The organism is Paenibacillus endophyticus (genome assembly GCF_014192395.1).
GTDB lineage: Bacteria > Bacillota > Bacilli > Paenibacillales > Paenibacillaceae > Pristimantibacillus > Pristimantibacillus endophyticus.
Genome location: NZ_JACHXW010000022.1, coordinates 57,672 through 115,342, shown reverse-complemented (window position 1 = coordinate 115,342; position 57,671 = coordinate 57,672). Strand labels below are relative to the sequence as shown.

General features: G+C 48.7%; 46 protein-coding genes (2 of these 46 cut by a window edge). 8 read left to right on the top strand and 38 right to left on the bottom strand.

What is annotated here, in order from left to right:
- From FHS16_RS26085 to FHS16_RS26065, 5 genes are all read right to left on the bottom strand, one after another.
- Positions 1–2,997, bottom strand: partial view of a discoidin domain-containing protein gene (locus tag FHS16_RS26085; protein ID WP_183569714.1) — the 5' portion only. The gene continues 2,202 nt to the left of window position 1, outside the view; only the first 2,997 of its 5,199 coding nucleotides appear in the window; it begins with the start codon at positions 2,995–2,997; its stop codon lies beyond the left edge, outside the window.
- A 96-nt stretch (positions 2,998–3,093) separates the two neighbouring features.
- Positions 3,094–4,140 carry a glycoside hydrolase family 130 protein gene (locus FHS16_RS26080; protein ID WP_183569712.1) on the bottom strand — a complete coding sequence of 349 codons (1,047 nt, stop codon included), beginning with the start codon at positions 4,138–4,140 and terminating at the stop codon, positions 3,094–3,096.
- Between the two features lie 30 nt (positions 4,141–4,170).
- On the bottom strand, positions 4,171–5,703 hold the full coding sequence (locus FHS16_RS26075; protein ID WP_183569710.1) for an extracellular solute-binding protein: 1,533 nt from the start codon (positions 5,701–5,703) through the stop codon (positions 4,171–4,173).
- Positions 5,704–5,778: 75 nt separating this feature from the next.
- Positions 5,779–6,663, bottom strand: coding sequence for a carbohydrate ABC transporter permease (locus FHS16_RS26070; RefSeq protein WP_183569709.1), 885 nt, complete (start codon positions 6,661–6,663; stop codon positions 5,779–5,781).
- A gap of 10 nt (positions 6,664–6,673) precedes the next feature.
- A complete protein-coding gene (locus FHS16_RS26065) occupies positions 6,674–7,612 on the bottom strand; it encodes an ABC transporter permease (RefSeq protein WP_183569707.1) in 939 nt (312 codons plus the stop codon).
- Between the two features lie 287 nt (positions 7,613–7,899).
- Here FHS16_RS26065 and FHS16_RS26060 point away from each other — a divergent pair, with 287 nt between their 5' ends.
- Positions 7,900–10,239: a helix-turn-helix domain-containing protein gene (locus FHS16_RS26060; RefSeq protein WP_183569705.1), complete on the top strand. Its 2,340-nt coding sequence runs from the start codon at positions 7,900–7,902 to the stop codon at positions 10,237–10,239.
- A gap of 184 nt (positions 10,240–10,423) precedes the next feature.
- Here the strand turns inward: FHS16_RS26060 and FHS16_RS26055 are convergent, their stop codons facing one another.
- The 3 genes from FHS16_RS26055 to FHS16_RS26045 form a co-directional block, all read right to left on the bottom strand.
- Positions 10,424–11,050, bottom strand: a complete 627-nt coding sequence (locus FHS16_RS26055; RefSeq protein ID WP_183569704.1) for a histidine phosphatase family protein — start codon at positions 11,048–11,050, stop codon at positions 10,424–10,426.
- A 158-nt stretch (positions 11,051–11,208) separates the two neighbouring features.
- The gene (locus FHS16_RS26050) at positions 11,209–11,640 is read right to left on the bottom strand and encodes an HIT family protein (RefSeq protein ID WP_183569702.1); all 432 of its coding nucleotides are present in this window, start codon (positions 11,638–11,640) and stop codon (positions 11,209–11,211) included.
- A gap of 273 nt (positions 11,641–11,913) precedes the next feature.
- Positions 11,914–14,724 carry a cohesin domain-containing protein gene (locus FHS16_RS26045; RefSeq protein ID WP_183569700.1) on the bottom strand — a complete coding sequence of 937 codons (2,811 nt, stop codon included), beginning with the start codon at positions 14,722–14,724 and terminating at the stop codon, positions 11,914–11,916.
- Between the two features lie 996 nt (positions 14,725–15,720).
- Here FHS16_RS26045 and FHS16_RS31490 point away from each other — a divergent pair.
- The gene (locus FHS16_RS31490) at positions 15,721–15,873 is read left to right on the top strand and encodes a hypothetical protein (protein WP_221226475.1); all 153 of its coding nucleotides are present in this window, start codon (positions 15,721–15,723) and stop codon (positions 15,871–15,873) included.
- Positions 15,874–16,009: 136 nt separating this feature from the next.
- Here the strand turns inward: FHS16_RS31490 and FHS16_RS26040 are convergent, their stop codons facing one another.
- The 4 genes from FHS16_RS26040 to FHS16_RS26025 form a co-directional block, all read right to left on the bottom strand.
- Entirely contained in the window at positions 16,010–16,528 is a 519-nt protein-coding gene (locus tag FHS16_RS26040; protein ID WP_183569698.1) for a hypothetical protein, read from the bottom strand.
- Positions 16,529–16,865: 337 nt separating this feature from the next.
- Positions 16,866–17,369 (bottom strand): hypothetical protein, encoded by a 504-nt coding sequence (locus tag FHS16_RS26035; protein WP_183569696.1) that lies wholly within the window; start codon positions 17,367–17,369, stop codon positions 16,866–16,868.
- 388 nt (positions 17,370–17,757) lie between these two features.
- Positions 17,758–18,165 (bottom strand): flagellar basal body rod protein FlgB, encoded by a 408-nt coding sequence (gene flgB / locus FHS16_RS26030; RefSeq protein WP_183569694.1) that lies wholly within the window; start codon positions 18,163–18,165, stop codon positions 17,758–17,760.
- A 160-nt stretch (positions 18,166–18,325) separates the two neighbouring features.
- Complete coding sequence (locus FHS16_RS26025; RefSeq protein WP_246431972.1) at positions 18,326–19,132, bottom strand: helix-turn-helix domain-containing protein; 807 nt, start codon at positions 19,130–19,132, stop codon at positions 18,326–18,328.
- Positions 19,133–19,246: 114 nt separating this feature from the next.
- Between FHS16_RS26025 and FHS16_RS26020 the strand changes: the two genes are divergently transcribed.
- Positions 19,247–20,053: a phytanoyl-CoA dioxygenase family protein gene (locus FHS16_RS26020; protein ID WP_183569692.1), complete on the top strand. Its 807-nt coding sequence runs from the start codon at positions 19,247–19,249 to the stop codon at positions 20,051–20,053.
- Between the two features lie 139 nt (positions 20,054–20,192).
- Here the strand turns inward: FHS16_RS26020 and FHS16_RS26015 are convergent, their stop codons facing one another.
- The 5 genes from FHS16_RS26015 to FHS16_RS25995 all read right to left on the bottom strand — a co-directional run bounded on the left by FHS16_RS26015 (position 20,193) and on the right by FHS16_RS25995 (position 29,649).
- The gene (locus FHS16_RS26015) at positions 20,193–23,609 is read right to left on the bottom strand and encodes a DOMON domain-containing protein (protein WP_183569690.1); all 3,417 of its coding nucleotides are present in this window, start codon (positions 23,607–23,609) and stop codon (positions 20,193–20,195) included.
- Positions 23,610–23,696: 87 nt separating this feature from the next.
- Positions 23,697–25,283 carry an extracellular solute-binding protein gene (locus FHS16_RS26010; RefSeq protein ID WP_183569688.1) on the bottom strand — a complete coding sequence of 529 codons (1,587 nt, stop codon included), beginning with the start codon at positions 25,281–25,283 and terminating at the stop codon, positions 23,697–23,699.
- Between the two features lie 86 nt (positions 25,284–25,369).
- Positions 25,370–26,266: a carbohydrate ABC transporter permease gene (locus tag FHS16_RS26005; RefSeq protein ID WP_246431971.1), complete on the bottom strand. Its 897-nt coding sequence runs from the start codon at positions 26,264–26,266 to the stop codon at positions 25,370–25,372.
- Between the two features lie 2 nt (positions 26,267–26,268).
- On the bottom strand, positions 26,269–27,129 hold the full coding sequence (locus FHS16_RS26000) for an ABC transporter permease (protein ID WP_183569748.1): 861 nt from the start codon (positions 27,127–27,129) through the stop codon (positions 26,269–26,271).
- Between the two features lie 213 nt (positions 27,130–27,342).
- Positions 27,343–29,649 (bottom strand): helix-turn-helix domain-containing protein, encoded by a 2,307-nt coding sequence (locus tag FHS16_RS25995; RefSeq protein WP_183569686.1) that lies wholly within the window; start codon positions 29,647–29,649, stop codon positions 27,343–27,345.
- Between the two features lie 277 nt (positions 29,650–29,926).
- Here FHS16_RS25995 and FHS16_RS25990 point away from each other — a divergent pair, with 277 nt between their 5' ends.
- Positions 29,927–30,283, top strand: coding sequence for a helix-turn-helix domain-containing protein (locus FHS16_RS25990; RefSeq protein WP_183569684.1), 357 nt, complete (start codon positions 29,927–29,929; stop codon positions 30,281–30,283).
- Here FHS16_RS25990 and FHS16_RS25985 read toward each other — a convergent pair whose 3' ends face one another.
- The 21 genes from FHS16_RS25985 to FHS16_RS25885 all read right to left on the bottom strand — a co-directional run bounded on the left by FHS16_RS25985 (position 30,284) and on the right by FHS16_RS25885 (position 55,215).
- On the bottom strand, positions 30,284–31,126 hold the full coding sequence (locus FHS16_RS25985; RefSeq protein ID WP_183569683.1) for a hypothetical protein: 843 nt from the start codon (positions 31,124–31,126) through the stop codon (positions 30,284–30,286).
- 176 nt (positions 31,127–31,302) lie between these two features.
- The gene (locus tag FHS16_RS31990; RefSeq protein ID WP_246431970.1) at positions 31,303–34,536 is read right to left on the bottom strand and encodes a DUF1542 domain-containing protein; all 3,234 of its coding nucleotides are present in this window, start codon (positions 34,534–34,536) and stop codon (positions 31,303–31,305) included.
- Between the two features lie 27 nt (positions 34,537–34,563).
- Positions 34,564–35,904, bottom strand: coding sequence for a UDP-glucose dehydrogenase family protein (locus tag FHS16_RS25975; protein ID WP_183569680.1), 1,341 nt, complete (start codon positions 35,902–35,904; stop codon positions 34,564–34,566).
- 29 nt (positions 35,905–35,933) lie between these two features.
- Positions 35,934–37,304: a sugar phosphate nucleotidyltransferase gene (locus FHS16_RS25970; protein ID WP_183569678.1), complete on the bottom strand. Its 1,371-nt coding sequence runs from the start codon at positions 37,302–37,304 to the stop codon at positions 35,934–35,936.
- Positions 37,305–37,369: 65 nt separating this feature from the next.
- Positions 37,370–38,317 carry a polysaccharide pyruvyl transferase family protein gene (locus FHS16_RS25965; RefSeq protein ID WP_183569676.1) on the bottom strand — a complete coding sequence of 316 codons (948 nt, stop codon included), beginning with the start codon at positions 38,315–38,317 and terminating at the stop codon, positions 37,370–37,372.
- Position 38,318: 1 nt separating this feature from the next.
- A complete protein-coding gene (locus tag FHS16_RS25960) occupies positions 38,319–39,671 on the bottom strand; it encodes an oligosaccharide flippase family protein (RefSeq protein ID WP_183569674.1) in 1,353 nt (450 codons plus the stop codon).
- Between the two features lie 9 nt (positions 39,672–39,680).
- Positions 39,681–40,580, bottom strand: a complete 900-nt coding sequence (locus tag FHS16_RS25955; protein WP_183569672.1) for a glycosyltransferase — start codon at positions 40,578–40,580, stop codon at positions 39,681–39,683.
- 3 nt (positions 40,581–40,583) lie between these two features.
- Positions 40,584–41,687 (bottom strand): glycosyltransferase family 4 protein, encoded by a 1,104-nt coding sequence (locus FHS16_RS25950; RefSeq protein ID WP_246431969.1) that lies wholly within the window; start codon positions 41,685–41,687, stop codon positions 40,584–40,586.
- Positions 41,659–42,234 (bottom strand): LbetaH domain-containing protein, encoded by a 576-nt coding sequence (locus FHS16_RS25945; RefSeq protein ID WP_183569670.1) that lies wholly within the window; start codon positions 42,232–42,234, stop codon positions 41,659–41,661. Before FHS16_RS25945 ends, FHS16_RS25950 begins: the two co-directional genes overlap by 29 nt.
- Positions 42,209–43,360, bottom strand: coding sequence for a glycosyltransferase (locus FHS16_RS25940; protein ID WP_183569668.1), 1,152 nt, complete (start codon positions 43,358–43,360; stop codon positions 42,209–42,211). Before FHS16_RS25940 ends, FHS16_RS25945 begins: the two co-directional genes overlap by 26 nt.
- Positions 43,361–44,530 (bottom strand): glycosyltransferase family 4 protein, encoded by a 1,170-nt coding sequence (locus tag FHS16_RS25935; protein ID WP_183569666.1) that lies wholly within the window; start codon positions 44,528–44,530, stop codon positions 43,361–43,363.
- Complete coding sequence (locus FHS16_RS25930; RefSeq protein ID WP_183569664.1) at positions 44,527–45,912, bottom strand: O-antigen ligase family protein; 1,386 nt, start codon at positions 45,910–45,912, stop codon at positions 44,527–44,529. The genes FHS16_RS25935 and FHS16_RS25930 overlap by 4 nt, the downstream gene beginning before the upstream one ends.
- Positions 45,913–46,039: 127 nt before the next feature.
- Positions 46,040–47,146 carry a glycosyltransferase family 4 protein gene (locus FHS16_RS25925; protein ID WP_183569662.1) on the bottom strand — a complete coding sequence of 369 codons (1,107 nt, stop codon included), beginning with the start codon at positions 47,144–47,146 and terminating at the stop codon, positions 46,040–46,042.
- Between the two features lie 12 nt (positions 47,147–47,158).
- Positions 47,159–47,857: a sugar transferase gene (locus FHS16_RS25920; RefSeq protein WP_183569660.1), complete on the bottom strand. Its 699-nt coding sequence runs from the start codon at positions 47,855–47,857 to the stop codon at positions 47,159–47,161.
- On the bottom strand, positions 47,854–48,762 hold the full coding sequence (galU, locus tag FHS16_RS25915) for a UTP--glucose-1-phosphate uridylyltransferase GalU (protein ID WP_183569658.1): 909 nt from the start codon (positions 48,760–48,762) through the stop codon (positions 47,854–47,856). Before galU ends, FHS16_RS25920 begins: the two co-directional genes overlap by 4 nt.
- A 185-nt stretch (positions 48,763–48,947) precedes the next feature.
- Positions 48,948–49,640 (bottom strand): CpsD/CapB family tyrosine-protein kinase, encoded by a 693-nt coding sequence (locus tag FHS16_RS25910; RefSeq protein WP_183569656.1) that lies wholly within the window; start codon positions 49,638–49,640, stop codon positions 48,948–48,950.
- Positions 49,621–50,376: a YveK family protein gene (locus FHS16_RS25905; RefSeq protein WP_183569654.1), complete on the bottom strand. Its 756-nt coding sequence runs from the start codon at positions 50,374–50,376 to the stop codon at positions 49,621–49,623. The genes FHS16_RS25910 and FHS16_RS25905 overlap by 20 nt, the downstream gene beginning before the upstream one ends.
- Before the next feature lie 163 nt (positions 50,377–50,539).
- Positions 50,540–50,827 (bottom strand): hypothetical protein, encoded by a 288-nt coding sequence (locus FHS16_RS25900; RefSeq protein WP_183569652.1) that lies wholly within the window; start codon positions 50,825–50,827, stop codon positions 50,540–50,542.
- A gap of 997 nt (positions 50,828–51,824) precedes the next feature.
- Entirely contained in the window at positions 51,825–52,874 is a 1,050-nt protein-coding gene (locus FHS16_RS25895; RefSeq protein WP_183569650.1) for a M42 family metallopeptidase, read from the bottom strand.
- 273 nt (positions 52,875–53,147) lie between these two features.
- Entirely contained in the window at positions 53,148–53,726 is a 579-nt protein-coding gene (locus FHS16_RS25890) for a hypothetical protein (RefSeq protein WP_183569648.1), read from the bottom strand.
- A gap of 1,078 nt (positions 53,727–54,804) precedes the next feature.
- A complete protein-coding gene (locus FHS16_RS25885) occupies positions 54,805–55,215 on the bottom strand; it encodes a VOC family protein (RefSeq protein ID WP_183569646.1) in 411 nt (136 codons plus the stop codon).
- 447 nt (positions 55,216–55,662) lie between these two features.
- Between FHS16_RS25885 and FHS16_RS25880 the strand changes: the two genes are divergently transcribed.
- The 4 genes in view from FHS16_RS25880 to FHS16_RS25865 are tightly spaced (at most 52 nt apart) and all read left to right on the top strand, a layout consistent with a single transcriptional unit that may run on beyond the window.
- Positions 55,663–56,238: a bifunctional transcriptional activator/DNA repair enzyme AdaA gene (locus FHS16_RS25880; RefSeq protein ID WP_183569644.1), complete on the top strand. Its 576-nt coding sequence runs from the start codon at positions 55,663–55,665 to the stop codon at positions 56,236–56,238.
- Positions 56,235–56,786 (top strand): methylated-DNA--[protein]-cysteine S-methyltransferase, encoded by a 552-nt coding sequence (locus FHS16_RS25875; protein ID WP_183569642.1) that lies wholly within the window; start codon positions 56,235–56,237, stop codon positions 56,784–56,786. The genes FHS16_RS25880 and FHS16_RS25875 overlap by 4 nt, the downstream gene beginning before the upstream one ends.
- Positions 56,779–57,492 (top strand): 2OG-Fe(II) oxygenase, encoded by a 714-nt coding sequence (locus FHS16_RS25870; protein WP_183569640.1) that lies wholly within the window; start codon positions 56,779–56,781, stop codon positions 57,490–57,492. The genes FHS16_RS25875 and FHS16_RS25870 overlap by 8 nt, the downstream gene beginning before the upstream one ends.
- A 52-nt stretch (positions 57,493–57,544) precedes the next feature.
- Positions 57,545–57,671, top strand: partial view of an SPL family radical SAM protein gene (locus FHS16_RS25865; RefSeq protein WP_183569638.1) — the beginning only. 692 nt of this gene lie beyond the right edge of the window; the window shows 127 of its 819 coding nt (coding positions 1–127); it begins with the start codon at positions 57,545–57,547; the stop codon falls past the right edge of the window.

Here is a 57,671-nt window from a genome sequence, read left to right as displayed (position 1 = left end):
ATCCGCAAGGTTTGGCGATAGAGATTCATACACTTCGAATTCCCAAAGCGAGTAACCGTATGCGGTCCCTCTCTTGATGCCATCCATTTGAACGTATCTCGCCTTCACCGGTTCGAAGGAGATATTCTCGGTTCCGCCCGCTCCGTTCGCCGTGCTGTAAACCGTAGTCCAATTCGTCGCGTCCTCGGAAACCCTAATCTGGAACTCCTTGCCGTACGATTCCCAACGCAGAACGACCTTCTGAATGGTTTGGCTAGAGCCCAGATCGACGTATGCCCACTGCGAATCGGAGTAATTAGATCCCCATCTGGTATTCACAATGCCATCGACAGCATTATCGGGCGCCACGTCCGCGGCTTTGAACGAGCTTGCCACGATTGGCTTGCCTTCCGCAAGATTGGGCGATAAAGCTTCATACACTTTAAACTCGTAAAGCGAGTAACCGTTCCCGGTACCCTGCTGAACACCCTGCATCCGAACGTACCTGGCACTGACCGAATGGAAGGATATCTGGTCGGTTCCTCCGTCACCCATCGTCGTCGAGTAAACGTCCTCCCAGACGACAGCATCGTCCGATACTTGAATTTTATAACTTTTCCCGTACGCGTTCTCCCAATTCAGCCTAACTCTATTGATCACATATTGATCTTGCAAATCAACGTTTATCCACTCATTGTCCGAATGATTCGAACTCCAATACGAAGTTCTATAAATATCTGTAGCATACGAGGAAGCATGGTTATTCTTGCTGGATGAAGCGGCCGCTCCTTTATCGTAAGCGAGATCGAACTCTCTATCGTCGATGGAGACGTTCTCGTTCAAAGTGACGCTTCGGCCTGTGAACGTATCTTTGCCAAGCTTGTAGCTTGTAGTGGATGTTTCCCCGTTGCGATTCAATGTCACGTTCACGATAATACCTGGCGTTTCGGGATTGGACACCGAAATACGGACAGGAGATACGGATTCGTCAACGATAACCATCGCGGGTTGATCTACTTTGACGGTAAAACCGTCTCTCACCGTCACTGTTCCGGCTTTATAGAAAAGCATTTCCGCAATGCCCAGCGTATTATGCCGAACAGCCTGAACCGATGGTGTATTCGAAAGAATACGGATCGGGTTGTCGCTCGCGTAGCTGCTGACCTCTTCGGAGGTTTTGTTCGGCAATACGATGTATTGGTAGGAGGCGTTTGTTGGTTTCACGCCATGGTCGAGCCAAACCGAAAAAATCGATTGAGTAATCGGTGCCGTAGAGCTTCCCGTGATGACGTCGCTCCATTTCCCGGTCTTCGTCTCCCTTTGCACCTTAAAATCCGTTGGATTCGGGAATACGTAGCCGATATTATCGTTATAAGCCCAACGGCCGTTCGTTTTCATCAGTCCATCCGCGAGCGGATTGCCGTCTACGAGAACTTCTCCAACCGCTTGGCTTTGATTCAATGTCGTGTGTATGGAAGCGGCATTCGTCGAAGTGATTCCCGCGCCAAGCGCCACCATTTCATTATCGAAGAAGAAATAGCCTTTCTTCCCGCTTGTACTCAGCTTGTTGAAATCAAACGCAGTGGCGCCATAACGCTCATCGGACACGCCTCCTACGAATGTTTTGGGGTTGTTGAAATTCCCGTCTTTCGTGAGCGCGTACGGGGCCGTCGTTCCTGGAACATGAGCCCAGTCCATCAGCGGGTAGATGGGTCTGTATTCGTCGCCAGTTCTCTGTATGGCAGTGGCTCCTTGCGGCGTCCAGTACAACAGATTATATCCGCTCGGATGAATCGTTCTCCATTCGCCGCCTTTGACCGTGCTCGAAGACATTTTGACCGTAATTCCATAGTCATTGCGCATATGGGAGGATACCAGCGTCTGCCATTGCGTCATATTGTTGGCGTCCTGTCCGTTGCTCGTGCTTGTGCCAACTTGGCGAATATTGTTCAGGAAACTCGCAAACTCCGCCGCCCTCGCCGGGTTGGCCGCTAGCATCCACTGCAACGGATCTTCATAGAAGGTTAATGCCGCGCTTTCATAATCCGGCCAATCGGGTCCATTCATCCCCATGCCCAGATCGGCAACATCTCCCCTCACGAGATACCTGGTGCCGTCCAATAAGTAGGATGATAACGAATCGATCGCAACCTTGCTGTAAGAAAAGATGGTACCCGAGGTAACGTACGCCCAAAAGGACATATCTCTGGCAAAGCTTCTTCCATAGCCCGTCGTATAATTCGTTTTGCCATGCATGAAGAAAGACATGTCCGACTGGATTCCCGTCACGGTCGTCGTCACGTTCGACAGCACATTAAACGCATTCACTGCCTTCCGAACGATCTGGGCATCTTCCAGCAATAAGCCGCGGAACATATAATTTTGATTGTACCAGGACGAGTTGGCGCCATCGATAGTGTTCGGCTCGCTGTCTAACGTGGCTATAATATTGGAAGATTGCGTTTCAGTTAAATAGCCTTCGCACAAAATCGCGATTTTCTCCAATCTTAGTTGTTTGCCGATGCCGGTCTCCCACCAGTTGGTTGAAGTCGGCTTTACCGTAAACCAGTAGTCCAGCGCTTTTTGAATACCAGCTATCATGGTTTCGCTACGATAGTATGGACTACTCGGGTCTGCGAACGCCTGAGCCATCGATTGCATCCGATCTAAAGCAAGGTATGGCGACCAAGCTCTTCCATTGGCGCTGGAGCTTGTATTCGCGTAATCGACATCCCCCCAGCTCCCATTAGCGTTTTGACTCAACAAGTAAGTGCCAGCCTGTGACTTGAAGGTCCATTCTACCCGACCGTTCGTTCCGTCGTTTATGATATCTCTTGAGATGTAGAAGGCTACTATCCGCTCTTTCATCAATCTCATTTCGGCGATTTCTTGAGCATCGTTCGTCACCTCGGGAGTACTCGCCGATGCGGGCGAGTAGAACCAAATGGACGATATCATTGAACAGACAATAACAAGACATGTCCACCTCCTTACAAACCTTTTCATTTTATCAGTCATACACATGCACTCCTTTGTTCTTCTAAACTGAATAATAATTGACAACGCTTTCAGATCAGGAAATTGAAGGAGGCAGTTCGCACTGCCTCCAATCCTTTAAGAAAGCGTATTAAATATATCCTCCAACGGTATGTCCACTACGGCCATTACTTCGTCCGCTGCACCGTAATACATGCGGACCGTTTGATCCCACAACAGGGCTCCACACGAAAACACAACCTTGCCGAAAAATCCATTCACCTCATATGCAGCTTCCGGCTCCAATACGGGGAAACGAGATCTTGCGATAACCTTGGACGGACTCTCCAAGTCGAGCAGCGCCGCGCCCATACAATAGCGATGTGTGCTATCCGCTCCGTGATACAACACAAGCCAGCCGCGTTCGGTTCGAATCGGAACCGCGCCGCCGCCCATACGAGCGGAATCCCAGCCTTGCTCGCTTAGTCCCATTAGTAAGCGGTGATTCCCCCAATGGTCGAGATCGGGTGATTCGGCGATCCACATTTCGGGAGAGCCGAATGATTTCGGCACCGGACGGTGCAAGGCGTAGTATTTGCCGTTTATTTTTTCCGGGAAGATCATGACGTCCTTATTTTCAGGAGCTAGCATAAGCCCGCGACGCTTGAATGTTCGAAAATCTCGGGTCTCCGCCAAGCCGACGCCAACGCCGTGCGCGGACGCGGCGCTGTACGTGATATAATAGATGTCCCCTAATTGAGTCACTCGCGGATCCTCAATTCCCCAAGCTTCAAGAGCGCTCTCCGGAAACAAGGCCGGCTGCGGTTCGATGTCGAAATGAACGCCGTCCTTGCTTCGCGCCACCCTGAGATGGGATAAAGATGTGAGCATGACCGTGCGTCCGTCCTTTGCTATGAAGCGGGAGTCGGAGAAATCGTAGCTCGGATCGGACTTATCATAGCACTCTACAAGTACATCGGTACCCGCTTCGTTCAGCAGGGGGACAAGCACCTCGTCCGCCTTGTCCGATACCGGCGCTTCCGAAATGCGCAGTAAAAGGATAATTTCATCCCGCAACTGCGCAACGCCTGCATTAAACACACCCAGCACTCGAAAGTCGGGGCGGGAGGGCACAACATCCTCGACACGGATAATAGGATTTTGCGCGCTGCGTTTTATGTTCATGTGAGATACCTCCTTCAGTATTTAAGTCTATTATTTACCGGATATAACGGCATCGATTTGCGCTTGTATTTCATCGATTACTTTTTGTCCGCCGAGGCTCGCCATTTTTTCCTCCAGCATCATCTTGCCTTGATCGGCAGGCAGCACGCCTTGGCTGAGCGGCAAGAAGATCGAATCGTGAAGCGGCGTAATCTTCGCATATTCCGTCTTCACCTTCTCCGCGTTGAAGTTGAAGCCCGAAGTAGGACTAAGTGTGAAATTAGCCGGGTTGGTTGAGAAGTCGAACCACTTCTTGTCGTCTGCCATCATCGTGTCCGCCGTGCGGGTCAATGTTGGCCGCCAAGTCAGTACATAGCCTGGGAACGTATAGCTCGATAGAATCTTATAGCTCGATTCACCGACCGGCTCCCAGTCCTTGCCTTCAATACCGTATTCCATCAAATCGTGGTTTTCCTTAATCGACAACCAATTAGCGACGTCCATTGCCAAATCGGCGTTCTTGGATGAAGTCGGGAAGCAAAGGAAATTCCATTGCTGGAAAGCGGTATACGGCTTGGCCTGATCACCGTTCGGAACGAACACCTCAAGTTTGTCGCTGCCGTCTTGCAGCATTTCCGAATATTTCAATCCTTCCACACCATCAGTCGAATAATAGGTAGCCGCATATTTGCCTTGCTTGAACAGCGTTTCTGCATTTTGCTCCTGAGCGATATTTTTGGAAAGTATGCCGTCCTTGTAGTATTTGGTGACGCGTTCATAAGCATCGGCAATCATCGGGCTTGCCCATTGACCGACTACTTTCTTGTCTTTGGTTGAATAGGCGAACATGTTGACACCGATCTCGAGCACTTCATCGAGCGCCTGGTTAGCAGATTCGCTCAGAATAAACGGAAGCTTATCGGCTTTGATGCCGTTAATGACGAAAGGTTTAACATCCTTCTCGTTTTCCTTGACCGCATACAAAAATTTCTCTAAATCGTCGAGCGTTTTCAACTCAGGAAGTCCGTATTTCTCGCGCAAATCTTTGCGAATCAGCATGCCATAGAGCTGTCCTTGTGTGGTACCGAGCGGAATGCCCATAATCTTTCCATCGAATTTGTTATACTCCCACATCTCACTCGGAATAGATGCTTTTAGTTCCGGACGCTCGGCCACCATGGCATCCAGTTCCTTCAAAGAATTGCTGGCAATCATCTGATTCATCGATAACCATGGTGCATCCAGATACATATCGAATTCTTCCCCGGCAGACATCTTCACGGATAGAGCATTCCCATAATCCGACCACGGCAAGAAATTGATATTCAAGGCCGCTCCGACATTGTCCGCTTTCAATTTGTCGTTGACCGCCTGCAGCACATCATCAAAGCCCGCCGGTTTATCTCCTGGGAAGTAAGCTTTCAATGTAACTGTTTCCTTCGGAGCGGATGTAGCGCTATTCGAATTCGATGGTGAATTCTCTTCCTTGCCGCCATTCTCCGAATTGCCTCCGCAGCCCGCCAACATCAGTGACGAAGCCAATACCAATGCCGTCGTCGCACCAAACCATTTTTTTAAACTCATTCTTTTTACCCTCCTTATGTTTTGAGAAAACGCTTTGATTAACCGGGGAACCCGATTAATGCCGATAATCCTCACTTACCCTTTAACCGCACCTACTGTAAGACCTTTGACGAAATACTTCTGAAGCATGGGATACAGCAAGACAATCGGGCCAATAGTCAGTACAGTTGTCGCCATTCGCACGCCGTAGGTTGGCGGTGTAACGGAAATGGCTACTGCAGAGGGAATGAGATTTTTAGCGGCTTCCATATTGGATACCATCCGGCGCAGAATCAACTGCAGTGGGAACAGCTTCTCATTGTCAACGAACATCAATCCCATAAACCAGTCATTCCAGTAGTTTAGAGCATAAAAGAGACCGACGGAAGCTAGAATCGGCTTCGAAATTGGGATCATGATTTGGAAGAAAATTCTCATTTCATTCGCTCCATCCATTTTTGCGGCCTCCTCTAATTCTTCGGGAATCGTACGGAAGAAACTAACCAGCAAAAAGACGAGGAACGGTTGGCATAACATTGTTAGAATGAGTACCCAAACGGTATTCTGCAAATGCAGCCACTGACTGACCACAATGTAGAACGGAATGATGCCTCCGGAAAAAAGCATAGGTAAATAGACAAAAATCAGAAAAGGCGATCGCAAGACATTCCGCTTGTTGGCCAGAGAATAACCGAGCATAGCGGAAATGCACAACGCGCTTAAAGCACCTACGGCGGTTATAAAAATCGTGACCGCATAGCCGTTGAACAACACATCCGATTGCAAAACCGCTTTATAAGCGTCCAGCGATAATTTTTGCGGAAATAATGTATACCCGTGCGCAATCAGTTCTCCTTCGTCCGTAATCGATCCGATAATCATCAGCAGAAAAGGAAACAAACAAAATAAGGTGAACAATAAAATGAACGTATAGGCAAATACCGTAAAAGTTCGATCTGCAGCGCTTTGTTTCTGTCTCATCGTTATTCTCCTAAAATAAAGCGGATTCTTTAGACACCCTTCGAGTTACCCAGTTGGCGGCAATGACGAAGACTAGACCCATAACTGACTGGAACAAGCCAACTGCCGAAGACATACCAAAGTCGTGCAACTGTCTCATGGAGCGGAATACGAAGGTGTCGATGACATCGGTAGTCGGATAGAGCAAGGAATTATCACCGATGATGGCATAGATCATGGCAAAGTCCCCGTTGAAAATTTTACCTACAGCCAGCAAAGTCATGATCATTATAGTTGGAACGAGCAACGGCAATGTAATGCGCAGCACAATCTGCAGCTTGGACGCCCCGTCAATCCGGGCAGCCTCGTACAAATCCTCCGTTATGCCGGTAATCGCGGCCAGAAAAATAATAGAAAGATAGCCGGCTCCTTGCCACACGCGGATCACCGTCAGAATGTAAGGCCACAGCTTCGACTCAAACATCCAGTTGACCGGTTCCAAGCCGACATTTTGCAGCCAGGCATTGATCATTGGCTCTTCCCCGCCGAATAAGGATTGGACAATCATGCCTACCACAATCCAAGACATAAAATAAGGAAGAAAAATGAAAGATTGCGAAATTCGTTTGAAATAGACGTTGCGAATTTCATTGAACATCAGCGCAATTAATACCGCAGCCGCCGTAGTAAACACGATGAACAGCACGTTTAACGTCAGCGTGTTGCGCAGAATTACCCAGAAATCATCTGAAGTAAAAAAGTAATTGAAATTTCTAAAACCGACCCAATCACTTCCTGTAATTCCTTTGGCATAATTGTAATCTTTAAAAGCAATCATAATCCCGTATATGGGAAAATAACTGAATACGAGAAAGAACAGCAGTCCCGGTACGGCCATAGCATAGAGAAAAGGATTCCGAATAATATGCTTCAGTTTTGACCCACGCCTTGCATTAAGTTGGTATTGCATCGTTTTGTTTCCCTCCTTTCAAGTTGTATGGCATCGTTTTGTTTTCCTCCTTTCATCGAGACTATAGTCACATCGTCGTCCCGTTCTATGCCGTAACCTTACCAAGCCCGCGCCGCAGCGGCAATTCCAGCAAACTCCGATTTTTCCTGCAAACGCAGATTTACGAACCTCCTAAAAACAACACTATATCGAAAAGAAACGATTCTGCTTACGGAAATGCACCTTATGCTATACTTAATCCACCATTTTATGAAATCGGTAATTATGATTACGGGGGTTCCATTGCAATGAAATTCAGACTTCCACTCCTCGCACCATTGAAGCGGCATCCTACCTATATGAAGCTTATTTTTTATTTTGTCAGTGCAAACATTCTGGTGCTGGGTATATCTTTTGTGCTGCTCTATTGGCAGTCTTCCAAAACGCTTCTGGAAGAGATCGGTGATCATTCTGAATCCCTGCTAGTGAACGGCGCCCGGAACACAGCGCGACTGATGGAATGGGCTTTGGAATTCAGCTTCTCCTCCAGCGATGACAGCACCCTCAAGGTGTATGCCCTTTCGGATCAATACAGCGATTTTGAAACCTTTGAGGTATGGAGCAAGCTTATGAATATTAAGAACGCCAATCCGTCCATTGATTCGGTATACCTAATTAACGATTACACAAATACCGTAATAGATTCCAGGCTTGGGTTGAATGATGCGGAAGCTTTTTACGATCAGGACATCATTAAGCGGTTACGGGATCCGGATACAGCGGACCACAGTGTTCTCATACCAAGAACCTTGTCCATTCCTCTTATCGGGAATAAGCCCAAAGATGTAATTACTATCGTAAGATTTTACGAAAAGGGCAGTTCCATCTCCGCTCTCGTTCTGAATGTGGATACTCATAATTTAATGACCCTGCTTCAAAACAATTCGAATTATGCCAAACGGTTGATTACGGTTCTGAATGATAGGGATGAGACGGTTTTTAGCAGCACGCCTTTGAATCAAGAACAAATTGCAGAGTTCAGGAGCCACAGCAGTAAGGGAGAAAGCGGATGGAAGATCTTTCAGCCTCGGAATCAGGGAGAGCAACTGATGGTTTACGCAGACTCCTCCATTAAAGGGATTCAGGATTGGACCTTTATCGAAACGATCCCGATGCCTGTTATATTGGGGAAAATTACTGTTCTCCGCAACACAAGCATGTTCCTGTTCTTCATCCTGTTCGTAGCGTCTTTAACTGCTATCGTTCTGATTTCCAAACGAGTGTACTCGCCTATTCAAGAACTGATTAGCAGAATAATGCGGCAGCATCAGGCTGAAAAACCCGGCGAAGGACATAACACAAACGAACTTGACTACTTATCCAGTGTGTTTACATCCCAACGCAATCAGATTCATGAACTGACCGAACAATGGCGGCATAATAAAATTTTGGGCAGGGAGCGGTTTTTACGGGATTTTCTGGGGGATATTTACCATTCGGTAGAGGAGATAGGTTCTCAATTTCAAGAATGGGGAATTGATTTACCTGAAGATCATTTATCGGTGGCCATCTTCCGAATCGATCAATTCTCACAATTTTCGAAAACCTACACGGAGAAAGACCGGCTTCTGCTCCGATTTGCAATTTCCAATATCATTGAAGAATCGCTGCAATCAACTAAGTACGGGCTGCAAACGGTAGACATGGGGAACGATCACGTGGCGGTTGTTTTATCGGCTCCATTGTCCGAAGAATTTACGAATAAGCTGCAGGTAACCCAACAGTTAATAGAGCAGTACTTGTCAATCGGCACGACCGTCGCTTGGGGCAGGACGCTGCCCAGCCTGACCGACATGCATGAAGTATATATGGAGACTTATGAACTGACGCAGGAACGGTTCCGATTGGGCCCCGGATCGCTCTTCGTAAAAGCATGGCTAGCTGACGTGCCCGGAGAACTGTATCATCTGCCTGTGGACAAAGAGAGGCAGATCGCTCAGGCTATTTCCAAGGGTAATGCAGATGTGGTTCTGGAGATAATACGCTCAGCTGTAGTCAAGCTGCGGATACTCCCCTATTTTGAATGCAAAATGTCGTTGATTACCTTGTTTATGGACATACGCCGACTGATGCAGGAGCACTCCAGCCAGCCTCTGCCCAGTTCATGGGGGCTGACTTCCTTCGAGAATCAGATCATACAGCAGGAAACGATGGAAAATGTGGTGCCATGGATGGAAGCGTTAGTAACGAAGACACTTGAAGATATTACGGCTGCCCGCAGTCAATCCAAAAACGCAGCCCTCATCGAGCAGGCGGATCAGTTTATTGAAGAACAATTAACCGATCCGAACTTGTCCGCCAAAATGCTGGCCGACCATCTGGATCTGTCGGTGAACTATTTCCGCAGTTTGTATAAAGCAGAGACAAACCAGTCCATTACGGATATGATATCGGCGAAGCGTCTAAATTACATTTGTCAGGAGTTGCTTGCCTCCGACTCGCCGATCGAGCAGATCATCCATAATTTCGGATTTTCGTCGCTTAACACGTTTTATTCAATCTTCAAAAAGGTATATGGAATGACGCCTGCCCAATATCGAAGGTTGTATAAAAATGGAAATGCAGTGGAGCGTGAAATAAACCGGTAAGTATCAGTGAAGTTTACCCCCTATAAAGGACATTGGATACCCCCCTCAGGTAAACGATTGAAATTATAGGGGGTGCATTGGTCACCGATGTCACGCAATATCGGGTATTCGACAATCGAATCTACCTATCCGTGATTAAGGAACGACGATGGAGAAACTTAATTTTAGTAATACCAAAGCAGTGCTAGTTTAATAAAGACAAATGTGAGGAGTCATTAAACACCTCTAAGACATTTTGGTTAAAAGCGTTTCGAGTCAATACAGAAATGCTAGCTGGTGATGCAGAAAAGTATGCGGTTCCTAGCATCTGTTCGGAAAATTGTAGCCACCATGCGGTTATATAGGCTAGGGTACCACCATGGGTTACAATCAATAAATTTTTCTTATTTGTTTCATATAGTAACTCTAAGCAGTCACAAACTCTCCTATAAAACTGTCTCCAGGTTTCACCATTTTGAAATTCTTGATAGTCCAAGTCAAAGCTACTGCCTGTTCTCGGATTTCTGTTAGCACTCGCCCATTCTTTTGTTTTACCTGCCGCATAACCCGTGTTGATTTCCCGAAGTTCCTTGTTTATGTTTACATCAAGTCCCAGTTGTTCCCCTATGATCTCTGCTGTTTGTGATGCCCTCAATAAATCTGAAGAATATAGGATGTATTCACTACTGTCTAAACCGTCTCTCAGTTTTTTTGCGATAATCTCAGCCTGTCTTCTACCTAGTTCTGTGAGCGGTGTATCTGTCCATCCCCCTGACATTTCGTTTATGTGATGCTCTGACTGACAATGTTGTACTAAAATGATTCGTCCCATTCCACTTCTCCTCTGATTTAAATTGTAGTGTAATACAACGAACCAAAATAAGGAAATTCTATATCATTACTCAATTATCCTTCCTGTTATTTTAACAAGGCTGCCGATTTATGCCGGCAGCCTCGTCCAAGTAATTATTAAGCAGCTATCGTTCCCCGTTAGCCTAGAGACTGTTGAGTAATCAATTCAACCAACTTCGTTGCGGTTTCTTTTAGACGTCCCTTTGCATTTGTAGAGTCTAATGGTTCTAACCAAGCAAAACCATCGGAATCATAGCGCGGGAAGATGTGCATATGATAGTGCCTTAAATCATTACATTTCCCATTGTTTTGAAGAATGGTTACTCCATCGGGTTGGAAATGGGATTTTAGTAACCTTGCTAGCAACCTGGATGTCTTCATAATTTCATTTGCAGTAATTTCATCCAAGTCATCAACATCCTGGTAATGTAGTTTAGGCAGTATGAGTATATGTCCTTCATTCAGTGGTGCTATATCTAGAATACAAGTCATTAAATCATTTTCATATATTGTATTTGTTTCAATCTCTTTATTTGCTAATTGACACCCCAAACAAGAACGCTCAGGCAATTTTCCCACCCCCTTTAATGTCCATATTTATATCTCTATTCGGTATTAATTCCCAAGTTTCCTGTCAGTTAGCGTAATAAAAAAATGGAGCAGTTGCCGACTGCAACTGCTCCATTGTGCGTTTAATTAACGTTCTCCGATGGCGTAATGTTCTGACCTTAAGATTACGATCATTAAATCATACATCTTACTCAATTCGTGCGATTAATTCATAAGGTCTTACATTCCATTAAACCACAATTTAAATAAGAGCACTCAAACTAGAAAACTCAATTACTTAGTCAGAATGTGACGAGCCAATGCGGCAAGGTCTTCAATGTCGATTGTTCCATCATGATTGATGTCGTATTTCTTCACTTGATCCCAGTCTGGGCTAACTGAAGATTTGCCATAAGCTTTCGAAACTAGAGCCAAGTCACCAACGCTTACTCTGTTGTCATCATTGACGTCACCTGGTACTACAGGTTTGCGAATCTCAACGGAATGCGTATCTCCATCAATATCCGCCTCTACTCCCTCGCCATCAGCAAGCACGACAAGTGTTACTGCGATATCCGCAATACCAGCTGTGTTCTTTGCCTTGAAGCTAAGCTTAAAGAGATTCTGATTTGGATTATTTACGCTGTCATTCAAATGAGTGCCTAGAATTCGAATGCTTCCTTCTTGGCTGTCTGTGCCTACAATAACAAATTTCTCGGAATCCACGGATACTGGCTGACCAACAAGCTCCAGCTTATTAGCGTCGTATTCGATTGTAATGTCTTGTGCATACACTTCCTGTTTCAAGCTTTCAAGACCGTAAGTCACATCGAATGTATCACCAAACTGCACTATAGCTGGACCTGTCAAAGTCCCTGAGCTAGTAGTCTTATTTCTGCTCTGCGCGAACATCCAATCAAAGATGTTCTTATCTGCGTACTCTTCTTGGCTTGCGCCATACCTGAAGCTGGCGTTTGATTGGCCGAGAAGGTTGCTGAACACTTGGGCTTCGGTTTCGTGCGGCGTCCAGTCAAAGCCGTAGTACGGGAAATTAAAGGCCTGGTTGGTTTCCAGAACATTCACGTTGGCTTCTGAATATAAGCCGCTGGCGCCAGCGCCTGTTGTGAAATACTGTGTCCATGCATTACCAGCGCCGTCATTCTTATGTGTATGCGCCCATATGGAAGTCTTTGTGAGCTCGGGGTTCGCGGTAAGCTGTTCCACGGTTGGCAAGGTGCCCCCTGCAAGCGGAACGATTGCTGCGAGGAACTCAGGATTGCGGTTATAGAAACCAATTGTGTACATGCTGCCCATCGAGAAGCCTGACATGTAGATACGGCTCAGATCCACCTTGCCCTCAGTGGCCAGTTTCTCCACGTATGCCATAAGGGCCTCGTTGTTATCCTGATTGTTCGAGTGGTTCTGCGTAGCTATGATGTGCGCGTTGTACTTGCCTGGGTTCTCCAGTTGGCGCTTGGAAAGCACGGCTGCGCCATTCGCGGTTTGCATAGGCGCGAAGAAGTCCCCTGAAGGGCCGCCGCGGCCGCCGCCATGGTTGTAGATGAACAGCGGGAGAGGACCTTCGTCTTCCCATGACTCGTCGATCGAAATCAGGATGTCCATGCTACCTGTACCGCCCGGGTTCGTTTTGTCCGGGACAAACTTGTCAAGCGCCGAGTTTACTACCGCTACCTGAGTGAAGCTCGGGGTTACGGCAGTGCCGTTTGTCAGCTTGATCTCACGATCCACGTTGACGCGGTAATTGAGGATCGCCGAGTATGCGTTTTGCAAGTTGCCCGAAACCATTGCGCCGGATGTATAGCCATTGACATTCCAGAACTCTAATTCAACGATGATGTAGCGTCCGCTCGCTGGCATATCTGTTACGAGGTCGTCGGATCCCGGTGCGGGCGATATGTAGCCAAGCGGTTCGGGATCATTGTTTACATATACTCTGGTGATATTGCGCAAGCCGTCGAAAATCACGGTCGAGCCATCAATCCTTGTGTTCCTGGCGGCCGCCGTGAACATGTCGGCGCTCAGGTCGGCAAGGTTTGCCGCGTTGCCTTCGCCAAGGTCGATGATGACCGCTGTAGTGACGTTACCGACAGAGAAAATGTCGTTATACACTGTGAACGGTAAATCCCCTGCGTTTGAAGCAGGCTTGAATGTCACGTGGATGCTTGTGCTGCTTGCGGTGACGTTCTCTATTGTGTATGTGTTGTCTGTAACAGCGACTTCTTCGCCGTTAACCGTAACCTTGTCTACTTCAAACCCGAACGCGGGGTTAAACGTGAAGGTCACGTCTTCGCCATCGTTCACCCAAACATGGCCTGCCAGGGAGGATGGGCTTATACTGCCGTTCGTGCCGGATGACGCCATGACGTAGTGCTGAACGCCGACGGTCACGTTCGGTTCATACAACCGCAATGCCGGTGACTCCTGCATCTGAGCAAGCAGTTGAGCCGCGCTCGTCGTGCTTGTCGCCTTGCTCTTCGCGGTGAAGCCGTCTTCCGTACTCGTCAGGGCAAAGTTAAACTGGTTGTTCCCGCCCCAAATGTACAGGGACACTGTGTCTTCATTTTCATCCAGAACATGCATCAACATGCTCTGCTGGTTGCCATTGATGGCTGCGCCAGTCGTGTTGAGTGGCGCATGCTGTGCGTTGAAGCTGGATTCCCTTCTTAGGGGTTCCGTGCCTCCGCCTGCGCCGGGAGCGTTGTTCAATACATAGTAGCCCGGTCCTTCGCCAAGACCGCCGGATGCCGCAGCAGTGTTTGCGCCAAGGCCAAACTGCCAGATCATGTCATCCGTCACTTCGGATGTGATTAAGCCGTCTTCAATCATCACGGGTTTGGACACCATGCCAATCTGAGTGTCGCCGGTGACGTCGCCAGGTGTGTTGATTGTCGCTTGCGCATTAGCAAGCGCGCCGTGCTCGGACACGATGAGATAGCTTCTGCCAATCTGGACATCAGCAGGGTCGACCTGCCTCCACGTGTCGTTTGGTTCCGGTGCTGCCCCCGCTTTGGTCTGGGGTAAGTTGAAACCTGATACCATAATGAAGCAAACCAAGAGAGCCACCGCTAATCTTATTTTACGCATTACCTACAACTCCTCTCTTATTCCTAGTCTCTTTCCCTTTCATTACGATTTGACAACATGACTATCGCCAACAAAAAGAAAACAACTTAATCACCCCCCCCCAGTTTGATATGAATCGTTAGGAAGTCTTAAGATGTTAAATCGGCTCTTCTTCGTACACGCGTGTTCAACGGTTGTTTTCCAACGTCTCGTCCTTCAGGCCGCCCAAAACGTTGTTCTCGGCTCGCTTTGATGACGTACGAATGATGCCTCGATCGGCGGATCGTATTTGCCGATGGGCCATCGTTCATCGCCCCATCCGAATTCGTGGAGCCCTCGTTGTTACCGGTCCCCCTTTGGGCTGTCGCCGTCGGCTTGGCGGTGCTGTCTGGCGTCTCATTGCCGCTCGAGCAGGCAGTAATCTAAGCGAAGCGAGCAGCAGAATCGTTATCCCCTTCAACTCTCGGCTTCTCCCGTGTTTTTCTATATTCATATAGTCTTTCAGGAGCTCCATCTTGTATGCGCTTTCAGTATACTCGCAATAAAATACTTCCATAATGTGCATTTGTTTACATTTTTACCCTTTGTTTACTATTTTGAAAGCGTTTTATTTTTAAAAAATGACAATACGATTGATCCGTTAATGACAACCGTGTATTCATTGTGCTTTGCGGTCAAAGTTCGTGTTCGAAGCTCCCGCAGGACTCGGAAGATGAACGGCGGCTCCAACTCTTGCGATTTCACTTCGGCAGACGGATTGGCAATTCACCCCAGCAACAACCGGATACATGCGGCAGCCATCTCTTCCTCGGGAAGCCTCACTTCCAATAGTTCCCATTGTATACGTTTTCATTATATGTAATAGATCTATGGTCAACAATGGGCAACTCTTTACTTACTTACCCGTTGTTTACTTCATTGTGAAAGCGCTTTAACATGTTCTGTACATACAAGAAAACGGCTGTTCCGGTAAGGGACAACCGCTTTGTCAAAACTCCTAGTCGTTACAGGCGATGCTTGAGAACGGGCTCAAAAACAACTTGCCGAAAAATCAATTTATTGGACAAGCTCAAGCTTCAAGTGGCTGCGCATCCGCCTCCCGGCTTCTCCCAAACGGAGTTGACGGTTGCAAAGCTGGGCAATAAAGCCGCGTTGCACGGCGTGGTATAGCCTTACTTCAAAGAAGAGACGGAAAGATGAAGATGAGCAATATCGAAACGTTCGAAGGCATTTATGTAGCGATGTACTCTGCCTATGAAGAAAAGGGCGAGGTTGGCGCCGAGCGCGTTAAGAAACTGGCGAGATACTATGTTAGGGATTTTTCAAGTTGGTTGATTGCTTTTTGAAATTGCTGTTCGTATTTCGCAGGTTTATCCATATCAGCATGTGCCCAATAAAATACCATCACATTTCTTGCTTCATAAATACGTGGTATCATCATATCGTATTTTTCTATTTGTTTTTTAAAATCTTCCAATCCTGTTATGCGTGCGTTTTCTGATTTAAAAACATAAATTGAAACTCGCTCAAGTTTACTTGGATCTTTATTTTCAAAAGGACTTCCCACGGTAAATTTATTCGGTTTAATGTTGTTCAATATCCAATTATTACGTTCTTCTTGAACTGGCATTAATTCAGGTCCCTCTGACTCCAAAGCATGTATGAAGTCTTCCAATGTTTTTCCCGTAGCACTTACAATTTCATTTCTTTCTTTGTTTTCCTCTACCACTACATTTTGTTTAGGGTGGTTTTCAATGGATTCATTCGAACATCCAGTCAGAGCAGTTAACATCACACATAATAGTAAAATGTAATTTAGTTTCAATTTATACTCCTCCTTCAACCTCATTAAATTGACGAGAAATATCGGGGCATTGTTGCGCTATTCTGACTGTTAACTCAACAAGGCTGAGATTTATGCCGGCAGCCTCGTCCTGGTTTTATGAAGCTACAGTTCCCAGTTAGCGTAACGACAAATTCAATTTATGATTGAAAAGCATCGTTTAATCAGTCCTCTGAAAGCTTATAACTCTATATCTTTCCAAGCAGCACCTATCTAGCAAATCGTCAATGGCTCGCCGCAGCGAAGATTCCCCCCTCTCTATCCGGGAAAAACCCTGCGAATAAGCGAACATTCGTGAGAAAATCATATTGCAAAGAGCTTAACGAGCGTTATTTTTGAACCTCAACTTCACTTTCCATATTACTGTTACTAAAATTGTTATAACGAAAACGAATGCAATTATCAGAAAATATTTGTTTTTCCATTTGGGTTCAGTTAATCGGTCTAGGGCTTGAATATCTTTGCTCGCGTCTGTAATCAATTTATTGCCGCTGCAAAGACTGGTTGTTTCTTTACCTTTAGAATTGAATGTATAAACCAAATATTTTTTTCCTACTTCAAATTCAGTCCCACACATACCATTGAAACCACTATATACATAACCATCCGCGAGATTACCCTTCCAAACCTTAACCACACTAAAAATATTCCCGCCTTCTTTATCTTTACTAACCGACGTCCCAGTGAAAATGACGCTAGCTCCCTCAAATTTTTGTTCAATGCTTGGATTACTGCAACTACATGCAAATACCAAATTAGGTCGTAGTACACTTATACTGACTACCATACAAATAAATACAACAACAGCTAAGAGTTTTTTCATTCAAACTGTCACCCCGCCTCAGTTTGTGCAGTCGAAAATATAGACGCAATATGGAAATTATTGTTGCACTAGCTTGCCCTTTAGCATAGCGAAGGGCTGCCATGCGGCAGCCCTTCAGGGGTGTAACTCTCGTTTCCCGTTAATTCCTGCCGGAAGTGAAATCTGTCTGTTCGTTCTACAAAGACAACCTTTCGAAATGACCGGCTTTAGGCTTCAATACTAGGATAAACAGCAAGATGCACAAGGTGAAACGGCTGTCGCCGTCCTTTGGCGGCGCAGCGCGTTTCATACCGAGAAATATAGAGAAAGGATGGCGAAGGATGGCGAAATCATATACTTTCCTATATTTTAAATAAGCCGGGCGCTAGCGCCCGGCTCACAGTCAGATCTATTTCAGATCGGCAAACAGCTTTTTGTATTTACTGTAATGTCCGCTAACGCGATCGATCATATAATTGTATTCAAGTTGGTTTTCAGCCAGATTGGCCATCTCTTTGTCAACATCGACATTATTCCGATTGTTGTTCATAGTCGTGTGGCCGTGTTCAACTATTTTATAGGGAATGACCCCCGACCCAGAGATTTGCGGTAAATGTCTTTCGTTCGTCCGTTTGATCTTTAAATTGTCTCCGTTCCCTGCGGTAATCATCTTCTCCAATTCTTCCTCGAACGCGACGCTTTTCACTTTGTATCCCGGCGTATCGGCATTCGCAAGGTTCCCTGTAATCATCTTATGTCTTAACTCCAGAATATGAAGCAAAGATTCGTTACGGATCGAATTTTTGGTTACGAACATGTCTCATCACCTCAATTAATAAGTCAACGAATTTGTACATCATAAAATGGTACGCTCCAATCGGACAAACGTTTCATACATCGCTGAATTACGTGCAAAACACTTAATCCGTCCTCAAGCACGATTTTACGAGGCAGCTTTTACATACCTGCAGCTGCATTCACACCGCGTATGCTTTTCTATAGACGGAAGGATTAATTCCGTTCCATTTTTTAAAACTTTTACTTAAATGATGCTCATCGTTAAACCCGCATTGCTCAGCGATTTGCGCAAGTGTTAACGAGGTATGAGCGAGCAGCTGCTTCACCTTTTCCATTCTAAGATTGGTTGAATAAGTACTCGGCGTGAGCTTGAATTCTCCTTTAAACAATCTTGTCAGCTGCACCTGGCTGATCCCAAGTTCTCTCGCAATCGACTTGAGCGATCCCCCCGCCCCCGAATCGGCCTGCTGCCGAAGCTTATGTATAGCGAGCTGCAGCAGCGGATTCTCGCTATGCAATAAGCCGGATTCCGAATTGAAGCTTTCGACCTGATAAGCGTAAAGCAAATCTCGGAGCAAATGGCTCTTGTATTCGTGCGCGGCACCTGCGTTTATGAATCGCGCCTCCCGAAGCAATGAAAGGGTGGACTGCATTCTTTTATGGTTAAGCAGCCTCAGAATCCCTTGCGGGACGGACGCTGTTCTTGCGTCAGCTTCTCCCTCTCCCACCGTTTTCCAACGAAAGCCCGCAAGATGAAAGGACAAACCGTTCGTCTTTCGATAAAAGGTAAGCTCAGGCGGACACAACACCATATCTCCCTTTGTTGCTCTCTCGCTCAAGCCTCCCATTCGATAATCAAAACTGCCTTCCTCAACGATAAATAGCGCCCAATGGTCGTAGGTATCTTCCGTCTTCTGAAAATGCTTGGCATCCTTTACATAAACATGGTAGAGCAATTCCGGCTCGCTTAAGCGCATGCTTGTCATCACCTTCACTTCCACAGAATGAAATTATATACAAGAAAGATGAGAGTTACATACATTATAAGCAAATTAAGAGTCAGCTATAATTAAATTAATTACAAGTAGGAGGAATGAACAATGACGATTGCAGCGCTTGAATTGAAGGAGCTAATGGAGCAGTTCCATGAACAGGGGTACTTGGTTATACCAAATGTATTGCCGCAGGAAAAAGTAAACCGCTTGAATACGGCCATTGATGAAATAATTGCGGAAGAGCCGGAGTCGCTCGCCCATAACATCTATAACAGCATAGCCCGGCATGACGAGCTTGCCTCGCTAATCGATCATGAGGCCATTCTTCCCTTAATCGTTAATCTGCTCGGTTATAATATTCAACTTCATATTTCCCACTTAACGGTAAGGCAGCCAAATCCGAACGATGTTCAGACTGCCTCCCACAGCTTCATCGATTGGCATCAAGACGGTCCTCATCCAAAGTTTCCATCCATTGCTGGACTGACTGCCACTTATTATATAAAGGTTTGCTACATTCTGAGCGATATGTCTCAGCCAAACCGCGGGAATACCAAGGTTATTCCCGGCAGCCATAAGAAGCCTTATAACCCGAACAACAAGGATGTGAAGCAGCAGCTCGACGGAGAGGTTCAAGTGTGCGGGAAACCGGGGGATGTGTTTATTTTCGCCCAAAATCTATGGCATGCCGGCTCTGCGAACCAATCGTCATTTACGAGAAGGCAGCTGTTTCTCGGCTACAGCCCGATCTGGATGCGGCCAATCGACTATCATCAAGCCGATGAAAGCCTGCTAAAGGACGCCAGCCCCATACGCCGACAATTGCTCGGACAAATCAGCGACAACAAATTCAAATATTATGTGCCTGAAGACAAGATGGTGCCGCTTAAGTCGTTGCTCCTTGACAGTTAATGACGATATGAAAGGGACCGCTACTCCGCGTAAAGCGAGTAGCGGTCCCTTTTGATTGGCATCCATGCCAGCGTGTCAGTCTTACGTTCTCAGATGACTGCAAGGATTCATGACATGATTACTCCGATTGATCAGGCGTTTATGTGCCAGGTGATGTCGGGCTTGGCGCCGGCTGCTCCGTTGACAATGCAGTCGCGGTTGGATTTGGCGCCTCTGTTGGCATTGGCGTCACAGTCGGCGTCGGCTCCGCAGGAGATGCCGTAGGTTCTATCATCGGTGCTTCTGCCGTTATGACCATAGGCTTGAATAGGCTTGAACGCTTATTGGAGCCTATACCTCCGCCCCATTCCAGCCAACCCTTGCGCCCATTCCCGTCATTTTCATTAATAAGCAATGAAAGGCTGAGTATGCCGTCGCTAGGCATAATCGGCGCGAGCTCCGTCCAAGGGAGCGCTAGCTGATAGATGGTGTCCTTGCTGATCTCGTCTCTGGTTATTTCCAGCTCGCGATTAGTCACCGTCGTTCCCGCAAGCACGCCGGTCATCGCCATCCATCGATACAGCTCAGGCCCGCTTGGCGTTAACGCCATCCCGTATTCATACCACTCAGGCGCCTCGCCCGGTGTGCCTAAGGAAACAGCGAACTGCATGCTGTCCCCGCTCCACATTGCATCCCCAGACTTTGTCTGGGAGAATACATCATCGTGGATTCGCGCGGAGAGATATAGGTTGTCGCTGTCATGCGTCAACCACAACATGCCGCTAAGGTCCTCGATGCCGTTATGGGGCACGACTCTGGAATGTCCCTCCTCAAAAAGATTAATGCCAGCGAGGTCCTCTACGTCTTCGAGCGAGCCGTCAACCTCCAGCGTGCGGTGCACGACCGGATTCATATCTGCCTCGGCGATAAGCTGAAGAGTGCCTGCAACGGTCATCTCGGTGCCGTCATCCAAATAAGCGGTAAGCTGATGCGGCGTCATCGTTCGCTCCGGCAAAGCAGGCAGCGGCAAATCCAGCACATGCTGCGAGAGTCCGGGCAGAACCGTATCATAGGTGAGCACTTGCGAGGCATCGCCAACCTGCCAATCGATCTGCGTCAAGCGGCGTTCCAGCGGCTTCGTATTATCGATGCTTACCCTTAAGAAATTGCTGCCGTCCTTCCACACATGCTTGGCTTTAAGATCTTCTGATTGCCGGATCACAACCGTGTTTTTCAAGGCGCCTATCTTTTTGCCTCCAACGGCAAGCTCCGCTGTAGCTGTATAGCTTCCCGGTTCTCCGATGCCTGGGAAAACAACCGTATAGGTGCCTGGTGCTGCAACCTGCAATTGCTGAACGGCTCCTTGCAGCTGAATCCGAGCGCTAAGCGGTTTTGCAGCAGACGCTTTGTACACGGACATCGTTACGCTTACCGCATCATCGGTGAAGAACGGCGCGCTTGCAAGCAGATACTTGCTGCTCTTTATGACCTTAGTAATCTTCCCTTTGATGAACAATGGCTCTTTCGATGCCGTAACGTACACTTCGCCATCCTTCGGGGTATACGTTGAAGATCGGCCCATCATGTCCGTTACCGTGAGCGGCTGCTGTGTTTTTAAAGTAATATGGGTTTCCTCATCGGAACCTGACCATAAAACATGAATGGACTGGCCGTTCTTCAGAAAGGTGTAGCGGTACATATCGTTTGCAATATCTTGACTAGCAAGCGTCGCTCCCGTAAGCTGCCTTGCCGCAGTTGCAAAGGCGACATAACCCGGCTTCGGCGTATAGGCACCAAGAGGGTCTCCGCTATTGTGAATAATGCCGAAATTATGCTCATTGTATTTTTTGTCCGTTCCGTCGTCCATGAGATCGTACCAGAATATCTTTTCTACGCCGGCGGCCATGCCGAGCACATAGGTTCGGATTAAATAGGCCGCTTGCGTGTTCTCATCGACTCCTCGTGGATCAAGCTGCGTCGGCCATCCGATCTCAGAAAACCAAAGGGGCTTCGTCTGCCCGTTATTATGCTCCCGCACGAGCTGATTGAGCGAAGCGACCTCCGCCAGCAAGCCTTCCGGCTTATCCGGATACCGATAGGGGTGGACGGATAAAGTGTCCATATATTGAAGTCCCCCAAGCTCAAATAAATCCTCCAGCCATTCGCTCGGAATGCCCGCGGTTGCGCCGCCAAGTACGTTCAAATCCGGGCGTACCTCCTTGGCCGCCTCGTAGCCTGCTTTCAACAGCTCATAGTATACTTCCGCACGCGATGCTGCCGGACCATTCCCGCCAAAGCTGGATAGATTGAACTCATTCCACATTTCTCCCCATTTAATCTGACTGCCGAAGCGGTTCAGCAGCGATTTCGTATAATTCGCATATGCCGCATGTGCCTCCGGGGAATAAGGCGTTTGGAAGTTATCGTAATATTGGTTGGAAAATGCGAATGTCATGAGCGGATCGATGCTGTTTTCCAGCAGCCCCTCCATGTATAACGTGAATTTGGGATTATAGCTGTATACGCCTTTCTTCAGCTCGATCTCTGACCAGAACATCGCATCTCTTACGCTTTTGGCACCGGCATATTTAACTAAAGGAATCATCTCGCGGTTCCAGCTATGGGCGAAATGGGTCTGTACGCCAAATGGAGATTGTGCCACAGCAGTCAAGTCAAAAGAAGGCAGCGTGGCAAAGGTCGTTTCGATTGTTTTCCGTATTCCGCCATCTTCATAAGAAGTAAGCTTCAAGCGGTAATATCCATTCGTAGGCACCGGTACCTCAAGCCGCAGCTTGCCGCTTGTCACCGGCGTACTTCCGGATGCCGCTGGTTCCCCCCATGCATCATACGCTTCCCAGACAATCGTATCGCCAGTCGTCAGCACCTCGAAGATCCCTTTATCTGCCCCTGAGAATACATTGCCTACTTGGGTTTGCGCAATCGCAAGCTCCGGAGCCGCCGCCTTCACACGTACATCGTCAAACCAAACGGCACCGCTCTTTAATCCCGAACGCAGACCCGCCCTCGCAACCTTCAGTGTCATTTTCTTAAGAGATGGATGCCATGAGCCGTCATTGGCTCCGCCCCAGTGGGAATATTCCGCTCCGGTGTTGAATGCGTTCACCGTTACCAGCTGCCAGTCCGCCGTCTGCTGCAGCGTGAGCTTCTGCGAGTGGTTCTGATTGGAGCCGTCCATCAATACGAGATAGATGGATGCAGCATCAGCCGTCTTCACCCAGAACGACAAGCTGGTTGCGTCAGCAGGAATAATCCGCTTGGTCAAATACCGCTCCAAGGCAACGTAAGAGCCGCCGCCGTTGAAATCACCGGTAACCTTGGCCGATGAGCTGCCGCTTTTTGCAATCGTGCCGTCCCTAGTGAAGCTGCCCTGCGCGCCTGGAAACTCTGCTCCGAGCAGAAAATCCCATACTTCATCCGTGCCTTCATAATCTCCTGCCTGAAGCTCCACTAATGCTCCTTCCGCGCCAGCTGTCGATCTAAGGCCGCCCAGCGCGCCGGAAGCCGTCATGGTTAATGCAAAGACGAGGAATAATGAGATCGCTTTTCTCACAATCATTTTCCATCCATCCTTTGCTATTCAGATCGGCGACTAACCCTTCCCGCAATCCTAACCACTTTACGCTTGCGGGAAGAGCCTCCCCCTCTACTTCAAGTTTTGTTTGTTGCTTTCATACCATTCCTGCACAAGCATCTCCACATTCTCTCCGCCCAGCCGCTTCCATTCTTTTCTCATATCCGCCATGCCCTCCTGCGGGGACAAAGCGCCCCCGCCCGTTACGATTTTGGCTTCAATCTGCTGGGCGATCGGTGCAAAGGTTGCAATCAGCTGGCTTACCTCGGGCAAATCCGGATTATAGGCGATATCCCTCCGATAGTTGTTTTTCATGGCCGTCACAAGCCCATCTGCCTTGAGCTTCGCCTGCTCCTGGGAAATCGGATCCTGAGCCGCCATCAACGAGAACCATTCCGGCTTCGGATCCCATTCGTTCAGAATGGCATACTCTCTTGCATAGAAAACTTCCTTCCGGAATAGGTCGGCATCCGTCTTCTGCGGCACTTCACCCACTAGCTTATAGTGGACATCCGGCTCACCGATCCGCAGCGGCTCCCAGCCCGCCTCCAGCATCCAGTCCAGAAATTGGATCGCAGCCTTTGCTTTGTCTTCTTTCATGCTCGCGTTAAAAGCGATGTACATATTGGCAGGAACTTCTTGATAAAGACCGTTCCGGCCATAGGAGGAAGCGACTGGCTCTAGCGGAACGACCTTGGCATCCGGCACATTTTTCTTCAGATCCACGAACTCCGCGCCCATCGTCCATGAGCCTAGATAAATGCCTGATTTGCCAGTCGTCCACAGCTGAAGCGAACGCTGGAAATTAGTGTCTGTAATATATTCCTTGTCAATTAAGCCTTCGTCGAACAGCTGCTTCTGAAGAGCCAGCGAATCCGTGTACCGATCCAATATGCGGCCAAATGAGAGCCTTCCGTCCTCCAAATACCATTGGTTCTCATTGTTGAAAAAGAAGGCTCTCAATATTTGTACACCGTTATAGTTAAACGTAATCGGTACCGTATCCGCGCTGCCATTGCCGTCCGGGTCTCCTTCCTTGAACTTGCGTGCAACATCAAGCAGCTCCTCAACAGTCGTAGGCGCCTTCAGGCCCAGCTTATCCAGCCAATCCTGACGGATCATAATGCCGTGATTGGCTACCGTTTCCTGCCCGCGCGCGCTGGCGAGCGCATACATCTTCCCGTTAATCGTCAGGAAAGGCTTCAGCTCAGGGTGCTTCTCCAAATAAGCTTTGTAGGTCGTGCTGTATTTCTCAATATAGCCGTCTACGGGCTGAATGGCGCCCTGCGCCGCCAGCTGGCTAATGTAGCTCCGATCATATTCCCAGATGAGATCCGGCGCCGACCCGGATGCGATCAGCGTGTTCAGCTTCTGCTGGACTTGCGTGCGCGGCACCGGAATCCAGTTGACCTTGGCTGGCGCGTTGTCGTTTATCCACCTGGTCCAGCGGTTATTCTCGTAGCTGCCTTCCTCCGCCGCTACTTCGCCCCGGTCCAGTATGGACACGCTAATTTCTTTTTTAGCCTCGGCTGCGGTATCCTCTCCAGCCTTCGGCGTGCTTGCCGGCTCCGCTGGCTCCGAGCTGCCCGTACAGCCAGCGAGCAATGCAAGCAGCAAGCTAATGGCGATTACCGTTGTGCCGATCTTCTTTTTTCTCATCCCGTGCTCATCCCCTTTAACCTTTAGCTTTTAGCTTTTAGCTTTTAGCTTTTAGCCTTTAGCTTTTAGCTTTTAGCCTTTAGCTTTCAGCCTTTCACCGATCCGATTAAAACGCCTTTGACGAAATGCTTCTGCAGGAACGGATATACGCACAGAATCGGCGTAACGGCTATGATGATTGCCGCCGCTTTGATCCCTTCCGGCGTCAACAAAATCTGCTCTGCTCCTTCGCTGCCTCCTGCATGGTTAAGCAGGCTGGCATCTACCTGGTTGATCATCTGATACAGCTTCACCATCAGCGATTGATGCGAGCTTTTGGTAATGTACAGCAGGACCTGAAAATAGGAATTCCACCAGCCAACCGCATAGAACAACGAAAGCGACGCGATAATCGGCTTGCACAGCGGCAGCATAACCTGCGTCAGAATCCGCCAGTCGCCGGCACCGTCCATTGCTGCCGACTCCTCGATCTCCTCCGGCAAGCCCTCCATGAAAGTTTTCATCACAAATAGGTTATAGGTGCTGACTAAGGCGGGAAGCCACAGTGACCAATACGTGTCCATCAAACCGAGTGACTTCACAAGAATAAAGCTAGGTATGATTCCGGATACGAACAGCATCGTGAACGTGATGAACAGAAGCAGTCCGCTGCGTCCCATCAGTCTGCGCTTGGAGAGCGGATAAGCCGCAAGAATCGTCATGAGCATATTTAGCGATGTGCCAATAAGCGTGATTACAACCGTATTGCGCATGGCAACCAAAATCTGCCCGTCTTCAAACAAGCGATTATAAGCATGTAGATTGAATTCGACCGGCCACAGCAGCACCTCGCCTGCCGTTATCGCTCTGCTGCTGCTAAAAGAGGCTGCGAGCTCATACCAAAGCGGAAAAAGAGCGAGCAGCGAGGAGAGGCCTAAAAACATGTAAAGAAACCCTCTCCCCATTCCTTCGGCGATCCCATATGCACGCGATGTCCTTTTCATCGTCACCACAGCCCCCTCTCGCCGAATCTGCGAATGAGTTGATTGACAGAGACAACGAGCAGGAAGCCGATCAACGATTGGAACAGCCCAAGCGCAGTCGTATAGCTGTAGTTCATATTTTGCAGCCCGACACGATACACATAGGTGCTGATTACATCCGCGACATCAAGTACCGACTGGTTCTGGAGCACCAAGGTCTGCTCCAAGCCGACATCCATCATATGCCCCATGCGAAGAATCAATAATATGGCAATCGTGCTGCGTATGCCTGGCAGCGTGATGTGCCAGATCTGCCGCCATTTGCTCGCCCCGTCGATTTTGGCTGCCTCATACAGCAGTGGGTCAATAGACGCCATCGCTGCCAAATACAAAATAGTGCCCCACCCCGCCTCGCGCCAAATGCCGGACAGCGTGTAAACGACTGGCCACCATGCCGAGTCAGCCATAAAATAAATAGGCTCTATGCCGAAAGCCTGCTTTAGAATCAGATTGACCACACCTGTGCTCGGCGATAAAACGGCAATGACGATACCGCCAAGCACGACCCAAGAGATGAAATGCGGCAAATACAGCAGGTTCTGCACCGTTCTCTTATACCATTCCTTGCGCACCTCATTAAGCAGCAGAGCAAGCAGGATTGGCACCGGAAATCCGAAGACAAGGCTGTATACGTTCAGCAACAGCGTATTGCGCAGCACCCGCCAGAAATCCACACTTTCAAACAGCATGTGGAAATGCCTAAGGCCTACCCAATCGCTTCCCCAGATCCCGTCCGCAAACCGATAATTCTTGAACGCAATGACTTCTCCCGCCATCGGAGCATATTTAAAGAGAACATAAAACAAGATAATCGGCAGGAGCATGAAGTACAAATGCCTATCCCGTTTAAGCCGGATCCAGATCGTCTCCCCCCCCTTATCCTCCGTTTACGCTTCGATCGTAAACGACATGGAGGGAGGTTGAAAATAGACATGTTCTGTGCCTAGTGTCTTTTGCTGCGAAAAGCTGTGTCTCTTTTTTTGAACAGGTGCATTCTTCCGCTGTCATTTGCCTAGAATCCTGCTCCCTGTAAGCATTCACGGGCGATCCCCCGATGACAGCTCCCGGTATTCGGTCGGAGTCTTTCCCGTATATTTTTTGAAGGTCCGCAGAAAGCTTCGCGTATTCATATACCCTACCGCCTCGGACACCTCGTTTACCTTAAGGTCGGTGCTTGCAAGCAAGGCTTTGGATGCATCGATGCGAGCCTCGATGAGGTAATCAATGAAATTCCGCTCCGTGTACTCTTTGAACTGCTTGCTTATGTAGGTAGGACTTAGCTGGAAATGCTCGGCTAGCCGATCCAGCGAGAAGTCGCTTTCATGATAATGGCTCTGAATGTAGCCCACCATTCGGTCAATGGTGCCACTCTTTCCCCGCTGGCTGCGCTTGCTCGTAAGCTTGCCTGCCAGCTCACTCAGTACGGCGAGAACGAGCTGCTCCGCGTGCTTCCAATCCTCAGACTGCTCGATTTTCTCATAGATGCTATCGAGATTCCCCATCGACTCCTCCGGGCCAATGCCAAGTGAGTCAGCGGTCTGAAGCGCATTGACGATCAAATCAAAGGAAAACTGGCGAATGAAATCCGGGGCTAGGCCCTGCTCCACCGCCTGCTCAAATGCTTGGCGGACCTCGAGCCCGAGCTTCGCTATATCAGCAAGCTTAAGCATGTCCATAATTCGGGCTGTTTTCCGGCTTAAGCGATAGTATTGCTGGCTGTTAGAAGGCTGAATATCCTCAATTGAGATGACGGCATGCTGGCCGAACAGCAGCTTATACCGAAGCGCCTTCCTTGACTCGTTATAGGAGCTTTGAATGTCCTTGAGCGCCCTAACGCCCCTGCCTACGCCAGCAGTAACGACCAAACCGAATTGCTTCTTAATGATTTCAAGCAGCAGCTCTACCATGGCGAGCGCACGCAAATGATTCTGTTCCGCATCCCCTTCCGCAAAGCTGAAGAGCAGTACAGCTCGTCCGCCGCCCAGGTCGATTGCCGCGCCTCTGCTTTCCTTTCCCATGAGCTCCTCCGCTACGTTGCAGAATACATAGGTATAAAGCGTCTCGTCCCGCGGGCTAATGCCGCCCTCCGGCTTGCCGATCTCCGCCGTACAGACAAGATAACGCTCTGGGTAGAGACGGATGCCCGTAAATTCCAGATGATGCTGAAGCGCCTGATAATCCGTTCGATATCCAGCCAGCATGTCCATGATCAATCGCCATTTCAATACGGACTTCGAATCTCTGACATGCTTCTCCAGATGCTCCCGATCAAGCAGCATTCTCTCGAATACAGACTCCAAATAGGCAACCCCCGCCGTGTCAAAGCCTTGCTTCTTGGCATCCGGCTGATAAGCTCCAGCAAGCCTCCCGACAAGGCGATCAAGCGGCTTGAAAGTCAAGCGGTTGATATAGAACAGCACGCCTAGCGCAGCGATGATCATGCCGCCCGCTAAAGCGAACAACAAATTGCGGGTAAGCCTAATCGGCTCATAGATCTGTGATTCCGGCAGGATGCTGACTACCTTCCAGCCTGTATAAGCGGAGGTTCTGTAGAATACCGTTTGCGGGACGCCATCCTGCTTTATCCGCAAGGAGCCGCTTCCTTCAGCCTCCAAAATGCTTTTCATATAGGGCAGCTGTTTTCGGTTCTGGTACAGCATCGTTTTGTCATCGTGGCTGACGACATTCCCTTCCGCGTCGAAGATAAACAAATGACCGCTTGCGTTATTGTCATACACCGATTGAATCATGCTGTAGATGACATCCTCGTTAATGTTCACAGCAGCTATGCCGTTCCGGTAACCCGGGCGGCTGAGCGTCGGATAGGAACGAATAAGCGTTACAACGTTTTGCGTTGCCGTGCCATCCCACACGGGATGGGTGGTCAGCCATTTGGAATAGCCGGGCATCGCTATGTAATCATCCAGCCAGTTGTCTCCTTGCGAGATATCGTTCATATAAGCCTTCTCGGTCAATATATCCCCATTCACGGCAGAATAAATAAATATAGAAGAAAAATTCGGATTCGTATTAATAAAATGCTTCAATTTGGTCGTAAGCCCGTAGTAGTTGCTATAGCGCTGGGCATCGTCTTCATAGCTGTCCAGCATGAAATAAACAAATTCAAGCTCCTCCATTAGCGCGAGCAGATCCTTTTCCGTCTGCCGGAAAGCCGCTTCCATCTTCTGATCCACTTGCCCAAGCAGTGCTAGATTCGTTTTCGTAAGGTCAGATTCCAGCCTGCCGACCGTGCCTTGATAGGATAGCCAGAAGGTGATTGCGATAATGAGCAGGACGATACTGCCGTAAATGAGCATGACTTTCCCCGATATGCTTGCTTTCATCCGTGAGCCTCCTAACGGGATGAAACCATGCAAGCGGAAACCGTTTGCCTGCACGTCCATCTATTTTAGGATAAGCAAACAAACCGAGAAAAAGAACCCGAAGTGTCCCGAGCATACAGACCGTACAGACCGTTCAAGCCTCTAGAAAGGCTTCAAACGTTCATATGATATCAACATTCAGACTTGTACATGCAAATGGTAAACATGCTATAATTATGTGTGCGTTTACCCAACATTTAGATTGATAGAATAGAGACGTTGGAGAGGGGGGATCACGATGTTCGCGAAGCGATTGAAGCAGCTGCGTAAAACGAGGAAATTGACGATGCAGGAATTGGCCGATTATTTAGGTGTTGCCAAAAGCACGTATGCGGGCTATGAATCCGGCTATCGACAGCCAACCATCGAATCCATCCAGACGATCTCGCGCAAGCTTCGCACGTCCGCTGATTATCTACTGGGATTGACCGATTATCCGGAACCGCCTGCCGAGCTTAACCATAATGCAAAGGAATATTTGAATTATGAACAGCTTCATTGGGATGGAGTTCCTTTGGAGAGGGACGATCTAGAGCTCATTCGCAGCTTGCTCGAACGCGTTCTCCGCGACCGTACCCTACCCAAGGATGAATAGTTATCCTCCCATTAACAGCAGCAGCTTCGCTTCAAATTCACTTTGAAGCTGCAGCATCAGACTGCTGTAAGCTTGCTCCCATTCCTCGATATCACCTTGCTCTACCCCATCCTTTTCCGCACTTGCAATCATGCCTTGGAACTTTGCATTACAATCGGCCTCTGCATTCGACAGCCCGTCCATCCACTTTTGATTCAGCTCCTGGAAAGCATATGGATCTGACATATCAAGCTGTGCAACGCTCTCTTCAGCTCCTGCCAGTATCCCGCCCATATCCTGGGTGCATTTCGCTTGAAGCTGTGCCAGCTGCTGCTCGTATTTCACTACTGGGTTTACCGGCGGCTCTGTCACGACTGCTGGCTCTTCCTCCGGCTTTGGCGTACTAACCGTGCCCGGCTTCGTAACCGTTCCTTTATCCGGCTTTTCAGTGCTTGTAGGCTTTGCAGGCTTTGGCGTCTTAACCGGACGCGGCGTTGCAACTGGTTTTTCTGTATCCACACTCTCCGTCACAGGCGTTTCTTCTGGTGCCTCACTTGAATCCGGGAGCTCAGCAACCGGTTCATTCGGTTTGCCTGCTTGTTCCGTTTTACCAGGCTTCACTACTGCAGCCGGCTTCTTTGTAGGCGGCGCTTCCGACGGTATGATCGTGCCATCCAGCTCTGCGATAATAACTGGCGGCGCTCCCTTCGCATTAACAACAAACGATCGGTCTGTCGTTTTGTCCCAATACAGACCACCCCATGCCAGCACCAAGATGACTGCTAGTGATCCCAGTATCACATTAACGGTGTCTGGTTTACTGAAACGCGGGCGTCTTTTTTTTCTTGAGTTTCCTTGGCTCATTCCAGTTCCTACCACCTTCCGTTTTGAACAAGCGTAAACGGCTGAAGCCGTCCGCTAGCGGCTAAACTAACGTTTCGCGTAGAAATATAGAGAAAGTTGGCAAAATGATATACTTTCCTATATTTTGAAAAGAAGCCAGTCCCCCCTCTCAGAGGAGAAGGAGAACTGGCTGCCTTTTAAGAACGCATAATTTCTGTGATAATCGTTGTTAGAAGCTTATTGACCTTGCTCTTCGTTTCATTGATCGCTTTGTTCTTGAGCGCATTGGTCGTTTCAACTTTATTGATAGCATTCAGGGCTTCATTGCGAGCTTGAACAACCTTGACGATCAATTCGGCTTTCTGCTCGTCATCCTTAGCTGCTTTCAGCTCTTTCTTGACAGCATCCAGCTTCTCATCCAGCGCTGCGGCAATTTTCTTGAACTCTTCCTTCGGATCAAGCACGACCTTGTCGTTAACCAGCGTTACCTCCTGCTGGAATACGATTTTGGCCGATCCGCCGTAAGGGTTGATCAGCGTCGCTTGAATGACCGCTTTGCCTTCCGCTACCTTCTTCGGAATCGTCACTTTGCCTCGCGAGTCGACCGTGACATCTTTGCTGCCTGAAACCTTTTTCCATCGCAAGATCGAAGTTGGAAGCTCTTTGCCCATCAGCTTCAGCGTGTAGTCATGCTGCGTGCCGTTTGCCGTAATCTTGACGGAGGAGACAACCTCAGAGCGAATATAAGCTACCGTCAATGCGTTAAGCGCCTTTTCCTCGTACTTCAGCTTCACTCGGAATTTCAGAACGGTTGCGTACACATCCACCGGTCTAACGCCCAGATTATAGAACGCTTTGCTTAGTGCATAATCGTCCTTTGCCACTAGAATCTTGCCCATTGCCTCTGTAAGAACCGTATTGATCTTTTCTTTGTTGCCGAGTAGCTGAGCAAGATCTTTTGCACTCATTTTTGAAATAATAGCGCGCATCGTGCCTTCAACGCCCAGACGCTCATCGCCGTCACCGAACATGAGGACGAGGAAATCATCCATCGTAAGGTTCTCAACGCCCCCTGCCGCGGCAATCGTCTTCAGTGTTGCGCGGAATTCCGGATTCGTACGGATGGCTTCAAGCTGCTTTGCTTCAGGATCGTATTGAATCGATCCCACTGCTTTGATCATTTGGAACAAGCTCTTCTTCAGCTCTGCCTTGTCTATCTCAGTAGGCAATTGAGACGCGATTCGGTTCCAAATCGGGTCGATTAACGCCTGGTCCTTGGCAAAGTCCAGCTTCGCCATCTCGTCGCGCAGGTTGCGAACATCCTGCACGTCAGCCGGATCGCCTGCAAGCAGCGCCGCATGAAGCTTATTCATCCTGGCAAGGAACTGCTCAGCTGGGAAGTGATCGCCTGCTCTCGCTGTTAAGGTGATTTCCTTCTCGAATACGACCTTGGCTGCTCCGCCGTATGGATTAATGAAGGTAGCACGAACGAGCGCCTTTCCGTTCTCTGCGTCCCGGTTCAGCGTAATGGTTCCATTCGCATCCACCTTCACGCTTTGACTGCCGGATACTTTGCTCCATCTAAGCGCAAGCGCCGGCACATCAACACCGAATACCTTCAATGTGAGCTTCTGCTCCCGCCCGTTATCGCTCACTTTAGCGGTCTCTACCGCTTCTGAGCGCAGCAAGGCAACCGTCAACGCGTTAAGAGCCGGCTCATCCTTCTTAAGCTGCTGCTGGAAATTAACCCAAGTATCGTTAAACTCCTTCGCAGTAACACCAAGCTCGCTTAAAGCGGAACTCACCTTGTAGTTTTCTTTATCGCTTAGGAGAAGCCCTGCCTTCTGAAGCAGCAAGGCGGGTAATGCTTGCTTATCGCCAAGCAGCTGAAGCAGACCTGATGGCGACAAGCCCGCCAGGTGGCTTCGAATCGCGCCTTCTAGTCCGCTTCCTGCTTCTTCTGAACCAAAGAAGAAGACGAGGATATCATCCACGACAAAGCTTGGCTCACCGCCTGCTTGTCCTAGCTCCTTCAATGTGGCCCGGAATTCAGGATTGTTTCGAATGCTCTCCAGGCTGGCAGCCTGCCCATCGTAAGGAATCGATATTACGGCTTTGAATATGTTGAATAAGCCTTCCTTCAATGCAGCCTGATCCGCATCTTCCGGCAGATTCGCCGTCAGCTTATTCCAGATCGGATCAATCAACGCTTGATCCTTGGCAAAGGTGAGCTGGCTAAGCTCGTTGCGCAATTGAATAATGGCTTGGATATCTGCTGGGTCCCCTGCAGCAAGCGCTTCCTGCACCTTTTTCATACGTGCTAGGAAAGCCGCCGCCGGGAACTCGGTTTCTTGCGTTGCGGCTGCTTTCAGCGTCACTTCTTGCTCATATACAACCTTTGCCGCACCTCCGTACGGATTGATTAGCTTCGCTTGAATCACTGCCGTTCCGCTTGCTGCGTCCCCTGGAATCGTCACAACGCCCGTTGGCTTCACGGTCACATTCGCATCGCCAGATGCCTTTGACCACTGCAGCACAGCTGGGTAGATGGAAACGCCAAATACGTTCAAGCTATATGCATGCGTACGGCCCACATCCGTTATTTTCACATCCGTCTTCGCAGCCGAACGGATATAAGCGACGGTCATTGCACTAATTGCAGGCTCGTCCTTCTTCAACTTAACCTGGAACTGCAGCACTGTTGATCTCACGTCCTGCGGCGTTATGCCGAGGTTTTCCATAATCGCACTGAACTTGTACTGGCCGGTTTCTCCGAGCAGCTCTTCGGTTGCCTGGAGCAAAACAGCCGTTATCCCTTGCTTGTTGCCAAGCAGCTGAATCAGCTCGACAGGCGTCTTCTTAGCCAGCAAGCTGCCGATTGTGCCTTCGACCCCTTTGCGGCTGGCGCCGTCTCCAAATAGAAAGACGAGGAAGTCATCCAATCTAATGTTCTCATCCCCGCCTGCTGCCGCAATCGTCTTGATTGTTGCACGGAATTCAGGGTTGGTGCGGATAGCTTCCAAATCAGAAGCGGCTGGATCATAGCGGAAGGATCCGACCGCCTTGATGATCCGGAATAAGCTGGCCTTTAATGCAGCTTGATCTACCGTCTCAGGCAGCTTTGCGCTGATTTTCGACCATATGGGATCGATTAAATTCACATTTGACGCCTCATCAAGTCCAGCAATCTCATCGCGGAAATTTCTGACCTCTTGCATATCTGTGGGATCGCCGGCCGCAAGCGCGGCATACAAATTGTTCATGCGATCCAGGAATACGCTGGATGGCAATTCCGTCTCAGCGGCATATGCCGTTTGGCTAATTCCAAGTTTCTCCGCAAGCCCCTTTTGGCTTAACGGCAATCCGCCAAGCGACGCAGTAAGCATCGACAGTGCAAGCGCAGATAAAGTGATCCTTTTTCTAAACATCATCTCGTCACCTCTGATCATCATTTTGGTCTAGAATTGCAGAACGGGCATTTGCTCCTTAACGCCTTGATTCAAGCTGGGACGGCCAACAGAATAATACACGAATTCAGTTCCGAGCAAATCTTCCTCTTCAAATACGTTGCGGCCATCGATTAAGATAGGACTGCTCAGTACCTTCTGGAGCGTTCCGAGATCAACGCGCGAGAATTCCTCCCACTCGGTCAGCAAGCATAGCGCATCTGCGCTCTGTGCTGCCTCCAATGCGCTCAGACACCAATCCACTCCGTTAATGTCATAAATGGAGCGGAAATTTTCCGTTGCGATTGGATCATAGGCTTTTACCTTAACCCCATTATCAACCAAGTGCTGAATAATCTCGGCTGCTGGAGAATCTCGGACATCGTCCGTGTTTGGCTTGAAGGAAAGCCCCCAAACCGCGATAGTTTTGCCATGCAGCTCGTGATGGAAAATCGTTTCGAGCTTGCGAATAACGTTGAAACGCTGATCTTGGTTGACTTCGACCACCGAACGAAGCAGCTTGAATTCGTAATCGACATGCCCCGCTATCTGAATCAAAGCGCTCGTATCCTTTGGGAAGCAGGAGCCGCCATAACCGATGCCCGCTTTCAGGAAGGACGGGCCGATACGCCTATCGTAGCCCATACCCTCAGCGACCTTGGTTACATCGGCGCCTACCTTCTCGCAAATGTTTGCGATTTCGTTAATGAATGATATCTTCGTTGCCAGGAAAGCGTTGGATGCGTACTTAATCATTTCCGCGCTGCGAATGTCCGTTACGACGATTTGCTCCGTAAGCGGAATATGCAGCAGCGTCATCACATCCGCAGCTGATTTCGAGCTCGCTCCGATAATAATGCGGTCGGGATTCAGCGTATCCTGAATCGCCGAGCCTTCTCTTAAAAACTCCGGCAGCGAAATGCTGTCGAATCGCTCCTTTGTGTAGTCGCTGATTAGACTTGCAAGCCGTTCATTCGTGCCGACTGGAACCGTGCTTTTGACCGCTATGATTTTGTAACCATTCATCGCCTCGGCAATTTCGATAGCGGCTTGGTTAATGTAAGAGAGATTTGCCTCGCCGTTCGGCAGAGGAGGCGTCCCAACTGCCAATATAATAATTTCCGATTGGCGGACTGCATCCTGCAGATCGGTCGTGAAGGTCAGCATACCCGCTTCACGGTTCGATGCAGCCAGCTCTTTAAGGCCAGGCTCGTAAATGGGGATGCCGCCTGCATTCAATATGTCTATTTTGCGAGGATCCTTGTCTACGCAAATGACACGGTTGCCCAGCTCCGCATAACAAATTCCTGATACAAGCCCAACATAGCCCGTTCCGATAACCGTGATGTTCATGCCCATCGCTCCTTCATTCATTCAATTAGTTATACCGTGCACAATTCCAAAATTTCTTTCCAATCGAAAGCAAGCCGTACAATGTCCTCTTCAATCAGCTCCGTGCCTGTCTGCACCTCAATGATGTCCATCTCGGTTTCCGCCCGCAGGCTGTGGAGGCTTTCTTTTGATATTGTTAATACATCGCCTTCGCTCACTTGAAAACTTTTGCCATTCAGGACCATCACTCCATGTCCCGCAACGATTGTCCATACTTCATTCCTGAGCTGGTGATATTGATAGCTTAAATTCCGGCCCGGCGCAACGCAGATCCTTTTGGTCAATACTTCCTTGCCGCTTGGATATTTCAAGTAATCCAGCACGCGGTAACGGCCCCAGCGACGTTCCTCGTACATCGGCCGTTGATCGGAATGCTTCATGACTTCCTTAATCATTGGACTCGAGGCCTTATCCGAAACCAAGATCCCGTCCGGACTGGCCGCAACGACCACATTGGAAACATTCAACAGCGTGATTGGGATATCAAGCTCATTAATGACATGCGTATTGACCGAATCTCCGGTAATAATGCCTCTGCCGATCAACGGTGTCTCAATTTCCTCCGTCAGCGTGTTCCAAGTACCGAGGTCCTTCCAGTCGCCATCAAACGGCAGCGCTACGATATGATTGGATTTCTCGACAATCTCGTAGTCGAAGCTGTTCTTCGGAAGCTTATCGTACTGCTTCAGCATCTCGTCGTACTGAATAGGCAGCTCATTCGCGATCAATATGTTAATGAGGAAATCGAGCTTGAATGCGAAAACCCCGCAGTTCCAAAGCGCAGCCTGCTCAATCATCGCTGCCGCTTCTTCTTCGCGGGGTTTCTCTTTGAAACTGTGAACATCGACAAATGTTTCATCCGCCGAAGAAGCAGGCTCCGGCACGATATAGCCGTATTTCTCGGATGGATAGGTTGGCTTGACGCCCATTAGCGCCAAATCAGCGCCCGATTCATTCAGTACCAGCTCAAGCTCCTTCGTTTTGTGGAAAAATGACTCCTCTACGAACGGATCGACCGGCATCACGACAACCGTCTCGTTCAGGCTCACACCTTGTACCGAATACAAGTAGGTAGCCGCCAACGCGATAGCCGGGAAGGTATCTCTTCTTTCGGGCTCAACGATAACTTCAATCTCGCTTCCAAGCTGGCTATGAATCATATCTACCTGCGGCTTGCTCGTTGCAATATAGGAATGCTCGCGCAATCCGGCGCTCGTTAGCTGGCCCCATACTCGCTGAACCATGGATTCCCGCTCGCCTTCCGCATTTTTGAGCACCTTTAGAAATTGCTTGGACCTCGACTCGTTCGACAACGGCCACAGCCGTTTGCCTGAGCCTCCTGATAGAAGAACAATTTTCATTATGATTCCTCCCATTCGGTTTTGATGGAGCATAATCGGCCTATATCATAAAACTTGCAGCTTGCTTACTTCTTCATCACCAGCTGCGCCGATTTGATGCTGCTGGTCCATGTGTTGTAGTAATTGGAATTTTTGCCGTATGAATTATCGAGCAGCGTGTTCGGCTTGTCCATCAAGCAGGACAGGATATGACCATGCAATCTTGAGGTTTGCACGACCCGGTATCCACTGAAGCGTTTGACCGCCTTATCGACCAGATAGTCCGAATACTTGCCCCAGATCGCCTGCATGGGGAGCGGTACGCCGCTCTTCGTCATCATCTGCCCGATCATCTTGATCGACCTTCTTTCGACGCGGTTGTAAAGCGATGCCCAGTCCAGGTAATCGCCTCTCCCTGCCAATTCAAAGCTCTCCTGCTCGCTTGTTTTCTCAATGTCGGTCCGGAAGAAGCACAGCAGCTCTTTGCCGGGGGTGCTTTTGGGCAATATCGGCCATAGCTGATGTGCCATGTCAGGCGATAAATACACGCAGCATTTAGCGAATTTTTGAGCGGCTACGCCATATGACAAGGTGTCTCTTACAAATAGATGCACATCCTTGTGTGCGTTGAATATCGCTGCCGTCCGGTCATACTCCGCATCCTTCTCGAAGAAGATCGTCTGCGGAAGAAGGACGATGCGATGATTCGGATAATCCTTGACGATTTTCTCGCGCAGCTTCTGATGCACCGGGTATAGATCGCCGAAGTTTCCTCCGCCTTGCAGCACAATGATCTGATCCATCGGTATGGCAAGCTTATCGGGGAAATCAAGAACGCTGTAACGCGCTGTAACGCGAATTCCATTGTCTTTGAAGAACGCCTCCGCCCCTTTCATAATCAGCAGATCGCCGCCGTTGTTATAAACGGGATAATCGACATAATATATACTCGAGCCAGGCGGGATCACCTTCAGGATTTGAAGCAGCTGTTTTTTCAGGCCCTCCATCGGGTGTACGTTCGATTCTACTAACATGTCAGCGCGCTCCTTTACGTTGTTTTTTGTCTTTCAGTCGCTCGATAAGAAACTTGAAATCATTCCGGTCAAATAACATTCCGCGCAGTCCTACGCGGAATATAATCCGCATCGAAGCCATCGTCACCGCTAAACGGATAACAGCGCCAATCAATAGGGCTAACGCGATGCCGTTAAGTCCGTACATCGGCGTGAATAGGAAGAATAAGCCGATGGTTACCGCAAGCGCGATGAGTTGGCGCATAAGCACAAGTCCCGGTCGTCCCATCGCATTAAAGGAAGAAGCCAGTATCCAAGAGCCGCCGCCTAGAATGCATTCGAATGAGAGGAGATAGAACGCACCGCTCGCTTCCAGAAACGGCGCTCCGAACAGGATACCCATGAGGTATCTGCCAATGAACATGCTCGGAATAACGACGATGGTCATAAGCAGCATGGAAAGCCTGAACGCCCGGCCAACCGTTGCGATAATCGCTGAATTCTCCATGCCGGTTACCTTCGGAAACACGACATTCGTAATGGCCATCTGCACGACGTTGAATACGCGGGACAGCGCATATACCACCGTGTATAGCCCGAGCTCCCTAGCGGTCAGCATGGAGAGGATGATGATTTTATCAAACTGCGAGTAGAGCGTTCCGAGCAGCTCGACACCGAATACTTTGCTTCCATAGCCGAACAGCGCTTTAGCAGCGAGCCGGTTGCCGAGGCCCTTCAGCCATTCAATGCGCAGCGCATCCCTGATGCTGTATAGGGACCAAGCCACGACGAGCACGCTGGTCACCAAGAAAACAACCGATGCATTCCATAGGCTCAGGTCGCCCATTGCCCATAAAGCCGATAGCCCGACAAGATTGAACAATGGAACGCATAGACGCAATCCGTTGTACACGTTGAATCTGCTTGTGCTCTGTGCGAGCGCTGAGATGAGATTAATCGCCAGCAATATAGGCAGCATGAGCACCGCATACCATCTCGCTATCGCGACAATGTCAGCTGGGTAATTCCCGAGCCAAGTTGGCATCCATATCCATGCGATGACGCCAACAATGATGCTGACCGGGATTTGAAACAAAAACCCTGCTCTTACAAAATCGCCCGCGCTGCCTTTGTTTTGTTTCAGGTTATAAATGAGAGAGGTCGGCAAGCCGAACCCTACAAGTCCCGCGAGCAATGTCGGCCAGAATAGAATAGCCGAGAACTCGCCTTTCCCGACTACGCCGAACATGCGCGCCGTCACGATTGAGGTTAGCGTGCTAATAACCATGACGAGCAAATTCGTTGCGCTTGTCCGCATAATCGTTTGTACGAGTCCGTTGCCTCTCCATGCTTTCGAAATGGCGAGCTGTGCCATAGCTGTACGTCAACCCCTGCCGTTATAACGCAGGATGCCGACTAGCGACCCGTTGCGGTAACATATTTTCACAACCTGGCGTATGAATCTTTTGAAATGGAAGATCGACAGCAGCGAGGCTCCAACAGCCTGAACCATTCGAATCACATGCTTCACGATCATCGTGAAGCTTCGGTCCTGCCGCTTGACCGCATCGCTAACCCCTTGCCAGAAGATTCGCTTCAGGAACCACTTCTTCGTCGTGCGCTCCTTGGCGATTTTGTGCTGCACGGATGCATGCGGCGTGTAGAATACCGTGTAACGCTCCCTAATCCGCGCAATCAGCTCGCTCTCCTCGCTTGACAGCAAATTCGTTCCGACCCGGCCCAGATCCTCGCGGAAGGGCTTGAAATGCCGGAAGACGCTGGTCCGGAATGCGACGTTCGCGCCATATGGAATGGCGGGAGCCGGCATCTCCTTCACCTTGTCCGCGTAATCCAGTATCGTAAACACCGACCGGTGCTCCTCCGGTATCCAGTCAGGCTCGGCAACCTCCCAGATCGGGTCGATTCTGCCCCCGACGCAGCCGATGTCCGGGCTGCTCTCGAACACCTCCACGATATGCCGAACCCATCCGGGCGAAGCCAGCGCGTCATCATCAAGAAACAGAATGTATTCGCCCTTCGCCTCCTTAATTGCTCGGTTGCGTGCAACCGACAATCCCAGCTTGTTCTCAAGCACGTAACGAACTCTTGCGCCGTGGCGCTGAGCCAGCGAGCCCACGACCTCAGCTGTATTGTCAGTCGAGCGGTTGTCGATCACAACGATTTCAATCTGTTCCGGCTCATAATTCTGCACGAGCACGCTCTCGATTGCTTCTCCCGTATCCTTGGCCCGGTTATGGGTACAGATGGCAACGGTAACCTTCATCTTTTATCCCCATCCTTGGTATACTTTTTTTATTTTTTGCGCGATCGTGCTCCATTCAAGCTCTCTGAGCACTTCTTCGTATTGCGGTGTTTTATGTTCTTTCTTCACATTCAAGGCTGCTTTCATCGCATTCTCCAAGCCGTTATAGTCAGCCGGGTTGTAGCGGACGACCATATCCTCCTTGAAGTACTCATCGATAAAGTCATTATCCGGCATGACGATCAGCTTCCTGAACGACAACCCCAGAATCGCTGAGCCTGAGGTCGTAATCTCTTTGTACGGCATGACCATGACATCAACCGCGCTGATTAGATCCGCCACCTCTTCATTCGGAATGAAGCGCAGGTCCAGCTTAATATTTTCTTTATCCTCGACATGCTTCAGATAGGATTCCATCTGCTTGTCGGCTTTGCCCGCAATGATCAAATAGGATTGCCGTGACTTCATTGCGTTGAAGGCTTCGATTAAATCCTCAACGCCTTTATATGCTTTAATGGCGCCAAGGAACAAATAAACATCCGCATCCTCGCTAATTCCGTATGCCTTGCGGCAATCGATTCCTTTCGACTTGTACACCCCAAGGTAATGGCCATGCTTTACCACGAAGAGCTTGCCTGCGGGTACGCCGAATTCCCTCATCACCTTGCGCTTGATCGACTCGGAGGCAACCAGCAGCTTGCTGCAAAACTTGCAGATTATCGTCCGCATGAAACGCTCCAGCGCTGGAAAAGAAACTTGATGCGGATATAAATTATGAATCGTCCATACAAGCTGTACCCTTCTCACCTTCAAATAAAGCATCGTCATAATGAATATGAAAGACTTTACGAGGAACAGCAGCAGATTACGGTTCTGATAAGCATGATGCATCCAATGAATATGCACGATGTCACCTGCTTTGGCTTGTCCGACCTGCAGCATCAGCTTGCCATGCTTCAGATCCTTTACTTCCATGCCTTCACGGCTGAGCGAATCCGTCAATAAATCATTATAGAAATTAAGCTCGCTCGATTTCGGCCACATCCATACTTTCATCGCCCTACGCTCCCTAACCTCGCCAGAATCATTGCTGCTTGTTTCATTCGTTATATCTGCGAATCCATTCATTCGAAATGTCCAGCTCGCGGATTATTTTGGCCGGCGTTCCGCCTGCAAGCACATTCGCCGGTATATCCCGCGTCACGATGCTGCCCGCCGCAATGACCGAGTTTGCGCCGATGGTCACGCCCGGCAATATAACCGCACCGCGGCCGACCCACACATTATCGGAAATCACGATCGCTTTGCCCTTCGCATTGTCCGATCGATCGACGGGATGGAAGTTCGTATCGATAATGTTCACCATCGGCCCGATGATCGTGTTGCTGCCGATTCGAATCGACTGCGTACAGCCGATGTCGAGTCCGTAATTAAAAAACACATTGTCTCCTACGATAAGCTCAGCATTGCGTTCGACCGTCACCGCGGACGGAAATGGCTTCGCATGAAAGGAAACGTTTCTTCCCATGATGAGCCTTCCTTTGTTCTTCATGGAAAGCTTGCCTGCTATCCGGCCAAGCCTGCCTACCGAGCTTGTCTTGACCGAAAGGACGGCTGCTCCCTTCAATACGGCGAGCAGCTTGCCGAAGCTAATCTGACTGGATGAGATACTCATCGGAACCCCCTGCAGCTTCCGGCTTCAAGCTTGGCGTTAACAGCTTGCGGTACGTATGCTCCACCTTGCGTGCGATCGTGCTCATATTGAAATCCTTCATCACGCTTTCGTAGCCTTGATTAGACATCGCTTGGTGATCCGTTTCTCCGTCATACACGCGCCTTATAGCCTGATAAAGCTCCTCGACATCCCCATCCTTGACGATAAAGCCACCCTTGGTCTCATGGATGATTTCCGGCGCCCCGCCGGAATCTGCTACAATGACCGGCGTCTCGACGAGCATCGATTCGATGATGACTCTGCCAAATGGCTCATTAAGCGAGAAATTGATAGTCAAATCGCATTCCTTCATGACATCCAGCGGCTTTTGGCTGTAGCCGTAAAATACGACATGATGCTCAAGCCCGTAAGACAGCACTCTTTCAATCATTTCATTGTAGTAGCCGTCTGATCCGTCAACGGACGCGTCGCCGACAATAAGCAGCTTCCAATTCATCCGGCTGCTGTCCGCAAGCTTTTTCACAGCCTCGATCATGAGATCGTACCTTTTCCATTCCACGATTCGGCCGAACGTCCCAATCACGAGCGTGTCATCCTCCATGAACGCCCGGTTTTTTTTCGTGAGCGCAAGCTCCGGATCTACGCCGTTGTAAATAATCGTCTTGTTGCTGCCCTGAATCGAATTTGCTACGAAATGCGAGATGCAGATAACCTGGTCGAAAAACCGCGGCAGCACCTGATTGAACATGCGCAAATGCGTATAATCGCGGTGATGCCAGATCAGCTTGCTCTTCGCTAGCAGCTTCAGCGGCGCCGTATACCATGGCGCCCTCCAGCCGTTGGCGTGAACGATATCGATGCGGTTTTTTCGAACAAAGGCTTTAATCTTCATGACCGTTTCCACATAGCCTAAGCCGAATTTCTGCTTGATGCTGCCGAGCAGCAGCGGGAAATGCGTATAATCGGCTCTTATTTCGTTCAAATAGGAAGCATCCTGCGGGCTTAATAAAAAGATTCGGTATTTGGTGCTGTCCAAATAATTGATGAGATGAATGAGGCTTTGCTCCGCCCCGCCTTTCTTCTCTGCATGCGTTACAAACAAGACGTTGATTTTACGATTGCTCATCTATAGCACCTGCTTTACTTGATAACTGGTATTTAAGGATTGTATATAGCCTTTCAGCACTTCTTTATGGTTGTAGTGCATGCGCAGAAACGCTTGAGATGAATCGAGCAGCGCCTTGGCGGTTTGCGGATTATCGAACAGCTGCTTGATTTTGCCGTAGAATTGTTCCGGACGGTCCGCGATCATAATATGCTCATTGTCTATTAGGCCCGTCCCCTCATAACCAATGGAAGTCGAGATAACCGGCAAGCCGTTCTGGATCGCTTCAATCGTTTTCAGCTTGACGCCCGCGCCGTTCTGCATCGGATTGACAAATAAGTAGCCGTTTCGGTAAATATCCGTCAAGCTCTTAGGCGTGTCGTGAACGATTACATTAGTCAGATCATACGCATCCAGCCAGCTTAAGCTCTGCTTTCTGCTGTTGCCTGCGATAATGAATTTATATTCCGGCTCCTTCAGCATGAGCGGATGAATATGCTCGAGATACCACTGAATAGCTTCCCGGTTGTTCGGCATAAACAATGAGCCGATAAAGACGACATGCTTGCTTTGGAAGTCGCTAGCCTCGAAGCTTCCGTTCATAACCGGAGGCGGGAGGAATAAACTTTTAGCCTCTGGATTTTGTTTTTGGAAGCTTTCGAACTCCTTGCTGGAAATAAAGAGGTACTTGTCGACCTTCTCCAGCATTCTTTTTTGCAGCACCGAAAATTTACTGCTCTCCATGTGATAGTACATTTTGTGGACGATGTTTTTCGTGCTTCTTGCCAGTGCCTTGAAGTACACCGCTTCATCGTTGTGCACCCTTAGAATCGCGGTATCCTGCCTGATCTTGGGATTGTCGAGAATCGGGTATACATAGTCGCCCTCGAGCAGCACATAATCATAATCACCGGCCAGATCGACATTTTTCAGCTCGCTTCGCGACTGCACCTGCATCGGAATGACGTGAAGCAGATCCGCCAGCTTGCTGCGGCGGTCACAGAGCGTAATTTCCTCCACATAATCGTATACGGCCTTCATTTCTTCCTTTGTTGGCGTCTGTTTGCCGCAGACGAGCAGATGAATCTTCCAGCCTAGCTCGGAGAGCACCTTAATTCGCCCCCAAGTATCAACTCTGCCGCCATGGTCGGCGGGATATGGGAAATCACTGCATACGACAAGCATTTTCATTTGGCTACCCCCGACCTGTTAGTGGTGTGAAACTCGTTTTTCCCGAGGAAAAGGCTGATGAAAGCGAATAGCAGCCATACCTCGTATTTGATTTCCAATGATACGAGCAGCATGGAAAACAAAATAAAGATGAGTGCTAAAAACAAAATGGAGCTCGATTTCACTTTTATAATCAGGTTCTTGGCCATCAAATAGAAGAACAAAACCGAAAACAAACCACCAAACATGACCCATTGGAAAAAGCCCGATTTGACGCCTAAGTTTTTGTCCGAGCCCGAATATTGCAACAGCTCCCCCGCATTGATTTGGCTGATGCCAAACATACTGTAATAGAAATGGGACATCATGCTGATGGAATCATTCACATACTTGTCGAAATACATGAGATAGGCTCCGGTTCCAACCCCCAGCGGGTTGTGAAACACAGTAATCAGCGCAATAATGATCGTTCCCATACGCGTGTAGGAGGATGTGTAGTTTTCGATGTCATTGCTGAATGAGCTGAGCAAACCGGCCGAGAAGTTGGTAATGAACATGTACATGGCCAGTACGACGGCAATCAGCAGAATGAAATTTTTCTTTTTGCGGAAATCGAGAAACTTGACCATCGTGACGACGAGCGTCAGCAGAATAATGATCATGAAGCCTTTTGAGCCGGTTATGAACATATAAAACAAAAAGAAGCTAGCTGCGTATATCACCGAGATCGTACGGGCGAACTTGCTTAAATATTTGGTCAAATAGACCATGATGGACGCATACACGACGACGATCGAGCCTGTCGTGCTGCTCTCTGAGGTGAGCATCCTTACCCGCCAATAGGGATTGTTTCCCGAATGGAGATAGGTAAATGCGTTCGGCATGCTAATGAGCTCAAGTATCATGATGGCAACAAGGAATGTAACGACCGCCAGAAAGCAGCCGTACAGCATTTTGAAGCTTTTAATTTTGGAGAATACAAGCTGCATATGCCTGATGTAGAGCAGGATCAGCACAAAATAAATGAGCACCTTTATCCCTTTGCCCATAAGCCCCTCAGAGCCAAAGCTGTAGCTTCCCTGCAAAAATTGAACGAGCAGGTAAACGATTGTGATTAAACTCAAATACAAAATAAAACCGAATATATACTTCTGAAGCATCGATCCGTGCATCACCCGCTTATGCTTGGCAAGCAGCCCGATTTCACAAAAAACAAATAGCGGCAGCAGCATAATTATAGGCGTCCGGCCGATCTCGCCGATCATATTGACTAAGGGGAAGTCTTGATAGACGGTCAGCACGAGCAAAATGATAAGATAAATCGCTAGAAATACCTGTTCCTTCTCGACTTTGTTAGCTGATTTCCCCTTAATCATTGGATTGCTTTGCAAGCTTTGGCTCATCCTCTCTCCATCCCCGTGAATCTAGACGTATTTGTTGACGGCAGCTGTGTACCTGCCGCTTTTCTTCAAATATAGGAAAGTATATTATTCTGCCAACTTTCTCTATATTTCTACGCGAAACGTAAGCTTAAGGGCCAAAGACCGGCTTCAGCCGTTTACGATTGTGCATGGCGTCCTCGTACAAGCGCTCGATTTGGCTGTTCATTTGATTCGAATGAAACTTTTCCTGAAAGATGTCGAGGCCCGCTTGACCCATAGCCGCAAGCGTATCCTTGTCCAGGCGGTTGATGATCCCCGCCAGCTCTGACTTATTCTCGAAATCGAAAACATAGCCGTTTACGCCATCTTTGATAATCTCGGGCAATGCGCCACGATTGCTCGCTATGACAGGCTTCTTGTTCCGCAGCGCCTCAATGGCAACGATGCCGAACCCTTCCCAGCGCGACGGAATAATAACTGCGTCGCAGGCGTTCATGTAGCGGTCAATTTGCGAATTGTCTACCCAGCCGAGCTTGACCGTATTTTCCGGGAAATGATAGTCGACGGCCTCAAGCACCGTATCGCCTACCAAATATAAGCTGACGTTCTTGAACTTGTGCTCATTGAACACCTCAAGCAGCAGATCGAATCCCTTCTGTCGGTCGAAACGGCCAACATAGAGGAGATTGATCCGGTCAGACTCGGTTTCAAAGGGAGTCGTATTCGATGGCGTTGTATCGGATACGCCGTTGTATACGATGCCGGACTTCCGGGCAGGCAGCCCGTAATGCATCGCCATATTGTATTCATGCTTGGAAATATTAATAATGTAATCGGTGCGAAGCGCCAACGTCTTCTCGACCAAAGCGAATATGCGCTGCTTCCAAGGCTTGATGTCCATCAGGAATGCCCAGCCATGCGCGTTATAAATAACGATCGGCCGGCGGCTCTTGAAAAAAAACAACGTTCGCAGGAAGACACCTGCGAACGTTCCGTGGACATGCACAATATCTGGATTAAACTCTTTCACGGTACGATGAATGGCTTTAATCGCTTGGACAAAATAGGCTGGCTTCCGCTTGTAAGGATACAGGGTCAGCCGATCCCGGCTGATTTGCAGCGTATCCGGACTGGAGTTCTGCTCGGAAGCCATCAGATAAATATCATGTCGGCCCGATTGATAGGTCAGCACCTCGTTCAGATGCGTCTCAATCCCGCCTTTCGTAAACTCCGATATATGCAGCACTCTGGCCATAGTGTTTCACTCCTAATATGCGTCCTGGGAGCCAACGACCGCTCTCACCGTTCTAAACATAATCTTGATGTCAAACCAAATGCATCTTTTCTCGATATAAGCAAGGTCAAGCTCCACCATCTGCTTGAAGCATAGATTATTGCGCCCGCTTACCTGCCAAAGCCCTGTGCAGCCTGGCGTCACCGACAAGCGCTGCTTGTCATATTCGGTATACTCGGCAACCTCCCGCGTAAGCGGCGGTCTTGGACCAACCAAGGACATCTCGCCCCGCAGCACGTTCAGCAGCTGAGGCAGCTCGTCAATGCTCGTCTTGCGGATCAATTTGCCGATCTTCGTAATCCGTGGATCATCCTTCATCTTGAACATTGCGCCGCTAATCTCGTTCTTGTCGAGCAGCTCCTTCAGCTTATCCTCGGCGCCGGTCAGCATTGAGCGGAATTTATACATGCGGAACGGCTTTTCGTCTTTGCCGATCCTTGTTTGATAGAAGAAGACGGACCCTTTCGGATCCTCCCACTTAATAAGGATAGCGATGATGACAAACAACGGGCTAAGCAGCAATAAGCCAAAAAATGAACCAACAATGTCAATCGTCCGCTTCATAACGGCATACATCGTAATCGTTTGGCCGTCGCCTTGCCTCGAAACCGCATTCGCATAATAGTCGGTTACGCCAACTACCGCTTCATCCTGATATTGTGGAGGCGTCATACTCGTTCACTCCTTCCAGCCAGTAGCTGTTTGCTTAACTCCCGTTCCATCAGGTCCTCAAGCTCAGACATCAGCTTAAACTTAAGCTCGTTGTTTCTAAGGGCGAAATCAATATTCGTCATAATAAAGCCAAGCTGTTCGCCGACATCATATCGGATTCCTTGGAAATCGAAGGCATAAACGCCTTGATTCATATTCAAGCTTTGAATCGCATCGGTTAGTTGAATCTCTCCGCCGGCACCCTTTTCATGCCGTCCCAAATACTCGAATATTTCCGGGGTGAGCACGTAACGGCCCATAATCGCGAGATTGGAAGGCGCTTGCCCTTGGGGCGGTTTCTCTACGAAACGGTTAACCTCGTACAGATTATCCAGCCGTTGTCCCGGATCTACGATCCCGTAACGATGCGTTTGATCAACGCCTACAGTCTGTACACCGATTACGGAGCGTCCTGTTTTTTCATATTGCTCGATAAGCTGCCTCGTGCAAGGCACGTCAGCCTCGACGATATCATCGCCAAGCAGGACAGCAAACGGCTCATCGCCGATAAAGTTGCGCGCGCACCAGACGGCGTGTCCGAGCCCCTTCGCCTCTTTTTGCCTTATGTAGTGGAGATTCACATTTGATGATTTCCTTACTTTTTCCAAAATATCGTACTTTCCTTTTTCTTCTAAAATATGCTCAAGCTCAAAGGCGATATCAAAGTGATCCTCGATTGCCCGTTTACCTTTACCGGTCACGACGATAATATCTTCAACGCCTGATTCGATTGCTTCTTCCACAATGTACTGAATGGTCGGCTTATCGACGATTGGAAGCATTTCCTTAGGCATCGCTTTCGTTGCCGGCAAGAAGCGCGTTCCTAGTCCTGCTGCGGGGATAATGGCTTTTCTCACTTTTTTCATTTGATTTCACCCTATCCTATTATATTTTTTGGTTTACAGGGGCATTGAACCCCTCCTCACGTCACACCCTTGACGATTAACGTCTAAGGTCGGCTGACCCACAGCATGACCGAGTGCCTCCGGTGATAGAGGTGCAGGAGACATTACCTATCTATTTCTTGCTCACTAAACCGGGAAAACCTGAGCTATGCGTCGGTTTTTTCCCCGTAATAGTAGGAATAGATATCAGAATGATTTCGGTTGATCTTATTCAGTACAACGCCAATGAGCCTCGCCTTGACATGCTCGATTGAAGCCTTCGCCTTGAGGGCAATTTCCTTTTTCACTTTTCCCGAATCGATGACAAGCACGACGCCATCGCTCTGCGTTGCTACGATTTGCGCATCCGTAACGGACATAATCGGCGGGGTGTCGATGATGATCACATCGAATTTTTCTCTCGCAGTCTTCAGAAGTGCGGCCATCTGCTCCGATGACAGCAGCTCCGAGGGATTAGGAGGCGTTGGACCCGCTTGTATAATCGATAAATTATCTGTATTCGTGAACTGGATAATGTCCTCAAGCGCCAGCTGATTGAATAAAGCTGTCGTCAGTCCAGTTCGATTGGATTTGCCGAAGATATGATGCTGCGAGGGCTTGCGCAAATCCGCATCGATCAGCAGCACCTTTTTGTTCGCTTGGGCGTATGCCACAGCCATATTGGCGCAGGTTGTGCTTTTCCCTTCACTCGGCTTAGAGGAAGTAACCATAATGACCTGCAGCTTCTGGCTAATCGTCGAGAACTCAATGTTCGTTCGAAGCATCCGGTAGCCTTCGGAGATCGGCGATTTGGGATTTAGTTCGGTAATGAGGTTCCATTTAGGAATCAAGCGAGACATTCTGTTCCCTCCCAGCAATCTTCGTTAAAGGCGAGCTATTCGTTTTCTCCAAAGAGTCTCGTTCTTCGAACTTCGGAATAGAGGTCAGAACCGGCACGTCAAGCAGCAGCTCGATATCTTCCTCGGTTTTCACGGTGTCATCCAAGTAGTCAAGCAGGAAGGCAAGCCCTACGCCCATCATCAAGGCAAGCATAAATGCGACTGCAATGTTCATCTTGGCGTTAGGCGCTACCGGTCCGCGATATTCCTTCGGATCGGCTTGGTCAAGGACGGATACATTGTCGACCTTCATCAGCTCAGGAACCGACTTCTGGAATACAATCGCTACGGCATTGGCAATTTGGGCTGCTTGCTCGTAAGAATCATCCCTCACGGAAATGGACATGACCTGCGTTTCGTTTACCGAGCTTACGCTTACCTTTCCGATTAGCTCGCCGTATGTGACGCCAAGCTTCGGATATTCTTTCACGACCTTTTTCATCATTCGCGGTGTCTTCAAAATTTCTTTATAGGTTTTGATAAGTCCAATCGTGGAGTTAATCGAGCCAACGTCAATGCTCGAAAGCAGCGAGCTGCTGTCCTTGTAGTCGTTGACGATTAATTTAGCGGATGCTTCATATTGCGGCTTAATAAAGTAGCTGGAGTATATGCCGATGGCCAGACAGCTAACGGTAATCATCAAAGTTATCATCAACAGCCTTCTTCTGACGATGAGCCAATACTGTTTCAATTCCAAAATTTGTTCCTCCATTACTATTGAAATCTTTTGCGTTTTTAACGCCCTATAAGTTGTTCTAAATGAATATTAAAATTTACTAATTATTCAAAACGCGAACTTTTGGGCGTCACTTATAAATAGGAGCAGCCCTTTTGGGGGGCTCCTTCAAATAAGGACACCATTATTGTTTGGACGTGTTTATAAAATCATCTACTGTTCCGCCATTCATAACATGCTCCATCATATCGGAGGAGCAGGCTTGCAAGCCGAGCTTCCCAAGAAGCTGCGATACCAGCTCAGCCATATCGATCGGTTCATTGCGCAGCCGACAGCCTACTGCCGCAAGCAGCTCCGGCAATGTTCGCATCTCCACTTGACCATCCTGCTTGAGTAGAGAAGGGTCCTCGGATAATATTTTCAAAAATTGCTTCAGCCTTACCCGCTTCTGCTCCTGATTTGAAACATTCATCTCTGAAACCTCCATTCATCAGCTTACGTATGTCCATTGATTCCTGGAACTGTTCTTGCCTCTCTTTGCACTCTAGTATGACACAGATGATAATAATTCTTGAGGGAATAAAGACATGGTCGCCATTAGACAATCATGCTCATTTTGGTCCTGCTTTTCCTAAGTACGGACTCCTAATTGATGTGAATAGTAGGATATAAAAGGGATGATTTGGATTGTCGAAGTTAAGAATTCTGACAATTGGAAGCGCTTTATGAATATTCTGAGAGAATCCCACTCAAGACTCATTTTAGAAGGAGCGACATTCGCCTCAATCCCGCGTAAAATAAAGGATTTTCTCTTTTTCAAGCGCTGCCGCTTCGCTAAAATCAATCAAAAAAACGATTAAAATCTCGAAAAAAAAAGGGACTATTGACCAGCATCCTACTAAAGCAGGACAAAATGACTTGTCGACATTTTTCGCAACGGCCCTTTATATGAATATTTTCTAATATGAGAACGTTATCTTTACAGCAAAAAAACAAAAATAACAATATTCTAATCTAAAAAAAGGCTTGATTAGCCCGAAAAACGGACATTCAATAGGGTCAACACCAAAATTGTCGAGGAATGAAATCGTTTCCCACGCGCAATGTTAGGTTAGGCATCCACGATTCGGGATAAATATAAAGCTTCGCAAGTACTGAAATCGGGCTAATATTTACCCGCCGGCTACCTCCAAAAGACTACTGCTCCTGCTTCCCCTAATGGCCTACCCAGAGCTGATTTTGACGAAAGAGGCGAACAAGAAGGACACAGCTTTAACCAGCCATAGTCATTATAGAAGGCGATCCGAAAGTCATTTTGGAAATTCCAGCTTCCGTTTGGCAAATAAATGAAGGTAAAAAAAAGAACCGTCAACATCACTTTTTAAAGTGATGTTGACGGTTCTTTGCTCCATTTTATGGGGTAGGGCTGTTATCGTTGCAATACTCGGATCATACCCCTTCCGGCAAGCTTATTCCATGACATAGGCCAGCAGCAAAGCTGCCGTGTTGACGACTGCGTCAGCATGCGTGCGCTCCATGCCATGGGAGGCATGGACGCCTGGGCCAATCAAAGCCGCACGAATGTTGCTGCCGCCTCGGAGAGCCGCTGATGCGTCCGAGCCATAATACGGATAAATATCAACCGCGTAGGCCATGCCTTCACGCTTTGCCAGCTCAATAAGCCGAGTAGTCATCGCGTAATCATATGGACCGCTGGAATCCTTCGCACAGATCGATACATCCATCTCGGTCGTCGATAGGTCATCGCCTATGGCGCCCATATCAACGGCAATCATTTCCGTAATATCCTCTGGTATATAGGAGCTGCCGTGTCCAACCTCTTCATAAGTCGAGAAAATCAGCTTGAGCGTGTAGGCAGGCGTCTTTCCTTCCCGCTTCAGCCATTCCAGAAGGCCAAGCAGAGCAGCGACGCTCGCCTTGTCATCAAGATGCCGAGACTTCACCCAGCCATTCGCAAGCAGGCGTGTGCGCGGCTCCCATGATACGAAGTCGCCTGCGGAAATACCTAGCTTCTCCGTATCCGCCTTGCTCTTCACCAGCTCATCGATCCGAATTTCCATATTGGCTTCCTCGCGCTTCCATTCGCCTGCATCCTTGAATACATGTACGGATGCTTTGGTTGAAAGCACCGTTCCTTCATATTTCCGGCCATCGCGCGTATGGATGACGCAATACTCGCCTTCGATGGTATGCATCGCATACCCGCCGATCGGCGTGATGCGAAGCGTTCCGCTCGCGTTGATGGAACGAACCATTGCCCCGAGGGTATCAAGATGCGCAGTCAAGCCGACTACCTTCTCCGTCGATTGTCCCGGAACCGTAATAATCCCGTTTCCCTTCGGCGTGAATGCAAGGGCATAGCCCAGCCGATTTGCCTCTTGCTCCATATATTTCATCGCTTCCATGCAATAGCCGCTCGGGCTAGGAATGTTCAGCAGCGCCTCTAGCTGGCCTAGTATGTAAGTCCGATCAAGCTTCGGCGCATAAGGTGATGTCATCCTGTCGTGCTCCTTTATATGTAGGGATAGATTGATCGTTGCAGTCCTCTAAGTGACCGCTTATCTATTTTATACGATTCTCCGCTCGGTTCATAATCATTGATGTCAATCGCTGCTCTCTGTAAGCTGATAATCAGTTATATAAGATCTCCTCGTCTCTTCATACGTCGGCATTCCAGAAACTCTACGTGGTCAACCATCAATCCCAGAAAATCAGCAGCCAATATCCGTACCACCTCCATTGATGGACTACGTGATTCCTAAGGTTTTCAGCTACTCTTTAATCAGCGACTTAAACGACCCGAGACTCATACCGTCCAATTCCTTATAAAATGCCGCTGTCTCCAAATAATCGTGATTGTCATAATGGATTTTATCTTTGTCGTCTATTCGAAACTTGCCTTGGAATACGCCGGAAACGACAAACGCTTCCTCTGATAGGACAGGGCCCTCATAGCGATGAAGAAACAATACGAACCTGTCGCTCTTCTCGGTTGTGATTAGCGGCGCAAAGCCTATTAATGAAATAACCTGACCGTTATAGCGTTCATCCCCCTTTATAACTTCTTGCACCTTAACCTCCGTAAGTGAAAAGTTCGCTCCTTCGTATTCCGGTAGTGCCTTGAAGGCTCCTGTCAGTGTTATTTCCGCTACGAATTCAGAATCAGCTTTCAACACATCTAGCGACGAATAAATATCGGCTAAATCGCTGCTTGAAGCGGATGGCTTCTCTTCTGCTTCCGAGCAGCCGGATAGCACTGTCACGATTACGGTTAGCACGGTTAGCACGGTTAGCTTGGTTATCTTGGTTAGCTTGGTTAGCATCACTATACCACGTTTCAATTTTTTCACGTCTCCCCCCTAAAATATACATGATCTGTAATCTAGAGACGCTGCCGAGTGGGGATTTGTTACGTATGACAAGCTAAGCTTCGTCATTTAGTAGATACAAAATATGTACTTACAACCTTGGATACGCTTTGAATTCACTTTGAATTCACTTTGATTCTCCTATTCCTATGTCGGATACACAGTAAATAAACAAGGCTGACTCAACGTCCTTCTGGCAATTTCATCTCCTAAATGTTACGTCGAATCACCTATGGCCTACTTTATAGTGAAGTTAAATGTTTAACTCAGATACTACCGCTGCTTTCCGAGCAACTTCGTTTGGCCTCCGCAATCATGGAAGCTACGCTGCACAAAGTACAACAGAACCCTTATAGGCGACTGTATTTAAGGGACCACGTTGTACAAAATACAATGAAAAACGAAGATTCACTTGAAATAACCTAGAATCAGCTGTTTTCATTGCAGAAACTGCAATGTAATGCAAGTCTAGTCGAGACAAGGGGGCATTACGCTGCATATAGTGCAACGTAGCTCACATATTACTGGTACGTTTTGAGCAGCACCGTTCGGTCTCCTCTATCATGGAAGCTACGCTGCACAAAGTGCAACTTAGCTCAATACTACTGGTGCTTTCCGAGTAACCACGCTTGTCTCCGCAATCATGGAAGCTACGCTGCACAAAGTGCAACGTAGCTCAGATACTATTGGTGCTTTTCGAGTAACCTCGCTTGGCCTCCGCAATCATGGAAGCTACGCTGCACAAGTGCAACTTAGCCCTTATACTACCGATGCTTTCCAAGCAGCCCGGTTCGGCCTCCGCTATCGTGGAGGCTATGCTGCAAAAAGTGCAACCGATCCTTTATCTGCAAGTTTCCTTTCCTCATGAAAAAAGCCCCCTATACAGCAACAGGTTATGATCGCTTCACCTGTCTACCTTATGGGAGCATTTCGCTTCTGGGATAGCGCTATTCCTTGAGTTTACCGTGAATGCTTCTGGGGCAATCTCATTCCTTGAATCTACCGTGAATGCTTGGGACAAACTCATTCCTCTAACTTATCGTTAATTCAAATGCAATTCTTATTCGGCTCCACAGCTAATCATCCAATAGACGCCGTATTTATCCTCCAGTTGTCCGTACATGCCGCCCCAGAAAACCGGCTCCAACGGTTGAATGACATTGCCGCCTGCAACTAGGTTATCGAACGCTGCCCTTCCCTCTGCTGCAGACTCGAACTCCATGTTCAGGCTGAAGCCGTTCCCTCTCGTTAGAGGTCCAAATGCATCAGCCATAAAGAAGTTTACTCCGCCTGCATCAAAGCACATATGCATCACTTTATCTTTCATCGCATTATCTTTCATCGCATCATTCGACTCCGGTGCCTGATCATGCGTCATGATAGATTGAATTTGGCCGCCAAGCGCTCCAATATAGAAATCAGCCTGCGCTCTGGAATCCTCCGAGATTATAAAAGGTTTAAGCGTTGCCATTTACAAATCATCCTTCCATCCATTTATTGGGTTATTCATTCTCATTATAGCATTTCAGAAGCAGCGGCGTTTCTTACGGATTGCTATGCTCCCGCGCAGCTTCCTCAACCAAGCCCCGCCACTTTTGCCAATAGATCAGAAAAAGGACGTCTCTCCACGCCTTTCTTCCATCTTTTTGCTGCACCACATTATGAGTGTTGCCTTGATTCATGTAATTGGTGAAAGTTCTGCCAAACCAATCACTAGGTTGTTATCATAACACCTGCCGCCATCGCAAGTCGTATGACTGGTTAATTGAGCGCCATAACTACGTTTTCAAGTTTCATTAGCTTTAATCAAAAGCTTCTTTGCTTCCATTCAATCATGTTTCACTATCTTGCTATTCCATTCCTGCATGCGTACATACGTTCAATCATGAGGTTATACTAGTGGAAGAGGTGAAGCCCTATGACGGATAGCAGCCAAATGGAGAAATGGAATGCCGTTCTTCGCAATGATGCTTCCTACAATGACCAATTTTATTATGCCGTAAAGACAACAGGTATATTTTGCAGGCCTTCCTGCAAATCCAGACCGCCTAACCATGACAATATCGCATACTTCGACACGGCTGACCAAGCGAAATCGGCAGGCTTTCGCCCTTGCAAGCGCTGCAAGCCTACTAGGGAGCGCATGCCGGATGATGAATGGATTGCCGCCGCGACCGCTTATGTCGATCATCACTATATGAACGTGCTTTCCTTGGAGGCGTTGGCGGAAGCACTTCATGGCAGCCCTTATCATCTTCATAGAACCTTCAAGCGGGTCAAGCAGCTTACGCCAGTGGCGTATATCCAGCAGGTTCGGATCGAAGCAGCGCAACGGCTGCTGCTCGACACAGACTTAACGGTGTCCGACATTGGAGCGCGTGTCGGCCTGCCGAACACGCCTTATTTCATCACCCTTTTCAAGAAAAAAACGAATCAAACGCCGGCAAGCTATCGGAAAGACCATCCAAAAACGAATGGAGAGATGCTTGAATGATATACAAAAAGGATTCGCCTCAGCTGTATTGGTCTACGCTTGCTTATGAGGACTGGCACATTCATCTCGCAGCTACCCCGCAAGGGCTATGCTTTGCAGGATCGCAAAACCAACCGTTCGAGGAGCTGGCAGAATGGATGGGCAAAAAGCTTCCGGAATATCGCTTGGTCCGCGACGATGCTGCGCTTGAGCCTTTTAGAAATGAGCTGATCGAATATTTGCAAGGCGTGCGAACCGGCTTCACCATTCCTTTCGATTGCCAGGGAACCCCTTTCCAGCTAGAAGTATGGCAGGCGCTGAGTGATATTCCATACGGTCAGACGAAGTCCTACTCCGATATCGCAAGTCTGATCCGGCGTCCCTCCGCGGTTCGTGCGGTCGGCACAGCCATTGGCGCCAATCCGATTCTCATCACCATCCCATGCCACCGCGTAATTGGGAAAAACGGAGCCTTAACTGGCTACCGAGGCGGGATTGAAATGAAAACGAGACTGCTCCAATTGGAGAGCGCAGCGATTAGCCGCGAAAGGATCGGCGCACATGGCTGACAACCTCCCGCAGCGTATCGCTCTGCTTGACTTCGATGCCATACAGCTTTCGTTGGATGAACACGGCTTTGCGAGGCTGCCTGCCTTGCTAAACCAAACAGAATGCCAAGAAATCATAGAAGCCTATGGGAATGAAGAGCTCTACCGCACCACGATCAACATGGCTAGATACCGATTCGGCGTCGGCGAGTACAAGTATTACCAGGCTCCTCTTCCTGCATGCGTGCAGCAGCTGCGGGAAGGGCTGTATCCTGGGTTGGCCGAAGTAGCTAACCGCTGGCTTGGGCTGCTGGGACAATCCGCCGTGTACCCGCCTTCCCTGAGCGAGTTTCTCGCCCGCTGCCATGCCGCGGGACAAGAGCGCCCAACGCCTTTACTATTGAAGTATGAGGAAGGCGGCTACAACTGCCTTCATCAGGATCTATATGGGGATGTCTATTTTCCATTTCAGGCGGTATTCGCGCTGAATGAGAAGGAACGTGATTTTACGGGCGGTGAATTCCTGCTCATCGAACAGCGACCGCGGGCGCAAAGCCGAGGACATGTTATCACGCTCCGACAAGGCGAAGGGCTCTTATTTCCGACGCAGCACCGCCCGGTCCCAGGCACCCGCGGCTATTATAGAACGACGCTTCGCCATGGCGTAAGCACAGTAACTGCTGGAACAAGATACAGCTTAGGCATTATTTTTCATGATGCGACCTAACGTTTCCTCTCATGGCTGTTCATGCTACTCTTTAAAGGAGGCAGGTGAATAGATGAACATCGAATATTCTTACAAGCAGCCCAAGTCGCTTCTCAATAAAGGAACCGGATTTCTAACCGGCTACAGCCACTCGCTCAACCCCTATACAGGCTGCTCGTTTGGCTGCTCCTACTGCTACG

Coding starts and splice junctions, on each gene's coding strand:
- FHS16_RS26080 (WP_183569712.1), bottom strand. CDS start 4,140: ATGAACATAAAACGCAGCGCGCAAAATCCTATTATCCGTGTCGAGGAT.
- FHS16_RS26075 (WP_183569710.1), bottom strand. CDS start 5,703: ATGAGTTTAAAAAAATGGTTTGGTGCGACGACGGCATTGGTATTGGCT.
- FHS16_RS26070 (WP_183569709.1), bottom strand. CDS start 6,663: ATGAGACAGAAACAAAGCGCTGCAGATCGAACTTTTACGGTATTTGCC.
- FHS16_RS26065 (WP_183569707.1), bottom strand. CDS start 7,612: ATGCAATACCAACTTAATGCAAGGCGTGGGTCAAAACTGAAGCATATT.
- FHS16_RS26060 (WP_183569705.1), top strand. CDS start 7,900: ATGAAATTCAGACTTCCACTCCTCGCACCATTGAAGCGGCATCCTACC.
- FHS16_RS26055 (WP_183569704.1), bottom strand. CDS start 11,050: ATGGGACGAATCATTTTAGTACAACATTGTCAGTCAGAGCATCACATA.
- FHS16_RS26045 (WP_183569700.1), bottom strand. CDS start 14,724: ATGCGTAAAATAAGATTAGCGGTGGCTCTCTTGGTTTGCTTCATTATG.
- FHS16_RS26035 (WP_183569696.1), bottom strand. CDS start 17,369: ATGAAAAAACTCTTAGCTGTTGTTGTATTTATTTGTATGGTAGTCAGT.
- flgB (WP_183569694.1), bottom strand. CDS start 18,165: ATGTTCGTAACCAAAAATTCGATCCGTAACGAATCTTTGCTTCATATT.
- FHS16_RS26025 (WP_246431972.1), bottom strand. CDS start 19,132: ATGACAAGCATGCGCTTAAGCGAGCCGGAATTGCTCTACCATGTTTAT.
- FHS16_RS26020 (WP_183569692.1), top strand. CDS start 19,247: ATGACGATTGCAGCGCTTGAATTGAAGGAGCTAATGGAGCAGTTCCAT.
- FHS16_RS26015 (WP_183569690.1), bottom strand. CDS start 23,609: ATGATTGTGAGAAAAGCGATCTCATTATTCCTCGTCTTTGCATTAACC.
- FHS16_RS26010 (WP_183569688.1), bottom strand. CDS start 25,283: ATGAGAAAAAAGAAGATCGGCACAACGGTAATCGCCATTAGCTTGCTG.
- FHS16_RS26005 (WP_246431971.1), bottom strand. CDS start 26,266: ATGAAAAGGACATCGCGTGCATATGGGATCGCCGAAGGAATGGGGAGA.
- FHS16_RS26000 (WP_183569748.1), bottom strand. CDS start 27,129: ATGCTCCTGCCGATTATCTTGTTTTATGTTCTCTTTAAATATGCTCCG.
- FHS16_RS25995 (WP_183569686.1), bottom strand. CDS start 29,649: ATGAAAGCAAGCATATCGGGGAAAGTCATGCTCATTTACGGCAGTATC.
- FHS16_RS25990 (WP_183569684.1), top strand. CDS start 29,927: ATGTTCGCGAAGCGATTGAAGCAGCTGCGTAAAACGAGGAAATTGACG.
- FHS16_RS25985 (WP_183569683.1), bottom strand. CDS start 31,126: ATGAGCCAAGGAAACTCAAGAAAAAAAAGACGCCCGCGTTTCAGTAAA.
- FHS16_RS31990 (WP_246431970.1), bottom strand. CDS start 34,536: ATGATGTTTAGAAAAAGGATCACTTTATCTGCGCTTGCACTGTCGATG.
- FHS16_RS25975 (WP_183569680.1), bottom strand. CDS start 35,904: ATGAACATCACGGTTATCGGAACGGGCTATGTTGGGCTTGTATCAGGA.
- FHS16_RS25970 (WP_183569678.1), bottom strand. CDS start 37,304: ATGAAAATTGTTCTTCTATCAGGAGGCTCAGGCAAACGGCTGTGGCCG.
- FHS16_RS25965 (WP_183569676.1), bottom strand. CDS start 38,317: ATGTTAGTAGAATCGAACGTACACCCGATGGAGGGCCTGAAAAAACAG.
- FHS16_RS25960 (WP_183569674.1), bottom strand. CDS start 39,671: ATGGCACAGCTCGCCATTTCGAAAGCATGGAGAGGCAACGGACTCGTA.
- FHS16_RS25955 (WP_183569672.1), bottom strand. CDS start 40,580: ATGAAGGTTACCGTTGCCATCTGTACCCATAACCGGGCCAAGGATACG.
- FHS16_RS25950 (WP_246431969.1), bottom strand. CDS start 41,687: ATGAATGGATTCGCAGATATAACGAATGAAACAAGCAGCAATGATTCT.
- FHS16_RS25945 (WP_183569670.1), bottom strand. CDS start 42,234: ATGAGTATCTCATCCAGTCAGATTAGCTTCGGCAAGCTGCTCGCCGTA.
- FHS16_RS25940 (WP_183569668.1), bottom strand. CDS start 43,360: ATGAGCAATCGTAAAATCAACGTCTTGTTTGTAACGCATGCAGAGAAG.
- FHS16_RS25935 (WP_183569666.1), bottom strand. CDS start 44,530: ATGAAAATGCTTGTCGTATGCAGTGATTTCCCATATCCCGCCGACCAT.
- FHS16_RS25930 (WP_183569664.1), bottom strand. CDS start 45,912: ATGAGCCAAAGCTTGCAAAGCAATCCAATGATTAAGGGGAAATCAGCT.
- FHS16_RS25925 (WP_183569662.1), bottom strand. CDS start 47,146: ATGGCCAGAGTGCTGCATATATCGGAGTTTACGAAAGGCGGGATTGAG.
- FHS16_RS25920 (WP_183569660.1), bottom strand. CDS start 47,857: ATGACGCCTCCACAATATCAGGATGAAGCGGTAGTTGGCGTAACCGAC.
- galU (WP_183569658.1), bottom strand. CDS start 48,762: ATGAAAAAAGTGAGAAAAGCCATTATCCCCGCAGCAGGACTAGGAACG.
- FHS16_RS25910 (WP_183569656.1), bottom strand. CDS start 49,640: ATGTCTCGCTTGATTCCTAAATGGAACCTCATTACCGAACTAAATCCC.
- FHS16_RS25900 (WP_183569652.1), bottom strand. CDS start 50,827: ATGAATGTTTCAAATCAGGAGCAGAAGCGGGTAAGGCTGAAGCAATTT.
- FHS16_RS25895 (WP_183569650.1), bottom strand. CDS start 52,874: ATGACATCACCTTATGCGCCGAAGCTTGATCGGACTTACATACTAGGC.
- FHS16_RS25885 (WP_183569646.1), bottom strand. CDS start 55,215: ATGGCAACGCTTAAACCTTTTATAATCTCGGAGGATTCCAGAGCGCAG.
- FHS16_RS25880 (WP_183569644.1), top strand. CDS start 55,663: ATGACGGATAGCAGCCAAATGGAGAAATGGAATGCCGTTCTTCGCAAT.
- FHS16_RS25875 (WP_183569642.1), top strand. CDS start 56,235: ATGATATACAAAAAGGATTCGCCTCAGCTGTATTGGTCTACGCTTGCT.
- FHS16_RS25870 (WP_183569640.1), top strand. CDS start 56,779: ATGGCTGACAACCTCCCGCAGCGTATCGCTCTGCTTGACTTCGATGCC.